We start from the raw sequence: 56,635 nt of genomic DNA, 5'->3' as shown, positions 1-56,635 counted from the left end.
CTTGGAGACTTGCCTGTCTATCCATTCCACCAAACGGGCGAACACATCCGAGGCCCCGGAGGCCTGTGAAATTTGCTCAAACTCAATCAGCATCGAATCTGGCAGAATAGCCGCCGCATCTGAACCGATATTGGCCACCGCTGTTTTGAGGATAGCTTTGTCTTCCTCATTGGCCCCGGGACCGTATTTACCCAGTCTCAGTGGGATGCCATAAATCTCCAGAAAGCCCAGCCAGTCCTTGAGACCATACATCTTGCAGACATAGGAAAAGGCCACCAAACGGGCCAAGCCACCGCGTAAAATCAGCCCTGACTTCATCCGGGGCTTGTGAATGACAAACTTATACGGGGCCAAGGGAATGCCATGGACTGGGTCTCGCTCATCCATCAGGCGAAGTTCATCCGGCCGCTGCTGATGGAACTGGAAAAAACGGGGGTCACGCCAGCGATAATCCGACGGCATCCACCTCTCTCCGGTGCGGTCCCACATAATTTCATTGACGCTGAAGCCTTTGCCCAGCGCATCGAGGGCATTATCGACCAGCTCGCCAAACTCAGGGGCTTCAGTCAGTTCCCGCACTGCATCAGCCAGCTTCTCTGCATGGTCGTCCTCACCTCCGGCCTCAATGTTGACCGGCAGCCCGGCCACAGCCAGTTTGCGGGTCCTTAGCACACTGGAGTAATGCGGATCGCGCTCTTCCATCTCTTCGGCAAGGGTGAGATAGGCCTCGAGGTCGCCCTCACCGGCTGCAATCAGAATGCTGGCCAGTCTTGACGGTGTCAGGCCACTGGCTGCTGAGCCACTGCCCCATGGATTTCTGATCGCCGTGGCTCCGGCAATTTCCCGTGTCAGTTTAGGTTTGGTCACCATGCGCCCTCCCTTTTAAAGCTGTTTCCGCCACCTCGAACCCGCTCATACTCGTAATGCTCAATGCTCGACCCCGCCCAGCGCAGGAACTGACTGGTGCTGTCGACCTGATCGAACGTGTCACACAGGGGGCAGCTGAACAGCTCGCGCTCATAATCCGGCAGCCACTCGGCCTCGTCAGGGAAGAACACCTTCCCGGCTTCAAACTTGGGAGACTCGGATGAGAGGCGGATGATCTTGTCGTTCTCGGGCTCGATAGGAATGACCGGCAGGCGGGTCTCGGCCCGAAGGTCCTGAATCAGTTGCTGGCCACTGGCCTTGTCCTCAATCAGCATCGCGTGGGGTGGGAATTTCTTGGCAATGCTCTTGGCCATTGACCTCAATGCCGGGTATTCCACCCGGTCACGCCAGACATATAGCAGGTAATAGGCCAGCTTGGTCTCGGCCCACACGGTACACACTGAGGGGTCGTTGATCTCTTTGGCCTTGTTGGCCGTGTCCCAGCTATGCACAATACGAATGGGGTTAGCAGGGGGTACCCGGTAGCGTTTGATCCAGGCTCGCTTGATCAATCCCCCTTCTGAAGGTGCGGGCCGCTGCTGATATAGAGCCTCCCAGTTACGGGTCCCCTGCGTGCGTTTTTCCTGTCGCCAGAATGTTGGGGAAAACCAGTCAGTCCAAAGAAACTCGCCCCGGTCACGGCAAAGGGGGTCATCATCGCGCTCACATTCAGCCTGAAGGGAAATGACATACCACTGCTCGCCATCCTGTGCCTCAATCCAGCCGGACTCACCACTGTAGTTCTTGGGCAAAATGCGCCCAACGGGGTCGTCCTCATGCCAGCGGGTCAATATCCAGATGATGAAGCCATTGGGTTTTAGGCGGGTGCGCAGGTCAGATTTATACGCCTCCCACGTCTTGTCACGGATAACCTCACTGTCGGCCTGTTCCCGTCCCTTGATGGGGTCGTCATTGATAAGGCCATCAGCCCGGTTCCCGGTAATGCCCGACAGCACACCCCCGGCCATATAGCCAGCTCCGTTGGTGAGCGACCATGCCTCAACCGCTTTGTGGTCTGGCGTCAGCTGGCTGCCAAAGATGGCTTCATACTCCGGGCTTTTGCAGATTTGGCGGCACTTGCGGGAGAACTTCCACGCCAGATTAGAGGCATAGGAAGTCGAGATGATTTGCTTGCCGGGGTTCTTACCCATGAACCATGTTGGAAACACTACGCTGCCATAGGTGGACTTGGCCGAGCCCGGTGGCATGAACACCATCAGGCGTTTGATGTCCCCGGTTTCCACCTTCTCGAGGGCTTCATTGATAAGCTGATGATGACGGGCAGGCAAGACGGTGTCGGGGTAGAACTCATCACATCCTTCATCGTCGTTAATTGGCGCACCGGGAATGACAATACTGCGGCAGAAGGCATCAAGAGAGTGACGGGCCCGCATGGCCCGCTTGCGTTCTAGCAGCGATAGCAGCTCCCGCTTTGCCTCGGTCATAGTTTCTTCCGAAGCTCAGCGATACGCGCATCAATCTCAGCCTCACTCATCTCCCGCTCCTGTCCGCCGGGTTCGTCCAGACCACGAATTTTGCGGATGATGTCGATGTTAAGGCGGTTGGTCTCGGTCAGGAGTTTGAGGTTTTTGGCATCGGCCATCAGTAATCGGCAGGCCTGTTCATTGGCCATCAGGTCACGGAGGGTTTTATTGACCAACCCCAGAGCCAGACGGGCATTATCAAGACCAATGTCCATGTCCCGGATATCATCCGAGGCGGCTTGTTCAATCGCTTCGACCACCGCTTCCGGCTGGTCCTCCACATCAGGCAAGGCAATCCCCGCAAAATGGGCCCTGACCCGCTCACGCTTAACCTGTCCGTTATCCCGCACCCAGCCATGTTTCTTGGCCTGACGGCGGATAGCGGCCTCAGAAATGCCGTAGGTCTTGGCAATTTTCCGGTTCGACTCCACCCCCTTGCGGTACTCGGTCTCTACGCCCAGCCAGTCAATTGGCGTCATGGCCTTTCTCCTTTCGCTGAAGCTTGAGGTGTTCACGCTTGTACCAGAGGTTGGTGATGAAGGTACCTAGGCCAATCAGGAGGCCGCCCAGTGCCACCCACTCGTTGAAAGTGAGACCGGCAAAGACGGTGGCGGCAGAGGCGGAGTAATTCACGCCGACGGTGAGTTTTTCCATCATTTTTCTCCCCTGAAGGCATCACGCAGCGTGGGGGCCACCTTCTCGACACTGCGCCCGACGACATAGCCGCCAAGCCCAATTTGCAGCAGCATCCACGCCTCGGGGGCCAGACGAAACGCCAACAGACCAAAGCTGTCGAGGATAACCAGCGCCAGAAAACACAGCATGGTCACCGGTCGCCAGATACGTTGCAGCCAGCTGTCACCCTGTGCCTCGGCCGTGATGACCTTGGCCTGTGCTTCCATCAGTCGGGTCTCGTAGTCCAGTACCTTGGTGGCCATTGCCGTTTGCAGTTCAAACAGCTTCGCTTTGACCGCCAGCCGCTCTTCATCACTGGTGTGGAGGTCATCAATGAGTTTGGTCACCGGTGAGACCAGCCCTGTCAGTAGTTTCCATACCGCCATCAGCTGTCCTCCACCGGATACTCAGCCCACGGCAGCTGAAAATGGGGACCATCGGGAAAGCTCTTCCAGTCCCCGCCCCATTCGATGGGTATGCCCAGCTCAATGGATGCCGCTTTGACAGCATCCGCAATGCGGTAATACAGCGGCCAGTCCCAGCGCACTTCCCCGCTGACCCATGCACCGAGGTCTACGGCATGGCCCGTCAGGTGGCGGCTGTTCATGGTTTTAGTCGCGCCCTTTTTGAACAACACCCGTTGACGTTCATGCGTGCGAAGGCCTTCGAGGACAGTGAAGTCAGTCGAGGTGAGGGTAATGGCATGTTGCACAATCTGGACAAGGTGGCAATGTACGCCTTGGAGCCGTTGACAGGAACGGTTGCCCAATTTATAGGTCATAGACGCGGCCTTTTTAACGGTATCTCAGCAAGCAGGGTGCACCGTTACTAAAAGGCTGGTTAGGTGAAATGATTCACTCAGGAGAAAAAATGGCAGTAAGCGGCTATCAACGATATAAACAAGCAAAAGATTCCAAACACGAATCAAAAAAAGATCGCCTACACGCTTTTGCGGATTGGTTGGACCAACTGCACGTAGTGAGAATATTTTCAGCGGTTAGCTCTTTCTTGTTAGTTATCACCATCGTTAGCTTTTACTGGGATTATGAGGGACGACAAGAGCAGAGAAAAATAAATGCTTGGCAGTTACTGACTAACAAAGCTCCCGGAAACAGCGGCAAAAAAGAGGCGCTAGAGTATCTCAATAGCATTGGTGAACCTCTCATAGGTATAAACCTTAGTATTCCTCCTATAAGTTCGGATACAATAAAAGATGAAAGCTCAAATGACAGGGTAAGCCCTGTTTTTCTCCGAAAAGTAGAACTTCCTAGAGCCTTCTTAGCATCGGCTGACCTCAGCAGAGCTAATCTAGCATTTGCCAATCTTCAGGATGCCATATTGTTCTCAGCAAACTTGGAACGCACAAATCTTCTCAGAGCAAACCTAGAAGGTGCGAATTTTGAACTAGCCAATCTCAAAATGGCTAACCTAATGAAATCCAACCTCAAAAACACAATATTCAACAGTGCAAACTTAACGGACTCCATACTGGTCGAAAGTCAACTTGATAATGCACATTTCCTGTCTGCAAATGCACAATTTAGTGACTTTGGAAACGCTAGTCTCCTAGGCGCTAACTTCACCAATGCTAAACTAATGGATGCGAACTTTAAGAACGCCTCTTTAAACGGTGCAAACCTGAGTGCATCTGAGCTTTTGGGAGCAATCTTTCAAAGGTCAAATCTTGAGAAGGCCAATATGGAAGAAGCAGTGTTATTTTCAGCTGAGATGCAAGCGGCCAAACTTAACGATTCAAATCTCAGAGGTTCTATTCTCGAGAGTGCCAAACTAAATCAAGCGTCACTAATTGGTTCAGACCTTCGTGGAGCCGATATCAAAGGTGCTGATTTACGCGAAGCAGATTTTACTTCAGACACAAAGACACTACATGACAATAAGACATGTGAACAGTTAACCAAAGCTAAAAACTGGCAACTGGCCTACCGCGACGCCGAACTTGCCTGCGGCGCACCAATCCCAGTTCACCCTGACGACAAGGGCAAAGAAAACTAACACCGCACAATATTCAACACATGCCTCCTCGACAGGCCGTACTCCCGCGCAAGGTGCATGGCCCTGTTAGACTCCCGCTCTGGCATCCCATGGTAGGTCTTCCGGATAAGCTGGTTTCTGACCCTCCGGACCATGACCTTGTTCGGGATGTCCAGCGTCTCACCCCCATAGAACCGGCACAGCCGCTCTGCTGCCACTTGCCCAATGGCCAATACCAAGGGATGGAAGTGACTGGGAAAGTGCGGCACATAGAGGGTCGCCCCACCCATCTCCTGCCCCAGCTTCAGTGCAGACACAGGTCCTATCACCTCAGCAATCTCATGCAATACTGTCATCCGCTTCCCCCTTGCGACGCAGGTGCGTCGGGATTTGTGCGCAGTCGCGACGCAGTGTGCGCAATAGGTAACCTCGCCAGAATCGTCTCAATGGCAGTGATGGCCTCCCCGCTCTGGATGAGCCCACCATCACAGCGGTAGACCGTCCAGCCAAGCCGCATCGCCTCGGAATACTTCACCATGTCACTGGCAAAGCCCTTGCACCGGGTATGCCTGCCACCGCTCCAGCCACCGCCCTCTACCTCAACGGCTAACAGCCTGTCCGGCCATGCAAAGTCAAACCGCCATCGCCGGATGGGATGAAACCGGTATTCCCTTTCCGGCTCCGGTACGCCCACGACCAGCAGCTGCATGGCGAGGGTGGCTTCAAGATTGCTCATTCTTGAGCCTGACCACGTTGCTGCACAGGTCCTCAATGGACATCTGCTGCGGCTTGTCGAAACAGCGTCTTCCTCCCTGATAGACTCCTTTAGCCTTTTCGATCTCACCGATAACCATCGGATCGTCAATGGGTTGACCGCTTTGCGAGTTGTTGGCTTCGCTGATGCCAATCAGCTTTTTGGGGTAACCTATCGGTGGCTGGCTGGTATACGCCCTGTATCGCCTGACAAACTCATTGTGGCGGTATGGCAATTCCTCGTTGTCCGTGTGACACAGTGAGACCCAGCCGCCCATATCGCTGATCACCTGATGGATGATTGAGTCGTCGAAGACCACGGATTGCCATGCCCCAACGGACTGAATGGCTTTGGAAACCTTGGTCCATGCCAGCTCACCACGGGTCTGGGTGTTGCCCTCCATCTGGCGGATGATGTCTGCTGGCTTGGGGAAAAACTGCCCGGTATCGGTATTTCTCAGGTGTAAGTCCAGGGCTCGCCTCACGTCTTCGAGTGGGAAGTCCTTGAGTGCATTCCAATAAATCCCAAGGGATGGCCGAGACAGCGGCTCTTTCATGTACAGGCTTGCAGTCATGCACATCAGCTCTGCAAACAGAGTTTTTTCAGAAAGTTCCATAGTCAATTGCTCCCGCCATCAATGCTGCACGGCGCTCTTCACTGATGGGTGAAGCATCCGGCGCATCAATCCATTCCTGAATTTCCTTGGTGAACAAACCTGTTTCGTTGTCATTGGCCGCCTTGGGTTTGTGGTTCGCAGCAAAGCGCTTGGCGTTTCGCATCCAGTTACGCCATGCAGCGGTCCAGTCCTTGAAGGTCGAGCCCTTGGCCCTGTGGTAGTCCAGAAACTTCTCAGTCTCCTGAGTCAGGTCGACAACGATCTCGTTCTTGGTTGCCCAGTTGAACAGCTCTGTTGAAATATCAAAATCAGAGGGAGGGGGTGAAGCTCGTGGGGCGCGTCGCTCGCGCGCGCTGTCTTTTGTAACCTTGTCTTTTGTAATAGTGTCTTGTCTATTGTGGTTGTCGGGGCTGACTTTTTTACGAGTCGAAACTGACTTTGTGTCGAGTCGGGATTGACTCCCCCCCGAGTCAGGACTGACTTTCTTTGTACGAGTCGGGGTTGACGTTTTAACGAGTCGAACCTGACTTTTTATCTCGCTCCTCCTATCCTCATAAACCCATTCATCAGTCATCGGATTGAGGCCAATTTGCTTGTCGATGACAATGAGAATATTGCGCCGTTTTAGTGCAGACTTAACCTTGCCTATGTTGGTAACGTGTATACCCGTCAGCTCGGCAATTTGCGCATTACACATCCAGTCCATGCTTTTATTGAAGCCATAGGTCTTCATCATGACGGCCTGAACCACCCGGCTCTCCCTGTCACTCAATCTGACCCTACAAAGTGCCCTGCCCAATTGATTGGCGACGCGGTAGAAGCCATCGTCTACTCTCGCCTTACCTGTAAACTCAATAACTTCAGCCATGGCAGACACCTCTCAATGGTTCTGTCACGATGGCTTTTCTCAGTGCTTCAAGCGCAGAAATAGCCTCATTGACCTCCTGCTGGCATTTCTCCCTTTCGCGGAGCGTGAAGATGCCATCATTGAGCGAGTTTTGAATAGCACGAACGACATCACCATGTTCAGCCGTCGCCCTCAGGACCGACTCAAGAAGGTTGGTGGATGGTGAGTTGTCTTTCAGCAGATCGAGTTCAGTGCCCATCGCCTCATAAATCCGACGATTCCCGGTAATAAGCTGAATAGCTAATGCTTCACGCAGTGATAATTTGTGAGTGTCATTCTGAGGATTGGCTTTGTTGATGAGGACTTGGTGAGAGTTCCCAAGATGCTGAGCGATTAATCTTGCAGAAATATTGGAGTCGTGAACTGTGGCGTATATCGCCGTATCGATATGGTCCATGTGTGACCCTCTCTAATCTAAACGTTCACATCATCAGGAGATTGAGATACTTTCCTGTACAACGATGGGTCATAAACAAGCTTGCCCTCAGTGAGGCGTTCGAGAATTAAGGCTTGCTTTTGGGGAATAATGTTTTTCCAGTTAGCGATCGCGGGCTGGCTGATCCCCAGTGCCTCCGCAGTCTTTTGTTGGGAGCCAAAATAGTGGATGGCATTTTGCTTGAACATGGAGCCTCCATAACTCAAATTTAATTTGCCATCGAACGAATATAACCAAAGGTATAAACATGTCAAGAGTCTTGGTTATTGAAAAAATATAACTTAAGTAATAACATCTTTGATATGAGTAAATTAGCGCAAAAGATAAAATTAAGAATGTCGGAGCTCGGTATCAATCAACAAGAATTGGCCGAACTTGTAGGTCTGTCTCAAGTATCGGTGCACAAATTGGTATCCGGGAAAACAGGTAGTACAACCAAGATATTCGAAATAGCCAAAGCACTTCAGTGTGACCCATCATGGCTCGTTGGTGATGAAGACGTTCCTGTGGAGATTAACCATACAAAGAGTGCAGCGGAGTCGAACGCCAACTGGTCAGGCGGTATCGAAACGTGGGATGACAGTACACCTCTAAGAGATGATGAAGTTGAAATACCTTTTCTTAATGAGGTTGAGCTGAGTGCGGGCAACGGTGCAGTATGCAGTAAAGAGTACGAGGGGCCTAAACTCCGATTTTCTAAGGCCACACTGAGACGTGGAAATATCCAGCAAGAGAACGTCGTGTGCGTGAATATATCTGGAAATAGCATGGAACCAGTAATGCCGAATCGTGCCACAGTTGGCGTCGACACTGGTGAGAAATACGTTGTTGACGGTGACATATATGCTATCGACCACGATGGATTGTTACGTATAAAGATTTTACAGAACCTACCGGGCGGCGGGCTTCGCCTGAGAAGCTTCAACAGCGACGAGTATCCTGATGAGAATTACGATGCTGAGAGCAGAAAGCTAATTCGTATTATTGGAAGGATATTCTGGTATTCAGTGCTGACCTTCAAATAGTCAATAAAAACTATAGTTATTTTTTTCAATTAAACCTGCTGAATTAGTGGGTTTTTTTTGTTTTTAATAACCTAAGTAATATCAAAATATAACCTTTCTTAAATTTAAAACAACCCCACTCATTTAAACTTTGGTTATATTATGTCTTGAAACATTGACCGATATTTATAACCAAGGTTATTTACCGCTTAATGTTCATGGGTCCGCAAACCGACGGGCCATCAACCTTTTTGGAGGCAACATGAACGCGCACTGCATCATCACCAATGACATTAATCACTTTCTGCTCCTACAAAAGCAGGAGGATGAAAAAGCCTCAACCATCGACACTCTCACTGGCGATATCTCCAAAGACCTGTTAGCCGGTAACCATGTTCACGTTGGCAAAGACGACTGGCACTTTGATGACGTCCTGTCCAAAGCCTTTGAAAGTGACGACTTCTGCATGGTGTGTGAGGCGTTGGCCCGCACTCGCGGCGATCGGGAGGCATTCTCTAACCTCTCCGAAGAGTACCAAGCCCTCATTGCCGAGGCCGCCGAGGATATTGCCTTCAAGCTCGCTACCACTCTTGTGGAGGATCGCCAACATGACCGCATGTGAACAATACCCGACCAAAGTAGATATCCATCAAAACTATGTCGATGCCCTTATTGAAGGCACTAACTACCCAAACCTCTCTCACGAGGACAACTTTCATTTTCAGCGCCGCCTTGGCATCGGTGGCAGTGATGTCGCTGCCATCCTTGGCCTCAGTCCCTATCGTACCGCCTACGAGGTGTGGGAAGAGAAAACAGGTCGCCGTGATCCGGAGGACTTATCAGATAATGACCGTGTTCATTTTGGCAATGAACTTGAAGATGTAGTCGCCAAAGAATACGCCCGCCGCACGGGCCAGAAAGTCCAGAAGCGAAACTACCCTTTTGTCAATAAAACACTGCCTTGGCTACGTGCCAATATTGACCGCCATATCGTTGGAGCTGACAAGGGCCTAGAGTGCAAAACGGCTGACAAATGGGCAGCACGGGATATGTGGGGCACGGGTAATGTTTACGCCAAGAAGAATGATGAAGTGGTATTGGTTGAGGCCGATGATGAGGTGCCCGAGCATTATATGCTTCAGGAACTGCATTACATGGTTGTACTGGATAAGCGCCAATGGGATCTGGCTGTACTGATTGGCGGCAATGACTTTCGTGTCTACACCATGAAATGGAACCAGCAACTGGTCGATATTGTCACCCAAAGGCTCACTGCTTTCTGGTTTGAGCATGTGATCGCAGACGTCGCTCCCGAGCCTCAAACCCTACAGGATTTAGAGTCTATCTATCGACAGGACAACGGCAACAGCATCGTGGCCACTCCCGATATCCTTGACACTTTCCGCCATTACATGACCCTGAAAGAGCAGATAAAGGCACTGGAAACAGAGGCCTATGGGCCCAAAGTCGGCGGCAAGTTCATCGGTGGGCTCGATATGCAGATCAAAGCATTCATGGGCGAGCATGCCGAGCTTCTTATCGACAGCGAAGGCAAAAAACTGTGTAGCTGGAAAACCCAGATGACCAACCGAGTCGATACTGCCGCATTGAAGAAGGCCGATCCTGAGTTGGTCACCCAATTTACCCGCAGCACACAAAATCGCGTTTTTCGCATCTAGGAGGCCATCATGACTGCAGAACTCACAGATATATCTACCACTGAGCTCGCCATGATTGAGCCCCCTGCTGGCCATTGCGATCTGGCGACATTGATGTTCAACCCGGAGGTCATGACAAGGCTGGAGAGGTTTGCCGAGCTGATGGCCACTGGAAAGTCCACGGTACCTAATCACCTGAGGGGCAGCCCTGGCGATTGTCTGGCCGTGACCATACAGGCTATGCAATGGGGCATGAACCCTCATGCTGTGGCTCAGAAAACACATATCGTGAACGGCACCCTCGGGTATGAAGCCCAGTTGGTCAATGCCGTGATCAACACAATGGCGCCAACCAAAGAGCGCCTGCATTACGAATGGTTTGGGGAATGGGATAAATACATTAACGGCGGCCTACAAAAAAAAGATGAAGATGGCCTCGGCGTCAGGGTATGGGCCACCCTGAAAGGCGAGCAGGAGCCGCGACTTGTGGAGGTATTACTGAAGCCCGTCACTGTGAGGAACTCTCCGGTCTGGAAGTCAGACCCCCGCCAGCAGATCGCCTATCTGGCAGTCAAACGCTGGTCCCGCCTGTACTGTCCGGACGTCATTCTTGGGGTGTATACCCCGGATGAGCTGGCCACACCGGAGGAGAAGAACATTAACCCTGCACCACCGGGACGGCGTGGCACGGAAAGCCTGCTGTCCCGGCTGCAAGGTAAGGAGGAGGTTCAAGATGAACAGGATGCTTTGGTGGCGGTACTGGCGCAGATCGCGTCTGCTGAAACGGAGTCCGCACTGGCAGCGGTGGAAACGTCGGCGAAAACGCTTGAACCTGAGCAGATGAAAACGGCCCGTGCAGCTTACAAGGCAAGACTGGCCACACTGCGGGAACAGGATGAAATTCTGGATGTCCCTGTCGATACCTCAAAGGAGGATTGATATGTTATCTGTACTTTGTCGGCTCGGCTCAGATGCCGTGCTTCGCACCACACCCGGCGGCCAACAGGTCGCCAACCTCAGCCTGGCCTACTCGATTGGCTATGGTGAAAACAAGCAGACTCAGTGGATCGATGGCAAGCTGTGGGGGGAGCGTGCTTCCAAGCTAGTGCCCCATTTGACCAAAGGAAAGCAGTTACTTATCTATGCCAATGATCTAGTAACCAGCACATATGACAAGCGTGATGGCGCGGTGGGAGCCAAACTCAAAGCCCGTATTGTCGATATCGAATTCACCGGCGACAAGCGCACCGCAGCCCCGGTCAACAGCTCTCCTGAGGTACCAGACTGGAGCGATCTCAAACCCCCGTTCTGACAATCTGCCACCCTCCCGGAGGTGTCTATGAGTCAACAACATTATATCCGGCTGTCTGAATGGGCAGCCCTACTCTTCCCCCATGAACGATACTCTGCCGCCACCATGGGCCGTTGGGTGAAAACCCGGCAGATAAACCCGCCACCGGTGAAAGTCGGTGGCCGTTGGATGGTCAGGACAGATGCAAAATTCATCGGTTTGTCTGTGGCTGCTGAGGGACCATTTTCTGACCCACTGGTTGAGAGGATCATGAGCCATGGCCGCTAGACCTAGAACGCATAAGATTGATATACCTAACTTTTATCAACGGTTAGACAAACGTGATGGAAGAGTCTACTTCCAGTATCGAGACCCAAGGACGGGTCGTTTTCATAGCTTGGGGTCGGATAAAAAACGTGCACAGACTATCGCCAATGAACTCAACGAGAGAATAAGCCAACAACTGTTGGACCATTACCAACATATTCTCGACCAGAGCCCACCGAAAGTAGCCAAACGGGGTATCAGCACAAAAGCTTGGTGTCAGCGATATATGAAACTTCAGCGCGAAAGGGCAAAAAACGGGGAACTGGCTGAGAACACAGTCAGGCAACGCTACTATGATGTCATCATACTCGAGGAACGTCTTGGCCAGACGGGTCTCAAGGATATCGACACCAAATCACTGGCAAAAATCATTGATGAATATAAGGCACAAAATAAAATCCACAGGGCAAGAAGAATACGCTCAACATGGATAGACGTATTCAAAGAGGCCTTGCATGCCGGTGAAATCGAAGGTGGCGTGAACCCTGCTGTCGCAACCCGAGGTCCTCGTCTCAAAGTCTCACGTAACAGACTCACCAAGGATGATTGGCTAGCTCTTGTGGCATCCGCAAAAAAACAGAGTTTCCCATATGTCATTCATTCCCTCTATCTCGCTCTGACCACGGGACTTAGGCGGCAAGACCTGTGTAACTTAAAATTCTCTGACATCAAAAACGGCCACCTTCTTGTCAGTATTAGTAAGTCCAGAGGCCAAACAAAACTGGCTTTTCCACTCACACTGACCAACCCACTGGTCGGTATGTCGCTCGGTAAGGTCATCGAGCAATGCAGAAATACTGGTGTGCTTAGTCGGTATCTTCTCCATCTGACCACGAAACATGCGCCTACTAAAAAAGGCCAGCCTGTCAGCGCAGTGTCGATTAGTATATCTTTTCAAAAGCTTCGTAATGAAAGCGGCCTAACATGGGAGCAAGGTTCACCACCGAGTTTTCACGAATTACGATCACTGGCAGAAAGAACATACGCGGAACTTGGCTACGACACTCAGGCATTACTCGGCCACAAGAGCCAAAAAATGACTGACAAGTATCATGACAATCGTGGCAGTGAATACACGTTTATCATTGACCCAAGTCATAAGTGACAATGTCACAGTTACAATTTCATCAAGCTTGTCAGTGGTAATTCTGCCGACATTCGCTGTAGTTTTGGTGGGAGAGTTTTGGTGGTATTTTGGTGGGAGCTTTTTGGCGAGGACACATAAGTAAAAAATAAAGAGCGGGATTTATCATAAAAAGACAGGCATAAACCCACAATCTATGTCATATGATATAATTTAATGTAAATATTAAATAACTGTATTTATTATCTAATTATGTATATTTTTATTTTTAAAAACAAATAGAGAGCCAGATAACTAAGTAACCATTAAAATATGAGTAAAAGAGTAATATTTACTCCAGAACATTAAGAAAAGCACCACCTATACATGTATCGGTGAGATATTTTTACCATCACACCGTGACAGGTCAGTGATACCCGATAGATAGGATAAAACTATGCTGCCGTATGACAACTAATGACAAGAGTTGCAAAAATGACATGTTTTAAACGCGGGCCTTAGCGACGCCTCGGCCCGGTCGCTGCGCGATAAAAATCAGAGTTATCGCACGGTGCAGGCTTGGTCAAAGCTGAGTCTTGGTCCACGGGGGTAATATTGCTCAGGGTCTGCGTATCCCAATGCACAGATAAAGTTCGACTTAATTGATGTATCGGCGAAAAAGGTTTGATCAACAAGCGCATTATTAAACCCTGACATAGGTCCGCAATCTAAACCAACCGAGCGCGCTGCCAAAATGAAGTATCCACCCTGCAACGTAGAGTTTCTGAATGCACTCACCGCCGCTTTTTCCTCATCTTCCTCAAACATTTTTCCAGCGTCCGGTGCGGAGGGGAACAGGGTCGGCAAGTGATCAAAAAACCGTAAATCCTGACCGATGATCGCAATGACCGGCGCAGATTCAACCCGGGCAACATTGCCACCTGCCAGGGCAGGCTTTAACATCTCCTTCGCTTCCGGTGTGGTCACAAAGGTGATCCTCGCCGGGCTTTGATTCATTGAGGTTGGCCCCCACTTCATTAAGTCATAAAGCGCCTGTAATACCGACATATCGATGGGTTTGTTTAAAAAGCGGTTTGCCGTCCGTGCCTCGGTGAACAGTAATGAACGGCCATGTTCATTTAACTTATCTGTCATCATTCGTACTCCTTTTTCTCGATACTACTAAAGGAAACGTGAGCAGGTGTGTACAGAGGAGTACCAATAGTAAGAATCGACAGAAAGATGCATGATCAGCAGTCTTAGCCACTCATTAACCACTGATATAAATTGATGACTGCCCAGATAACTCAATGTTTCATCGCTAAAAGAACTTATTTAACGGTGCTTGCGTAATATCTTTGTAATGTAGATTTGAGGTGACAATGAGAGACGAAGATACATGAGAGAAGAAGATATATCGCGAATTATTGAAATGGCATGGGAAGACCGTACACCGTTCGAGGCGATAGAACACTTATACGGTATGTCTGAACCACAAGTGATCACGTTCATGCGACGTCAGTTAAAACCCAGTAGTTTTAAACTTTGGCGGAAGAGGGTCAGCGGTCGTAAAACAAAACATCTGAGTGTCCGCGATCCCTCGGTATCGAGAGGATATTGCCCCACTCAATACAAGCAGCGGTAAACTGTCGTGCAAGCCACGATGGCACTTTTACATCACGGAGCCGATCCTTTTGGTTATTTATCCGTCGAGCTTTGCTTACCGAGTGCCTTACTGATGTCGTCAAGACTGCCGGGATCATCAATCGTTGACGGAATCTGATAGGGCTGTTCGTCAGCGATTTGCCGGATAACACGGCGGAGTATTTTTCCTGAGCGGGTTTTGGGTAAACGATCCACCACCACGCCTGTTGAAAACAGGCCACAGCTCCCAGCTCGTCCCGGACTTTTTCGACCAGCTGCTGCTCAATATCGCCATCTGTTGAGGTAAATCCATCTTTTAACACCACCAGTCCAAGTGGAAGTTGTCCTTTCAGCTCATCGAACTGTCCGACTACCGCACATTCAGCGACCGCCTGATGCGCGCCAACAATCTCTTCCATTTCTCCTGTAGATAATCGATGGCCTGCGACATTGATAACATCATCGATGCGACCCATAACAAACAGATAGCCCTGCTCATCCATGTATCCTCCATCTCCTGATGCATAGTAGCCATCGAATTGCTCAAGATAGCCACTCTCGAACCTCTGATGATCGCCCCAAATAGTCGGTAAGCTGCCCGGAGGCATAGGGCGGCGAACGGCAATAAAGCCCTGCTGATTGGCAGGGAGTCGATCACCGTTTGCATCCAGTATTTCGACCTGAAAACCGGGCGTCGGTTTGGTCGCCGATCCTGCGCGGGTTGTGAACGTCTCAATGCCCACAGGGTTAGTGGCAATCGCCCATCCTGTTTCAGTTTGCCACCAATGATCCACCACAGGTGTCTGTGTGACCTCTTCAACCCATGCTAATGTAGGCGGGTCAAGGCGCTCGCCCGCCATAAAGATATGGCGTAGCGAGGATAAATCGTACCCGGCAGCCAGCTCATCACCCTTGGGGTCTTCTTTTTTAATGGCCCGAAAAGCGGTGGGAGCAGAAAACAGCAATGACACCTTATATTCAGCGCAAACGCGCCAAAACGCGCCGGGATCGGGAGTCTTAACCGGTTTCCCCTCGTACAGAATGGTTGTGCAGCCTTGGATCAAAGGTCCATAAACAATGTAGGAGTGACCGACGACCCACCCCACATCAGATGCTGACCAGTACACTTCTCCGGGTGCCACGTTATAGACGGCATTCATACTGTATTTCATGGCAACCGCATGACCGCCATTGTCGCGTACCACCCCCTTGGGTTTTCCTGTTGTCCCGGAGGTATACAGGATATACAAAGGATCAGTAGCCTTAACCGGGACACACGCATGTGGCATTGCGGCAGACACCAGTTGTTGCCAGTCTTTGTCTCTCTCTTCCGTTAACTCAGCACGGCACGCATCCCGCTGCAAGACCACTACAGATGACGGCTTAAATTCGCTTTCAGCGATGGCTCTGTCCACCAGCGGCTTGTAAGGTAAGACTTTGTTGATCTCGATACCGCAGGATGCCGTGAGTAAAACCTGAGGTTTGGCGTCATCTATTCTCACTGCCAGTTCGTTGGCCGCAAATCCTCCAAACACGACAGAATGTACGGCACCAAGCCTGGCACAGGCAAGCATTGCCATCACCGCCTCTGGCACCATAGGCATATAAATCACCACCCTGTCACCTTTTTTAACACCAAGACCAGATAACATTCCTGCCACAAGCGCGACCCTGTCACGAAGTTGTCGATAACTGAAGGTGGCTTTCTTGCCCGTTACTGGGGAGTCATAAATGAGAGCTGTTTGCTCTGCTCTGCCGTTTTCAACATGATAGTCGAGCGCCAGATAAGCGGTATTAAGCTCACCATCAGCGAACCATCTGTCGATGCCGTTTTCATCACAGCTCAGAATTTGAGTGGGGAATGAATACCAGTGAATATCAGCCGCTTTTTCACGCCAGAATTGCTCTGGTTCGTTAATCGACAATGTATGGACATCGTGATAGTTCGCCATTTTCTGCTCCTTATCGATTGTCTCACCTTCACTTATCAAGCATCACTCACCGGCACGCAGTGAGTAAAACGATGCGTGGCCTGATGATGATCTCGATGTGGGTGCGTCCTGTGAGTCTAGGAGTCAATCATTAAGAGACCTGTACCGCTTTTGCAATTTTACGCGTCCGTACAGTTGTGCGTATCACTGTCATCAAATTTAATGCACTGAACATGGCTAATTTTGCATGACTCGCCTGTTTCGAACTCTTGGTTATCTCGGCGTTGCACGCATATTCTTTTTGGCTTTTCCTGCACTTTTGCATTCATGGCGGCAGTCGGCGACAATGCCCCACATATTAAGAGACAACCCCGAACTATTAAAAAGAGCCATCACCTTGAGAAAACTAAAGACCAGTATCCACCCGGACATCTTACCCCTCGAAGAAAAAAGCCAGTTCACAAGGATTGCAGCACGGGCCATTGCTCGTCAGGGCAGCAAGGTTTTGCTCATGTACACAGAACGCTATCAGGATTACTCCCTTCCGGGCGGTGGAGTTGATGCGGGAGAAGATATAGAGACAGGGTTAATCCGAGAATTACAGGAAGAAACTGGCGCTCAGGGAATAAAGAATGTAGCGCCTTACGGGCTCTATGAAGAGTACCGTCCATGGTATAAAAGCGATTTTGATGTGGTTCACATGCTGTCTTACTGCTTCACCTGTGAGGTGGACGAAAAGCTGGGTGAAGTCTCTCTGGAAGACTACGAAATTAAAAATGGTATGCGTGCTGAATGGGTAGACCTTGATTCTGCCATTGCCCACAACATGAAAACCATTGAAATGTCAGATAAAAAGGGACTGTCGATTGAAAGAGAGACCTTTCTGCTTAAACATATTCAACAACACCTTTGCGTAGATGCCTGACAGTTTCTACTCACTCATATCAACACCAGATAAGCGTCAATTCCATTTCTCGGCAATGCCGTAAAGACGGTGTGAACGCCTGTAAGCCTGAATGTTAGGGTTCGTTGTTATTTTTTAAGATATAAATTCGGTGTGGTCAGTTCGATATCTTGTAAGCACGTGTATTGCAGAAAAATATCATGGCCTCACCTTCACTACCTCTGAAAACTTCAGCCCTTACTGGAGTAGCTCCTTCTCATTATGTTCAGAACAACCCTGCAATGATACTCGGCTAAACAAATAGGTATTTGCATATTAAAATGATCGGTAAAATGACAAAAAGGTGCCTTATACAACCTTAACAGGGAGCCATATCTTAATACATCATGTTTTGTGTCGATCTACTCGGTTAATAGGAGGTAGTGGATATGTCACTCCAGACGACGAAGTGGCATATCCACAATATCGATAAGTCTCAGGGGCTAACACGCAGGCTAGTTGAGCTCCCATTTGCCATTTCGAAATTCACCTGTCACTGTCTGTCCTTTATAAAAAAGTCTTGTTTTACCATTGAAACGCAAACGGACCGAAGCAGTTGATTTTACTTGGAGTGTGAACATTCTGCCCTCTTGCACAGGCGACGGCAGGTTGATAAATTTAACCCAGTGGCCATCTTTAGTTGTAAAGTTAATTTGGGTGAAAACCTTGTAGATATCGGCCATTTTATCTTTATTTGCGCCAATGTTGTTTAGTTTCTTTTGAGTATCTACGTCTATAACGGCTGCAGAGTCGATGATACGAACAGTACCCTTACCAAGGTAGCCGTGTTCATCGACGATTCGGTAATTGAACTGGTCTCTCTCGCCATTTTCAAACACCTTGTTCACCTGATAGATGAGTTTATCTCGGCTTGCCTCATCGGCAGCCGGCTCAAAGCGGATGGTACCGTTTTTCGATTGAGTGTCAAAATCAAGTATCGCAATGTTATTTCCATTCGCATCAGTGTCGTTGGCTAACACGTCGATCTCAATTTCCGATGTGTCTTTATCTATTTTTACTTTGTCGTATCTCGCATTCGGTGGATAAGGATGTGGGGGGGCGACCCCATCCCGATATGATTTAAACCGTCTTTTTTGGCATTTCTGCATCTTTTCTTGCTCTGGCCCGCTGATAATTGAAAGCTTTACATGGTTGCCAGACATCACTGAACGACCTTCAGGTGATCCACCCACAAAGTGCGTTGAGCCGTGGTTATGGCCGACTTCATGACGATAAACGTGCCAGAATTCGCCAAGTTTATTCATGCCAGATGTTGACCAATTAGAACAGACTCCTGCAAGGCCACCTCCGCTTTTTTTTATGTTATCAAAATGTTTCGTTATATTATCAGGGAATATTGCATTAAGGCGCTTATGGGTCCCCTTCACAAAATCTTCAGGCCAGCCTCGGTGAATGACTATCTTGTCAATTGGGTGTTGCATGTGAATATCGCGGACGTAAATGACATCAGTGAAATTTAAACTCGTCTCTGCCTTTTCAATTATGGTCTCTACTTTTTTGAACCCTTTTTGTTCATAGTCAGGAGCATGAATAAAGAAGGATACATCAGCGGAATAGAAGCGAAGCTCCGACGGGGGTGTCAGGGTTCCCATGGGCTCGGTTTTGTGTTCAGGAGCAGGAGGCATTTTATCCCAGTATGTTACGTTGGTTTCTCTGTTCGGGTCATAATCATTTTCTTCACCAGTAGATATGGGAACACCAAATTCATCATCTCCACTGGCACCCCGGAACAAATGATAACGCAAATCGCCGTCAGGCCGCAGTGTTGCCGCAATTACCGTATCTGGTGCTGTTGGGCTGTACCCTGTGTAGGTTCTCACTTTACCGGGAGTGATAGGCTCTTTCGAGCCATCTTCACCGAATCGGACAACTTCAAAATTGGGGCCGCGATGAGAAACTTTATAAAGGTGAAAGTAGTGGTCATGGTTGTCAAGAGTCACCACAAGCTCACCAGGTGGTTCAGATGGATCCACTGCGATCTCAGTAGGTTGTTTGTTATCATTGTCCCTCAATATCACCATGACACTTTTAGACTGCATGCCCATAAAGTCTTGATCTGACTCATTATTGACAGACACACGAATTTCGACACTATCTTGAGACTGATGAGTGTCATCTACACCTTGCACAACAATAGGTTGTGGTAAATCCCAGTTTGAAGGAGTAAATGTGATCTGAGATGGAGAGACAATAGCCTCTGCCTGATCATCACTCGAAATATCGAATATCACATTTGTTTTTGGCTGTGCCATCAATATGGTGTTGAACTCCCATGTTCCGGAACTTTCGGGAATCGTCATGGTTGTTTTTGATAGCAAAAAATCGGCCTGATCATCATCCTTAATGGTTACCTCAACCACTTTTTGAACAGGCAAATCTGAGGGTAAGACTGAGAGGTTAGTATTAACACTGACTTTTACATTCGCGGTACCATTGCCAAGTTTGTTGTCATTAATAGCAGTCAGCGTGACTGATTGTTTCTTACGCCAATTCGTTGTTGAAAATGTCAGTTGCGGTGAAGATACCATCACCTCATTTAGGTTGTCACTCACTACGTCAAGTACCACTTTTCCCGGCGGCTTGCTGGTTAAAACAACAGTCAGCGTGCTCTCTCCACCCGCTTCATTCTCTATTTCAATGACCGATTTATTGAGTTTAATTTCAACCTTCTCTTTCAGATCGTTATCAATACTCGTTCTGGTCGTGGTCCCTTCGTCATCACCAGAAAAACAGCCGGTAAAACTGAAGATTATAAAAAATATAAGCCATAGATTTTTGCCTGGATGTATGCATTTCATATTTCATTCCGTAATGAAAACCATTGCCTGTTGAACGAATTGCATCTCACATTTAATGTCGACGATTTCTTACTTCATCGTTTTTTCACTGCTCGTCTTCATTCATTACTTTAGTCGTTATTTTCACTATCTGATAGGCCACTGTAGCTATGCCTGTAAGGGAGATATCCAGTTTTTTATCTGAATATTGTTCAGTGATTTCATCTCGTACACCATATTTACCCGCTGGCACAGCACACTCATCGTGATGTTCAGAACACAGCCACTATAAAAATTCTTGAGTAAAAATTACGATTTCGTCATTTTATTTTCTGTGAAAAAGGGAGGCTTTATTCAGAGGAGAGCTTACATACCAAAAAAAGCGCTACTCATCTTGTGCCGCAGGCAGGCCATATGAATTGCTCGGTTAATAGGAAGAAGAAGATATGGTCTCACCATACAATGAGGATAAATAATACGATTCAACACAAGATGCTTAAATACCGCAATTTTTCCGTACTGCTGCCCGCAGTAAAAGGAAAAAAACAAGATAGCTATTGCGTACCGAAAAAATGGTCGGTTTGGCCGCCTGTGTTTCAAAATAGAGCGCCAATCCGGCGCTCTCAAACCCTGTCTAAAGAAAGTTATTCTTCAAACGTGGCGTTAACTTTTACATTGTATTGGGCAGTGATGTTAGAAGAGTAATGGCGAGCAATAACCTTAACTTTCAGCTTTTCCACTTCCACAGGCTCGTCCAGAGCAACTGACAACTTACCGGGGAACTTCAGGTAGCTTGGGTAAACCCGATTATTATCCTCGTCGTGGACGAATATCACGACAGACTGGTTACGGGCCCTATCTCTGGTATCTACTTCCAATTCCAGAGATTTCACTTTCTTGTTATAGGTTGGAACGATCTCCAGCCACTCTGTTTCTGGTCGACCAAAATTAACCCACATTGATGTGCCGGCTGAGTGAGTTTCGTCAAAATCGATGACCGGGTCATATTTCGGATAGCTGGTTGCATCGTTCGGTTTGCTGTTTCCGAAGTACTCCTGAATCAGAGTAAAATTATCATTGTCGAAGTCTGTGTTAGCATCCAGACCAACCACGTCATAGGTTTGCTTCCACCACTTAGGCAAGTAATCATTATCAATGCGCGAGCTGTCGCCATAATTAAACCGGAAATTGCCTTCATAGCGTTGGCTAGGCTGTGAAAAATCTGCGTTATAGAGGGAGATAATGGCGTAGTGGCCATCCGTCCAATGCGCGATTGGCGTTGCAAAACTGTGCTCACCAATCCCCGAACGACAGTCGAGATAGTGCAGTAAGGTGTTTGCACTGTCATAGATCTCGATTTTACAGTCCATTGAGCGTGGTTGATTGTTATCAAACCCTAATGTGACTAGATGACGTCTGTCAGGAGACAGCATTGGTCTGACTGGGATGTTTACACGCTGTCCCTTAAAAATAGTCCGACTCACCTCTTTGTTTTGTGTTTCAAGGTAAGGGTTAGTATTCGCAACAGTGGCGAACGACAAAAAAGGGAGCGCGAATAATAGTTTTGACTTCATAAAATATCCATACATTTATCTTAGTTTTTTTCGAGGGAGAAAATCCCCTCCATGAAAAATCAGGGCAATAGATAAATTATAAAGTTAACAAGATCAACAATTTAAAATATACAAAGATTAACTTTGCGAAAAGAACCTTCATTTTTCAAAAAAATCATACTCAACAAAATGCATAAAATTCTAGTCATTTTAGGTTTGGTCACTAATAAGGCATATCAACGCTTAGCACGATGCATTCAAACCATTGAGGCTTAAAAACGAATATCAGTTTTGAGCAGTAACGTTGACGATAGCGGTGGAAATATCCGTGGCGGTTGCGGTGGAGGTGGTGATGGCAATGAAAATAACATTGTCGCCGCACTTGGTTTCTCAGCTAGCCTCATCACTGCAGCTTTTCAAAAGATCGACACAGAAAGTACAGTATCTATTGACTGTAAACTTGGCGCGGGGAGCATTTCGGTACTTGAAAGAGTGGCTATTTTCACAACCACGCTATTGAACGACCAGCCACAAAACAGACGCTGAAAATAAGGGCGCAAAATAGCAGGCTTGCTCTCGTTCGTTCTAACTTTTTATTAACTATTTTTTGATCTGGCTAAAGCGTTTTTCCCTCCCCCTTCATGCGGGGTATATCTTTTTTTAGCCTTTTACCCAAACCTCTCGCACACTCGCAACCGATAAAAGAGAATCGTCATGAAGGCCATTTCGATGCACTCAGCAAATTTTCTCTCAAGAAGTGATGGCTTTACGAGCGATCGCACTTGGGTAGGATTCTCGCCACATGTCCAGTTTGGTATGCTTCGCCTAATATGATTAATCCCCCTCAGTTTGGTGTTTTTTCACTAAACCGATTTTCGCCGATTGCCTGCAAGCCCAAGTAAAATATGAGGCTTACCAACGATTGAAAGTCTAGCCCCCAATCATCATGGACAAATCGTAGCCATTATTTTGGACATTTTGAGGTTTACAACATTGTTAGCCATTAGTCAGGTTAGCGATTAAAAAAGGAAGTTTATGAGCAAACGCATTGAAGCTGGCGAATTCTCCGAGTGGATCAGTGATTTTACTTTAACAATGAAAGGCCAAAGTGATGGTAATGTACCTTGTAATGGCTGTGTTGGATGTTGTACCTCTTCAAAATTTATACTGATCCGCCCGAGTGATGCTGGCGCACTTGAGGTTATTCCTGAGCAGCTTCTTTTTTCCGCACCGTCACTGCCTCCACATCACTACCTACTGGGCTACTACAAGAAAGGTCATTGTCCTATGTTTAAAAATGGCTCATGTACCATTTATCAATATCGGCCTGAAACCTGTAGGCAGTATGATTGCCGAGTCTTAAAGGCGTCTGACGCTGATACAAGGGACGAAGGGCCAACTATCTCTAAAAAAGTGGCTGAGTGGGAATTCAGTTACGATAAACCCGAGAGTAAAAAACTGCAAAAGGCGGTGAATGATGCCGCGAAATTCTTAAACGAAAACAAGAAGCTATTTCCTGATGGCTATGTCCCCATTTCAAGCTCTTCTTTAGCGGCTGTGGCAATACGAATACATCCAGAGTTCGTAAGTACTCAAAACAGTAATCGCGTAAATACCCCCTTGAAACTGGTCAAAAAAATTGTAGCTAAATATCCATAAGTGCGAATAAAAACGAACAAAGCCATCAAACACCGCCCCTCCGGGGGCTATTTACTTTTAGCCTTTTGAACCCAATTCATTCTCACTACTGAAGCATATAAAACGAAAATAATTAGGCTTATCTCTTTCAATATCTACACATTTACTATTGAGTTGAAAATTCCTAAGATTTAAATATGGAACATTTACTCTACATCCAAATTTAATAGTAAATAAATCGTCGTATTGATTTAACTAAAACTTATCAGGGAAAAAATAAGTTATCTCATTTCAGGAAATATCATTATGGGAAAAATTGTTACCTTGCTTCTGCCTATATTTCTTATGAGTGGCTGCGCATTAATGTTCGATGATATACCACATCAAGCCACCATAATTAGCAAAAGCCCTGAAGCTAAAATACATGAAAATGATAGTTACCTTGTAAACGAAGAAGTCATTGCAGTTTTCAAAGAAGACAAAAATGACTCTATCGGCGAAGACCAAGAAGGTTGTAACGTCATCGCCATTCCCGACTTTAGTGACGAAAGCAAACTACTTAGCGTCGCTCTGCTATTTGGCGTATTCGTTAACGGAGGTGTCGTCCATTTCCCTTTAATCGATGGTCTAGTTACAGGTTCATTACGAAATTTTGACCAAGCGAGCCATATCCATGATGGAGATTGCACAATTTAAGCTTTAACGATTTCTTAGTATTCCCCCCGCGAGGGCCAGCTGCTTTTAGCCTTTTGCACCCAAACTTTTCATACACTCGCAATTAATAAAAACAATCTTTAAAACAGCAATCATTGACAACGACAATAGTAGAATCCACTCGAGTTTTTCCATCATTTTTCTTTCTAATAGATATGCAAAGTGGGTTAATAAAAAAATATTGGCTAGGTCAATATTTTCCATTTCTTCACAAGCGAAAAACTCAGGACAACCGATGAAAAAAATTTTAAAAACATTAGCTTTTGGCGCCATGGTCACTCTACTCACTGCATGTGGAGAACCAACACTGGATACTTCATCTGATAAAGCGATGAAAGCATCTATTCAAGAAATCATGACTCAGCTTTCTCAAGAAGAAAAAACAAAATTCAAGAACTCAATTAAGCAAATTTATGTTGTTGGAACGATGTCCAGCTTTGGTACTGGTGAGTCACCTGAACAAGCAAGAGCCAAAGTAGGTGAAAAACTCAATGGAATGACAGCTGAAGAAATCTTCGCATTGGCTGACGAAATAAAAGCCAAAATGAAAAATAGAGGGTAATGCTAAACCCTATCCCCCGTCATCGCGGGGGCTATTTGCTTTTAACTTTTGCACCAAACCTTTCACACACTCTCAACCGATATAAGAGAACAGAAATCACTTAGCAAATTTTCCCTCAAAAGGTGGTGGCTTTTCGAGTGAGCGCACCTAGGCAAGATTCTCGCCTTATGCCCAGTTTGGTATGCTACAACCAATGTAATCAATATGGCCCATTTTGGTGTTTTCCCCGCGCATATTTTAGGGCAAGACTCTACACGTGAGTGGATTCGGGGCGTAAAGACGATGTCAGATTTTTATCCATGAATTATTTTGGAAAGATCGTGGAAATTATATTGGAGACATTGGGGTATATAACACTTCTATGTTACTTGGAGGCTCAGTGTCTTTCGTAATTAGTGACCAAATATAAGGAATGTAATAATGAAAAGAATACTTTTTTGGGCTTTGCCTATTTTTCTTGTAGGCTGCAAAGCAGAAATCGAAATGCCGCTTAAATTAAGTGACTTTGACAAGAAAGAAAAGTCAGTTCAGATAGTTGGCACCATGGCAATGGAAGTAACAAGTTGCACTGAACGAGGCACGGATATGCCGAGTGATGATATTTTTAAGCTCCAGAAGAAAATTCCTTACGTGTTCAAAGGGGCTGAGTATGTTGAATGTAAAAAAGACGGATTTAATTCGTATGCTTTATTTAAGCTTCCTGCCAATATCGATAATGTAAAAGATGGTAAGTCTGCGGATGACCAGGTTATAAATCTAGCATTTTTCTCAAATGAATCCGGTGGTAGAAATTTAAGCGTTTATATTCCGCCAAAGCTTAGAGGATCAATTAATAAACTGATTGAATCTAATGTGTATATTAATGCTAGCGATATAGTGATGTCATTGGTAGTAGACCCTGAAGGAAAGCCAATGTCTTTCACAGTTGTAGGGGCATATCTCGATAGCAAACCCGTTCAAATGGGCAGCTATGACACCAATGGTGGCAAATTTAAGATCACTATTCCCGCATATGGCTTAGAGCAGATGTTGCAACCAAAAAATCATATGTTTACAGCATTAATGTATGCGAGCTTTAAAAAGTAACATAACAAGGAAATTTCACTCGGACAAATTATTGAATCGTACCGCACGCCCTCTCGCATGGGGGCCACCTACTTTTAGCCTTTGGTACCCAAACCTTTCACACACTCGCAACCGATAAAAGAGAATAGAAATCACTTCGCTGCACGCTGCAAATTTTCTCTCTAAACCTACTCACTTTAAAAGCAAAAGTACCTAGGCAGGATTTTGGACAATTCTCTCCACGCTAGAGGGTTCGCGGCGTGCAGACGATCGCAAATTTCACCCATGAATGATATCGGACAAATCCTAGGAACTATATTGGACACTGTGGGGTATATAACACTGTTATGTTCCAAATCTGACTAAGGTTTTCTAATTAATGAAAAAAATAATTTCGACTATCTTACTTATTGGATTCCTGAGCGGATGTGACTTTGAAGTACCAGGCGCGGATGAACAGTTTGGAACACAAAACTTCGTTTCCGCGGTGTCAATAATTGAGCTTCATAAACTCAGAAACGGTGTATATCCCAAACGCCTTAAAGATTTAGAGTTCTTAGGGGATTGGGATGGAATATGGCTTTCAGCCGTTCGATACGAGCAGAATGGTGATGGTTACAATCTCTATTTAGAACGTGGCTGGACTGGCAAACCTAGCTTAGAGTTTCCTGTCAAGTTCAAACAGGGTCTTGGCATTAGGGAAAGCAACGTTACATGGTCTGCAACCAAATAAACATAACAAGCAAAGGCAGCATCGCCCACGCAAAAGACTCATGGGCTGGACTCGCTGACGCTCGCCGCCGCTTTGGGCATCACCCAAAAACCCCTTCACGGGGTTTTCTTTTATCACTCTTTATTCATCGACATAGCTACACGGCTCAAATCTTAGATATCACTCTCGGCCAGCTCTAGACGTTTGCCATTGAAATCAATCATCAGTTTTCCCGGTAGAAGTTGGATCTTGTTGATTGACAGGCTGCCATCAATATCAATCAGATAAACACCGTTTGTTGGGTGTGTTTTCTACTTATCAATGAAATAGTGCGCTTCACTCCGATCACCATGCAGGGTTTCTTCTGACTGCATACCGGATTGCTCTGGCGTTACGATATCAAACACCATTACCCCACTTTCGTTCAACTCGCTGTTCTTTAGCGGATTGCACTCACTCTAAAAACGCCAACCCTTTGTTGAACTTAAGAAAGAGTACTGTTTATATGGCTCCTAACCTTATGTTTTGTAATTTTTTTTGCAATTTACGCATTCAGTTAAAAATTGAAGTTATCAGTCATGGGTATACAGATGAATTGCTGTCATCTTATAGGTGAATGCCAAAGCCTTAACGTCTGATTCGTATCAGTTAGCTCGGTTCTGCTTCGCTTATCAGCACAGTCACCAGTTACTCACTGCTTGAGGCGACATTAGCAATCAAGCTGTTTCAAGGTTTCCCACTTTAGATTAAAAATGACTTTGGATTAAAAATAGTGAACATCAGAAAAATTGAAGAGAAGGATTTAGACTATCTAGCGGATTTATACGTGTCTGTTTTTAATGCAGAGCCGTGGAATGATGACTGGACTAAAGCGTGGGCTTATGAACGCTTGGAATTTATTTTTAAATCCTATCGATTTTATGGCTATGTTGCTGAAAATGAAAATGGTCTAGTTGGGGCGGTTTTTTCCAGAATTGGAAGCTTTAAAGGCGAACTTGAGCTTGAAATAGTTGAAGTTTTTGTGAGTGGTAATGAACAGCGAAAAGGCGTGGGAGTGGCTCTAATGGATGAGCTGAAGTCACAAGCGAAGAAAGACAACATAACGTGTTTCTTTCTTCTGACCGACAAAACAACATTCGCCAAAGACTTCTACCTTAAATATGGTTACCACGGGCATGAAGAAAATCTACTGATGACCCATGAGTTTTAATGCTAACAAGACCGTAAGCCGACGCCATTATAAAAACCAGCGGGGCGGCTGGCAGAGTTGGCTAGGCGTCTTCACTGCTCAAGATAAAAAAGGCCGTGAACACACGACCTTTTTTTGTATAAGCAGTCTTAACGATCTGTATCAGGGGTTAATCTGTCACCTGTTTAACGGTAAAGCCATAGCCGAAATCAACATTGCTAATATCACCGCCGGTCTTCTCATCTCCCCACGTCACGACTGTGCCATCTTCTCGCAGCGCAGCAAAAACAAACATACCGGGTACAATGTCAACGACCGGGTTGGCTGGGTCAAATGTTATCTTGTCGGTGTTGGCTCCTGTCAGTCCCCATGCCTCAACGGTGCCATCGCTTGTCAACGCTGCAAACGCTGACGAATTCGAAAAAATATCAACAACAGGGTTATTCTCAACATTACTATTTAACGACTCAGGTATTTCTGAACTGTCAGCGTCGTTAAACCATTCAACGACTGTTCCGTCTTTCCGGAGTGCCGCAAACCATTTATTGTTGCTAAACACCCTACTGATATCGTCAACTTCATAAAATATCGCATATTGCGGGCTTGCACTGTGTCCATACCAAGAAACCACAGAGCCGTTATCCTGAAGTATTGCGAACCCGTTATCATTGCCATAAATGTTGGTTATCGAGCCTGTCAGGCGCTCCATTGCTCGCTCTAAACCACCGGGTTGATTACCTCCCGATTCTTCTCCCCAGGTGACAACCGTATTGTCACTTAGTTGTGCAGCAAATGCTGAACCTGAAGGGACAATATCTACAACCTCATCTTGCTCGCTAAATACACCCGGACCAATTTCACCTCCAGTAAAGGTATTACCCCAGGCAATAACGGTATTGTCTTCAGTCAAGGCTGCAAAACTCGCACGGGTCGAGACAACTTTAGTCACATTTTCTAACGGTGGATGACCATCAATGTAATTGCCCCAAGTGGTGACCGTTCCATCTGCTTGTCGGGCATAGAAGGCGTAGTAATTCGATACGACATCGACGACTTCTTTCCCCTCCTCTGTAACTTGTGAAAGGTCATTTGGAGCCTCACCACCATGAGTTCTGGAGCCCCATGAAATTAACGATCCATCGTCCCTTACGGCCGCAAAAGCATCGTGGGTTGAATATATATTTTTTACCGGATTATCAGCACTAAATATGACCCGTGACGAATTACCACTCCAGTTGGAGCCCCACGAAATGACTGTGCCATCTTTTCTCAAAGCGGCAAAAGCTTCATCGGATGAAAATATGTCAACAATCGGATTATCTTTACTCAATACTAGCGATGAAGAATCACCACCTCTTTCCGGATCACCCCATGAAACCACAGTGCCATCTTGTTTGAGTGCAGTAAAAGCGCCTGCACTCGAAAAGACTTTTCGAACACCATTACGCTGTAATTCAAAAAGCTGTGTTGAACCTGCCCCATCTGATGAACCGAATACTGTCACCTCAAGGCGGGCATCACCTTTGAGTGGTTTATTAGACAGTTCCTCTGAGAAATGAAGAGTCTCTTTCTCAAATACTCTATCTCCCGAGTCACCGAAAATACCATTTTGGTTATCGTCCAACGTCCACTTATATATGGTTTTTGATGAATCACAGCCATTACAGACCACTGAGGCAAATGTTGGATCATCGTTACCAAAGCTTCCAAAACTACCGTTTAACTTGATATCGAGGGTTTCAGCTTGACTGTCTGAAGGAGGAGTTGAACCTGAGCCTGATGAAGAACCTGAGCCTGAAGATGAACCTGAGCCACACCCTGAAGCCAGAATAATTGAAATGAGAAAAGGTAAAACCAGTCTTTTATTGTTTCGCATTGACTATATCCCTTAGTTTTTTGTACATGAAACTGGATATAGGTTATGTCAGGTGACTTACCGCACAAAATTCGTTCAAAAAGCGTGCGATCCAAACTAAATTTATTTGATGAACTGCACTGAAATACAAACTTGAGGATAAAGACGTAAAGCCATCAGGTTGTGTTTAGTGACTATGTTTGAAAAACGATAATCACTTTAACAGGACGGGTATAAATTACTGACTTACCCATCCTTGATCAAAGGCATACTTTACAAGCCCTGCCGTCGAACTGATCCCGAGTTTCTTCTTGACTCTGAGTCGATGCGTTTCTACTGTTCGGACACTGATATCCAATTGATTTGCAATTGTTTTATTACAGGCGCCATTGGCAATGAGTAGTAGTACATCCTTTTCTCTTGGTGTCGGTGTCTTATCACCGGTGTATTTCTTTTCCTCGTACTTCACACCTTGCATCAGTGTCTCTGATGCCTTTGCACTGAAATACGTCCCACCGTCAGCGATCACATTGAGCGCGTTGACGAGCTCCTGAGAGGACACATCTTTTAACACGTAACCTTTTGCTCCTGAGCGCATTGCAGTGAGAACGTACTCACTATTGTTATGCATACTCAGAATGACCACTTTTACTTCAGGTGCAATTTCACTTACCTCATTCAGCACATCCAGGCCATTTTTCTTTGGCATTGAAATATCCGTCAGTAAAATATCCGGCCTCAATTCCTCTGCCAGTTGCACTGCCTGATCGCCATCATTTGCTGTTCCGACAATTGAGAACCGAGGTTGTTTCGATAAGCGTTCTATCAGTCCATCCTGAAGCAATACATGATCATCGGCGAGTAGAAGCGTGGTCATGTGATTTCCCTTTTTATTCATAACTGACAAAACTTTACGAAGACAAAATAGGAATTAATAGCAGGACAAGAGCTCTATGCGACCCAGCCCCATGCACCATCACGATTTGATGTCATGGTGTCAGGTCTGTCTCGTGATCCAGACATCGCTTTGAGGATAAAAAGACCTCACTCGGCCAAAAATGATAGCAGCCGGATTTTATTGTGACAGGATGCGCTCAGGAGACTTGGGGATATTTATTGGTATATGAATCAACGCAGCCGTTATGCCAAGAAGAATGCTTAAATACCATGCGATATTGTAAGTGCCTGTCAATTCGACGATCCATCCTGCCGAATATACAGCGACAAAAGCGCCAATCTGGTGACTGAACATCACCCAGCCAAATAGACTTGCTACTTTTCCCGCGCCATAGAGCTGTGCAACCGCGCCGCTCGTCAAAGGCACTGTTGATAACCACAACACGCCCATAATGGCGGCAAACCAATAAAAACTCTCAGCCGATTTGGGTGAGATAAAGAAGGCAAAAATCAGTGCAGCCCGGGCTAAGTAAATACCCGAAAGCAAGTAAGGCTTGTAGTAACGACCGCCCAGCCAACCGGCAAACACTGTCCCCGCAACATTACAAAGCCCAATGATTGCGAGAGAATTGGCCGCAATATCTGATGTTAACCCACAAAACGAGGCATAGTTGGGTAAATGTACAGAAATAAATGCAACGTGAAATCCGCAAACGAAGAAGCCCGCCGCGAGCAAGATGAAATTTTTACCTCGCCACGCGGGTTCTGATGAGATGACAGGAGCATTCTCTGATGCTTGAGGTTTAACAGGCATGACCAACAGCGGGATCAGTAATACCGTCATGGCAAAAATCAGTAATGTCGTTGAGTAACCATATGTCTGATTGAGCGCGTTACCTGCCAATGCATAAATAAACTGGCCGAGAGAGCCTCCTGCACTGGCAATACCGAGCGCCAATGATCTCTTTTTCTCGGGAAAATACTGTGAGACAGCCCCTAACACGATGGGAAACGTCGTCGCGCCCACACCAATACCCAGCAAAATACCATTACTCAGGTGATAGACAATGGGCGACTGGCTGACAGCCATAAGTGCTGTACCCGCGCTATAGATAAGAGCACCAGCAATCAGTACTTTGGGATAACCGTGTCGCTCAGCCATAATACCTGCGAAAGGTGCCACAGCTCCCCAAAGCAAATTCTGGACGGCAAACGCGAGAGATATACTTGGTAAGGACATTGAATACACACTCACCATATCAGGGAGAAAGATACCCAGCGCCTGACGAAGCCCCATGTTGATCGCCAGTATTAATACCGCCACCAGCACAATGAACCATGCTTTCATACACTTTATCCCACCTGTTTGAGACAGGACCGTCTCAATAATCTCGTCAAGCACAAACCAAAAGTGTAGAGCATTGAAGGCATGTCCTTTGTCGCTTTGTCAAAGATATTTAAGTCGGAAAAACGTCTTAAATTTCATCAATAATAAAAGCGAAATGAATAATTCGATCAATTACTCTATTTTTTGTCTTACTTGTGGGCGAGGCGACAAAACAACTCTGCGTCAGATCATGATTTTATTTTTAATCAATACTTTATAAAAATAGTTAACTCAATTGTATTAAAACTTTCACCAATCCCCTCTCTAATTGACGACCTTCAATTATTAGAAATAGCAACACTAGAGGCCGTCAGTACACAATGCACGTATCTCGTGGAATATTCAGAGTCTGTTGGGCGACCATTCATACCCTTTCAATACTGGCGGTAGTTGCCAGTCTCCTCACTGGTTTCAGGATCAGTTTATTAACCCGTGATGATGCGTTATTTCTCTCACCGGTTTTGCCGCAAGGTGACGTACATTCACCGCATGTTTTATCCGGTATGGTTTTAACACTCTGTTTCCTTACTTACCTTGCATACAAACTGAGAGCAAAAAATACCAATGTAGGCCGTAAGAAATACCATCGCATTCTGATCTCGCTCAGTCTTCCCTTGATCACTATCAGTGTTATCTCAGGCTGGGGAATTTATCACTTCAGCGACATACCTTATGTGCAGCTCGTTCATTACTATGCTGCCACTGCCATTCTGCTGTTTGTCTTGTTCCACTCTGGTGGCTATGTGGTCGATCTGGGGAAAGCGTCCATCAGCTGGCTTAAAGCACTATTTGTTCGTCCCTTCGCCCTAGTGATCATCGGTCTTTTTTCTGTTCTGGTCATGGGGCTCTGGCAATGGAACCTCTCTCCTACTCCACTCTCGGTCAGCGTGTTACCAGATGACGATTTTATTGTGCTCGACGGCGATGCTTCTGATCCTGCATGGACAAAGGCGTTGTCAGAAACTGTGAGTACGTTTGGTGGCGCAAACTTTATTGATGGAAAAACGCAGGTCACTGTCAAAGCATTGCGGACAGATAAAGAAGCCTTTTTTCTGTTCCAGTGGGAAGACCCAAGCAAAAGCCTGAATCACCTGCCTCTGGTGAAAACGGAACAAGGCTGGACGGTACGCCAGAACGGCTTTTATCAATTTGATGAACAAACCTACTATGAGGATAAATTCGCTGTTTTGCTCTCTGACCACTGCAATCTTATTGCAGCAGGCACTGTCCATCTTGGTAGAAAGCCACTGACTGACAAACCCGCAAACTGGCACGGTAAAGGCTATCACTACACGACTGACGGTGAATACAGGGACATGTGGCACTGGAAAGCAGTCCGCACCAATGGCATGAAACAAGCCGACGATAACTATTTTGGCCCACCAGAGAAACATAGCTCTGCCAATCGGCGTTATAAAGCCGGCTATCACACTGACAGCAAAGAATCAGGTGGTTATGTCATGAACTGGAAATGGTTCCAACAAGACGAGGTTGTCCCCAAACGTCTGCCATTACAGACAGGTCTGAATCTTGATAGTTCCATCGCGGATGACGCGGGACTTGTTGGTTCGTGGTTTGATTTTATGCCTTATCGCCGCTCGGCTGACACTCTGCCAATTGGAGCTACACTGCCCTCCGTTCTTTACCGATCAAACCAGTTTGAGGGAGACCGGGGAGATGTCAGCGCTGTCGGTCAGTGGCGTAATGGCAAATGGACGTTAGAGATGGCGAGGCATCTGGATACTGAATCAGCCTTCGACCAGCCAATCCATGATGGAATCTGCCTTTGGGTATCGGCTTTTGACCACAGCCAAACCGCCCATACCCGACATATCCGTCCAATAAAACTGGTATTTGGAGAGTGATCATGGGCCGCCACCAAGTTCGACGCTTGCGTCGCTTTTTATTACTGAACCTGCCATTGATTAGCCTGATTATCTTCTTGTCATTTCAACAACAAACATTTCAACGCCAAACCGCACCACAACCAGATATGTCCCGCTTTATTAAAGTAAATGAACAAGGCGAATTCTTATCACCGTGGCAGGGTCCCTGGCATTGCGTTTTAGATACTCAGACAGGCATGTTGTGGGAAGCTAAATCCGACGACAATCGATTCGTGACAGTTACTGGACCTATTCCTGGTTTGACGGCGAAACAGGTAAACCTAATCTGGGTGACTGTTACTTTGAGGAAAACCGCTGTGATACCGATGATCTAATTCGTCGGGCCAACCAAATGACACTGTGCGGCCAGTCAGACTGGGCGCTTCCTGACCATCATCAACTGAGCAGTATTATTGACCTCGATACCAGCATTGGCAAACCCAGAGTGGATCCGGGCTTTTTCCCTAAAACCAAAGCGGGGGATTACTGGACATCAGACTCGGCAGCACCGTTGAGTGGCGTATATAGACGTCACGGATATGGTGCTAAAGCCATTAACTTTGGCAGTGGCGACACCACGCACCTACCCTATCGAAACGCTGCTTTTGTCCGGTTAGTCAGTGCCTCTTTTCACACTGAACATTCCCCTTCTTTCCGTTTGTCGCAATACAGCACGGTTGTGACTGACGAGAGATAACACAACACACCCACTAAACAAGGAATCGTTATGAACCAAACATCATCTGTCATGGTGTACAGTTCGCTCGCCTTGAGCTTAGGCTTAAGCGCAGCGGCTGATGCCAGTATTAGCCAACACAGAGTCATGTGGGATGCCGATCCTGCGCGAGAAGCTGTCATTGGTGTCACTCAATCTCAGTCATCTGACACAGTGACCATTCGCTACGGGCAGTCTACTGACGAAAGTACATGGAAACAGGTATCACCTACCCACTCTGCCTCGTTTAAAAGTCGTCTGAATAGCCATTTCACACGACTGGAAGATTTACAGCCGGATTCACCTGTTTACTATCAGGTCTGTGAAAAAGGTCAGTGTGGTGACAAATTCTGGTTTAAAACCGCACCCACTGATCACTCTCCTTTTGTCTTTGTCGCAGGTGGCGATACCCGAACCGGATGGACAAACCGTCGTCAGGGTAACCGACTGGTGGCTAAAACCCGCCCCTTATTTGTTATGCATGGCGGTGATTTTACTGACAGCAACAGCGCATCCCAGATGAGTCAGTTCCTCGATGACTGGACATTAACCTATTCTGACGATGTCATTGAAAGTGAGAACTACAAGCGCATCTATCCTCTCATTCCAACACACGGAAACCATGAAGATGGTAATTACTCGACGCTGTGTCAGGTGTTTGGTGTCGATCCTAACAAAGATGGTAAATGTGACTACAAAGATACCTACAGCGCATTCTCCGTTTCGCCTTTGTTGAGGGTCTACACCTTGAACTCCCAGTTTAAAAATAGCGGTTGGGGGAATGCAGCGAAACAAATGAACCAGTGGCTTGAGACTGATCTCAGCAGCAAAGGTGACAGCGCCAAATGGCGTATCGCGCAATACCATAAGCCTATGTTCCCGCATTACACGGGCAAATCAGACAACGATGAGCTGCACGAGTGGTGGGCTGACACCTTCTATCAACATAAGATGAATCTGGTTGTTGAGTCTGACACTCATATCAACAAAATCACTAAAGCGTTAAAACCGACCACCAATGGTTTTGCTGCGACGACACAAGGCGGCACGGTATTTGTGGGAGAAGGCAGCTGGGGCGCGCCCGCGCGTTCGGCCAACGACCCTAAATTATGGACCATTGATTTAGCCAGCATTCAGCAGTTTAAGATCATTCAGGTTGAAACTGACAAAATGCAGGTGCGTACCGCACAGTTTGACGACACAGCACAGACGTTGACGCGCGAAGAGAGAGCAGCCAACCCACTTTTAGTTCCTGCAGGGGTTAACTGGTGGCAAGCAGCAGATATCGGCGACAAGCTGCAATTGGTGAGAAACGACGACCAACGCTCGGTGATCGATAACAGTGTGGAGCCGCCAAAACCGCCAGTTGAACAAGCATTGGAAAATGGCAACACAGTGAACAAGCTGTCGGCAACCGAGCGAAATACCCTACTTTTTTACATCGACGTTCCAGCAGAAGCCACATCACTGAAATTCGAGATGTCAGGCGGCTATGGCGATGCAGATCTCTATGTCCGTGCACTACAAGCGCCTACCGATAAGAGTTACGACTGCCGTCCATACAAAGAAGGCAATGAGGAACGTTGTATCATTTCCTCCCCGCAGACGGGGCGATATTTCGTCATGTTATACGCCTACGAGAGTTTTTCAGACGTGTCACTGACCGCTACGTATAGAACAGATGATAAGCCTGAGCCAGTGAACCGACAGGTATTTACTGATCTCAGTGGCGATGAGGATAGCTGGCAATTTCAGTCGTTTGAAGTGCCCGCTGAGGCGAAACAATTTACTGCTCGTATAGAGGGTGGCAGTGGTGATGCTGATCTTTATGTCAGAAAGTCTATCAAACCGAAGAAGAAAAAATACGACTGTCGCCCGTACGAAGAAGGAAACGATGAATTGTGCGAGGAAGAAAATGAAGGCGCTGCTACCTGGTGGGTAGGGCTATTTGGCTATGAAGATTTCCGTGATGTCACTCTGACACTGGAGTGGCAATAGTCAGTCAACGGCATCAGTATAGCGGTACATAAAGAGCAGCCGACTGGCTGCTCTACTTGTATCAAGGACGATATATTAGGTTGTCATTACTCGATCAGGCCCAATTCTCTTTGTTTAGTTTTACTTAAACCCAACGACACCAGTCTATGTGACTCCGACAAATAGTACTCAAGTTCTTCATCTAACTGACCTGACGTTTCAACTTGCTGAATCCATTTCATCCCGCGATTGGCAAAATAAGGGGCTGGTATATAACCGTCTTGAAGTTTAAGAAACTCAAAGTTTAACTCTGATGCTTTGAAGGTAAACGCGGGTTGCTGATCTTTGCTTTTGGTGCCAACGGCAAACACTTTTCCGCCCACTTTCCACACATGTGAATTTCCCCACTGAACCACATAGGTTGTTGACGGCAAGGATGCGCAAAATGCGTTAAATTGTTCGTGATTCATGGATGTTGTTCTCCCTGCTTTTCGTAATACCTAACAAAATAAACGCCGATAGTAGAGATGAAAAAACACCTGTCATTTAAGCAATAAGACATTGCGTTGTAAAACAAAAAACATGTGACAATACCACATTCAATACATTGATTTCTCTTTGGTATTTTCCGGAAACACTCGCCATGAAACCTCTTCATTTACCAAGCACTCCGACAGATCACAGAGATATCTTTGCGGCTCATTCTGTTGTTCCTCACGAAGAAGTGTGGATTCTTTAAAGTGCTCATAATCGGAAAATGACTGCCAATGGGTGACCACCAAAAAACAATCACTGTGTAACGTACTCACAGAAATAAAGCAGCCGAGCATACCCTCAGCGCGTATCAACACCGGGTGCCAAATGTTTGTTTGGTCATGCATAAACCGGTCAACGTCTGATATATTGTCATGGCGAGATACGCTAATAACGCCACTCCCTGGCGCGTTGTTTTTTGTAACTAAAGGCACGATTGAATGACAGTGTTCAAGATAATGAATATCACACTCGCTATATGTTGCTTCTTGGTTACTTTTCAGAAAAATCGAGTCATGCACAGACGCCATAAATTGGGCAACATCACCGCTTGAGCACCATTTACCTAAAACAAGCGCCTCTCTGCTCTGTGTCCAGCCGCCACACTGCCCCTCAAAGCCCTCACAATGACGCAAAGCTTCCCACGCTAGTTGCCCATTAGAGAAGCTTTCATGTTGTCCCTCTTTTACCTTACATTTGATCAGCTTAATAATTGTCAAAAGCGTTCTCCACAACACGATTTTTGCTTCTTCGTAGCGTCTTTTTCTACCCAAATTAAAGGATACTTGCCAACACACCATTACACAGAAACATCAAACGAAATATTGGATTATCTACTTTAAATCAATTGTTTAGCCATTGTGCGATTTGCTTGGCATAATATGTGACAATAATATCTGCACCAGCACGTTTAAATCCAAGTATTGATTCAGTGACCGTTTGTCTCTCGTCCAAAATGCCTGCACGAGCAGCACTTTTTATCATTCCATACTCACCACTGACCTGATAAGCCGCAATTGGCAAGTGAGTCACATCCCTCAACTGACGAACAACATCAAGATACGGCATACCCGGCTTCACCATAAGGATATCAGCCCCTTCCTGCTCATCTAATGATGCTTCAACATATGCTTCTCGGCTATTCGCGGGATCAGCTTGATATGTTTTCCTGTCACCCTTTATTTCACAATCCACAGCAGTACGAAACGGACCATAAAATGCCGATGCATATTTCATTGAATGCGCCATAATCCCGACATGAGCAAATCCCGCTTCATCGAGTGCGTTACGTATGGCGCCAGTCTGCCCATCCATCATTGCTGATGGTGCCAGTATATCTGCGCCCGCTTTTGCCGCTGCGACTGACTGTTTAGCGAGATTGGCGAGGGTTTTGTCATTATCAATCTGATCATCAGAAACAACACCGCAATGCCCATGATCTGTATATTCACAGAAACAAATATCAGGGATCACCACCATGTCTGGACAGGCTTCTTTGATGGCTCTGATCATTCGTGACAATAAACCGTTTTCACTCCAGGTATCGGAGCCGCAATGATCCTTACGTTTAGATATGCCGAAAGGCATCACATAGCGAATGCCCAAACGATAAAGTGCTTCTATATCAGTTGATATTTGCTTTTCTGAAATGCGATATAGACCGGGTAAAGCATCGATTTCTATTGCCTCATCAATACCTTCTTCAATGAAAATAGGTTGGATCAGATCTGTTAGGTCAAAACTATTTTCACTTACTAAATGTCGAATGTTTTTATTTTTTCTTAAGCGGCGAGGTCTTCTATTTATAATGTTCATAACCTATATCTTTATTAATGCTAAATATTAAAAATAACTATCATGAAGATATCATATTGACGTTAATACAAATGGGATTTAAGCCAGAAATTAATATTAATCACAAAACTGAAAGGTTAAATATTATAATCCCATGTTAAATTAAAATAACAAAATTATTAAGAGAGAATATATTTAAAGTATTTATTAACAATTATAGATCCTATTTTTATAATTAATTTTAATTTATAAAAATATTAAATAACAAAGATAAGAGCGCCATACAACATCAGTATAAGTTGGTGACTTTACCTATATAGAACTTTTTCATTCAAAAGGTTGCTCTAGCCGAGTGGAAAATGACTGGACTGTTGAAATACTAGACAGAAGGTCAGACAGTAAGGATCGAGGTCCAAATGAGGTTTCACCTTAGATCACGAGTGGTTACTGAGCCGTGTTATGCGTATTTTCTGCTGAGTAGAAAATGACATTTAGATATACTCAGCGACAACCAGTCAAGCGCATCTAAGACAACATGAGACGTAGAAGTTTACAAAGGCCGAAAGAAAAATTAAGGGGCGTGACGCGCAGACTCCGCTCACTCGACAGATGGGCGGACTCTCTCGTCGGATACTTCCCCGAGGAATTTAAGAAAGATCCTTATTGGAATGAAAAAATTCCAATCCTTGACCGCGTTGTCGACAGGCCAACAACGAATGCAGAGCTTCAGGCTCATTGTGCTAAGGCAATGCTTCGGGCCGTTGCGAATATTCATGCAGCCAAACCCAAAGAAGATACAACATCTATCGTCACAGCATTACTCACTTATCCTGACATGCATCAAAGTGAAATCTGCGTGTTTTTTGACCCCGATTATTTTTATCGGTTTTTTAACCGCCAAAGTGATTTTCAAACTCTGAAGCAACTTCCAACATCCAGCCTGACACAGACACTCAATATTGAGTTACCGGCTCAATTTGAGGAAGTTGGCTTTCTTAGTATTGAAAAAGATGAATGGCAGGGGGACGTTTCAGTCAACGAAGAAGAATGGTGGTCATACCGTCCGATCACTTCCTGAATAGCTTGTTTCGACTGTTCGGCCTGTCTCAACATATTAAAAAAGCCAGCGGATAGCTGGCTTAATTTTTGTCATCGCATTTTGAATGCAAGATGTTGCCCTGAGAAATTCCATTTAGGCAGATTACAGGGTCTCTTGTCAGAACTCAAAAGAATACTTGGTTGCGTGAGAATAGTGCTCCCCGGGCCCAATGATCCCTGCACTTCTCCCCCATTCCGGATGATTAGGCCCGTCGGGAAGGTACTGTGTCTCCAGACAAAGACCGGAATACGACTTATAAACCCCAGACACCCCTTCGACACCTTCAAGAAAGTTACCGGTATAAAGTTGAACGGCAGGTTTCGTCGTTTGTAACTTCATGGTTAGGTCATTGTTTGGCGAAACAAGTGTTACAACGTCACTCTCCCCATCATTAATGGCCCTTTTCAGGATAAAACAATGATCATATCCACCAGCCATTTTTTGGTTTTCATCAAGGAGAAAGTCTGCACCGATTTCTTTAAGTTGCCTAAAATCAAAACCCGTTCCCGTAACCTCCTCAATGCCACCCGTTGGGGTTAAATCGTTATTCACAGGTAAATAATGATCCGCCTCAATTTTTAGAGTATGCGACATCACCGACTCGCCACTGGCCTCGCCAGCCAAATTGAAGTAAGCATGATTGGTAAGGTTTACCGGGGTATACATATCAGATGTGGCTTTGTAATCAATTATAACTTCGTTATCGTCTGTTACTTCATAGGTCACCTGTACATCGAGTCTGCCGGGAAACCCTTGGTCTCCGTCTCGTGATGTCATTGCGAATACAATTTTATTAAAATTCTTGAGTAGAACATTCCATCTGTATCGATCGAAACCCAAATTTCCACCGTGCAAACAATGTCTGCCATCGTTTACGGATAGCTTATATTCTTTGCCTTTTAGAGTGAATTTTCCCCGGTTTATTCTGTTAGCGAAACGGCCAATCACACTGCCGAGATAAGCTTTGTAAGTTTGCTGGCTGGTAAGACTGGCTGCTCGCAACAATACATCTCTGTCTCCATTCTCCATTGGAACAACGCAACTTAACCACGTCGCGCCAATATCCATAACAGATATGGTCATTCCGTGAAGATTAGACAATGTATATACCCTGGCAGGCGCCTTATCTGAAGCATCAACTCCCAATATGGAGTCACTTTGTCTGGCCATATGTTCAGACATCCCTCCCTCTGCAACCACAAGATTGTGGTATGAATATCTAGCCACACAGTCCAGCTTATCGCTGCCAGACTAAATGTTGGTATAAAGTTCAACAGCCTATATTACTTTGGGTTAGATCTTGAGAATGTCTGCCATCAGACAATGTTAGCAACCGATGATATTCATATTTTCAATAGCAGAAAAGGTTGAAAAGTTAGGCAATAAGACTAGCAATAAACATTTTGCATATTACTTGGATGATGAAACATAGCTTAAAAAGACCGTGAAATTTTCCGGGCGTAATACGAGTAGTTAATGGACAATCTCTTTTGACAATATCAGTAGCATTAATAAGGCCTTACATCAGACAGATTATCGCGGGTAGCTTTTATGAGATGTTTACACTTGGGAAGTAAGCAGTTTGAGTTAACTCATTTACCCAAATACATTACTAAAAAAGCATACACTACCAAGTTGCTATGAAACCAAAATTTGCCTACCAAAACCACGCATTATTTTATTTGGTATCGCATGAGTCACCTCCTGACCTTTGTACCTCTGAATGCAAAAATACTTATAGGCAGCTAACATACCAGATCGAGGTCACAGATAAGACCAAAGACTGTCATTGAGTTGGAACTCCTGCCCACTTAAAACACTTACCTTGTAATCCTCACAACAAACCCGAAAGTGTTTCAGCATCGGTTGGGAGACAGAAATGGCCTCACAAAAAAATATCAATCTCAAAGTTTCGGTATCTTCTGAGCAATCAGAGAAAGGCGCTGTGGTTTCAGTATCTGAAAATTCCGATGGCGTCGTCATTTCAAAAGATCATGAAAAGGCATACATGAGAGAAAGGGCAAGCAACTGGAGTATGCACAATCACCTCAGAAGCCTTCGGATGCAACACTTTGTCACGACCAAATCATCTGAGGCTAAACATAGTTAGCCACAAAAACCACTGATGATGTTTACAGCATCCGACGTATGGGAAGGCGATTGTCTCCCTGAGAAATCGGAGTCACATCAATACCAGTGATGCATTCAACAAGCATCAGTTGCATCAATAATGCATGGGACGTTGAACATTGTTCCGTCCACTGGTGTAACAGTCCTAATTTATTTACCAAAGTGAGTTCAGACTCTCTTCTTGGGAGAAGGTGGAATCTGAGTAATGGTGAGCAACTAACGTCTTTTTTCCTTTCGAAGTTTATCTAACTCCGCAATATGTTGAGGGAAAATCGCACAGCACCCTCCGATAAGATCAGCGCCAGCATCAAGCCATGTGTTGGCAAAATCAGCATACTCTTTCGGACTTATACCACGTTCTCGGGATAACCCGTCATTGGCTTCATGTCCCGCATATATCGCATCGAACCCATTCGCATAAATCCCGGTTAATGTACCCTGCCGCTCTTGAATAATGACCGCCCTAGCCAACTCAAGTGCACTCTTCATGACTTCGGGCTGAGAACAGTTAAATAATATGCCGTCAACCTCTCGCCTCAGTGCCATATCTACTGCTTCACGAACTGACTCTCCTGAGCGTAACGTGGGCTGCTCTACCTCAACATCATCAAGGGTGAAGGCAAAGTACTTAGGCTTGTCAGACAATTTAAGCGCACCATGAATGCAGCGGAATTCATCAATGGAGCTAATGGTTTCTACCAACCATAAATCAACATACGCCTGCTGTGCATCGATAAGCGTTTCAGTGATCGCCAAAACACGGTTGGCATCAAATAAGTCAGGCCTGTAAGAGCCCAGTGCTGGTGGGATACAGCCCGCCACTTTTACCTCTGTACCTGAGGTATCGGCCGCCTTTCGCGCCAGTCTCGCAGCTCTTTCTGCTAGCTTATGCCCAGATTGGGTAAACATATCTTCACCGAGGTGAAAAGGCACACAGGCATAGCTATTCACAGTAATAATGTCGCAGCCCGCATCGATAAAATTCATGTGTGCATCGAGCACAAACTCTGGGGCTTCTATCAGTGCTTGTGCACTCCAAAGCGGTTGAGAAAATGGTGCGCCTATTCTGAGCAGCTCTCGACCAATACCACCATCAAGTAAGACAAACATTGCTTTATCTCCCAAGGATAACCACAAGATCGATATGGCTCACATTGAGCATCTTGTCATCTCAGCAAGCTCAATCTGGTTCTGGATATCCAACCTCTCCTTAATACACTGAATATGAGCGCGTGCTGTATCCGGTTACTGGTAGCAGCGACTTCCAAGTAAGTATTACCTTATGCAAACAGTCTGGCAATACAGCCGCTCTCCGAGGGGGTTCATTCCGTGAGGTCATAGGAAAATTTCACAAAACAGTGCCACATTTTGATTGATCAATACCTGTCAACAAGGTCAACAAGGTCAACAATAAGTAAGCCATGGCCCTGCAAAATCAATGGGCGATGTATTGACCCACTCTTTCTAAAGTGAAGTCAGTACAAACGAAAGCTCGCCAGTGGAAAACTTAATTCGTTGTTAGCCATTTAGAGATAACCTGACTTAAAAGTAGTATTCGAATAATTTAGAAAAGAGGCGACTTAGATTGGAGTATTTTATTAATAACTTTTCGTTTTATTTACAATATATCTAAAAATAATAATGGCTTTTTAAAAGCTATTTTTATTTTCACTCATCATAGTAATGAACATGTCATTAAGATAAAAAATGAGTGAAAGCTATTATTCACTATTGTACTAAACACAAAAAAATACCCGGCATATGGTCTCCCTTAGGGAAGAGACTCAGGCTAAAAAAGCCTTTACCGGGTATGTCGAAAAGCAAGCAAAGGTATAATTGACATTACTTACAATACATTAAACTGGAATTAATTTTAGATATTATGTCTGCTTTTCGAGTGAGGGTCAGATATGAATTTTTGTTGAATCAATGAATTTCATTTACTTACATATCTTTACTCAACATTCGACCGATTGAACTATTTTTTGTGAGTTATAACATGAAAAAATGAATAAGATGGCATACTCGTTTCTTATATATACGATTAACAGGGATATTATTTATCAAAATAACTTTCCTACTTAATGGAGGATTCTTATCTGGTCATCTATGTAAATGATACACCCGACAAACACTCCCTAAGTAAAAGGTATTATCTCTCTCCGCTATTGAATCCCTCACTTTTTGCACTATCTTTTCAGGTACACGCAGTTTGCCGAGCCCCTCATGAACCTCAAACAAATTGAAACCTTTGTCCTTGTTGCAACAATGCGCAGCTTTCGAAAAGCAGCCGAACAACAATTCACAACACAACCGGCTATTTCTTCACGTATTGCCGCTCTGGAAAAAGAGCTGGGCATCACCCTTTTTGACCGGGACGCATCTCCAGTCACGCTGACAGTAAAGGGACGTGAGTTGTTGCCTTATGCCGAGAAGATGTTGCAAAGCGCAGACCGGTTTCAAAGGCAGGCAGAGAATAATGCTCTCTTCTCTGGCACATTGCGGCTTGGCATTTCAGAGACGGTAGTACATACCTGGCTGACAGAGTTCTTGCGCCGCTTTAACGACAAATTTCCACGGCTTGATATCGACATTACCGTGGACGTCACCTCAAATTTGCGCCACGACCTATTAGACAGGACGCTCGATCTGGCGTTCTTAATGGGCCCAATTTCTGAACCCTCAGTCCAAAATATGCCGCTTTGTCGTTATCCACTGGTATGGGTCGCCAGTAATATGCTGCCGATGCAAAAATCTGAATTAACCATCGCCGAATTGGCTCAGTTTCCGATTATCACCTACGCCCGAAACACTCAGCCTTTTGGCGAAATAAAGGAACAGTTTTCTCAGTCTGATGCTGCCAACACACGATTTTTCACCTCCAGTTCTTTATCTGCATGTTTTCGAATGACCAGAGATGGGCTGGGCATAGCAACACTGCCAGTTGTCATGGTCGAGCCTGAAATTGAAGCAGGCAATTTGCAGTTAATACATTGTAACTGGGCCCCCTCTCCGCTCGGTTTTACCGCTTCGTACCTTCATGCGCCAATGAAAGGGGCAGCGGAAGAAGCTGCAAAGTTAGCAGTTGAAGTGGCATCGACATACGAACATTAACCTCAATCGATAAAGAAAAATCCGACTCATCTGAGCAATGTAGAGTTCCTAGGGAAAATTGTTAACCACGAAGAGGCGCTTCAGCATCCTTGGATTAGAGATATTTATCACGCAACTCTTGTTTGCGTTGCGTGTCTGAAATTCCGATCACACATTTGAATTCACATTCAGGTTGTTGTTTCTTGGTGGCTTACACGTGGCTTGCATAAAGTGAGTTGCGGTATTTTTCTCAAGACGCTGGCAGGCGTTATGCGTCAATAAGAAAACGGCGAAAGGACTTCGATAAATGGTTACCTGTTATCTCAGATATATCATTGATCCAAATAAGATTAGTGAATTTGAAGAATACGCTAAAATGTGGGTCCCACTTGTAGGAAAGTTTGGTGGTCAGCATCATGGCTACTTCTTGCCTTCTGAAGGTGCTAATAATTTAGCCTTAGCTTTGTTTTCGTTTCCAAGTCTCGCGGCTTACGAGTCATACCGCACTGATTCATTCAAAGACAAAGAATGTATTGCTGCTTTTCAGTTTGCTGAAGATACGAATTGCATCATTAGTTATGAACGTAGCTTTTTCAGGCCAGTGCTCGACTGACCATGCGCATAACAAACAACAGAGCAGGGACGATTGCTGGTGAAACATTTTTCCTGTGATTGCGGTGTTTCAATCAGTATGGAAGAGTAAGCGACCGTTATTCGAACGTTATATTTGGCTCAGGCTCATAGGATGAAACCGCGAGGAAAAGTAGCGAGAAGTATTGCAATCCATCAAACGAAAAGGCTACTTTTTGCTGCTTTATTGCTGATTGTGTTCCTAATGATTGCCTATGGGGTCTATACAAGTCGCACCAAACAACACAGTGATGAATAAGTTAGAAACCAAAATGCATGAATTAGAAATCAACAAAGGTGATGTGTTTTGGATCAACTTGCATGAGCCAACGGGGCCCGGAGTTGATTGCGCCCACCCTTACGTCGTGGTTCAGGATAGCATTCTGAATCGTAGCCGCATTGATACTATCGTGGCCTGCGCGCTAACATCGAACAGAAAGCGAGCTAACGAACCGGGCAACATACTGCTCGACGCTGGTGAAGCAAACCTCCCCAAGCAAAGTGTCGTGATTGTCTCTCAAGTCTCGCTGGCGCAAAAAGCGCAGTTTGGTGAGTACATTGGCTCGTTACCTGAGCATCGAGTTAACCAAATATTCTCAGGCATGAGGTTTCAACAAACGTCATTTTTTGCAAAGCGTTAAAGGTAAATAACAGAATAAAACCTGACCAGAAAATGCATTGGGACAAGCCGACCTGAGCGGCAGACGCCCTGTTTCTGTTCATTGATGATTTGGGCGTTAGATCCCTGTTAACAGAGTACACAACAACCCATGTATATAGGCGAAGTTTCGAAGAAGACTGGTGCATCCATTAAAGCCATTCGCTTTTATGAAAAACTGGGCTTACTGACCGACGTGGCGAGATCCGGCCGTTATCGAATATATAACGACACTCATATTTTTCTCATTCAGTGTATTGTGCAAGCCAAAGCACAGGGCTTCAAATTGGCTGAGATCAAGCGAGCGCTTTCATACAAAGATGAACAGGCGCCATGGCTTCATATTCTAGAAATGATAGAGCACAAACAACAGTCGCTGTCTGAAGACATTCAACGGATGCAAGACCAGAAAAAAACGCTCTCAGAGTTACACGCCCAAATCAAACGTTGCCTGTCAGACAACCCACAATGTCAGCTTGAAGATGGTATTTGACTCTCCCCCATAGGGGAGGCAGTAGGCTGAGTACTTTTGATCAACTAAAGGTCAGGCCTATGTCCTATTTCGTTACCCGGTGCTTACTTGGGTTAGCTGTTTTGCAAAGCGTAAGCATTTTTACTCTCGCCTACTCCCAAAACTGGAACCTTGAACTCGCCGTACTTTTAGGGGCGTTGGTGGCACTGTTCACGGGCATTCTTGCCGAACGCTTTGTGCCATACCGGTCGGATTGGAACAAAAATCATGATGATTTGAAAACAGACGTAACAAGCGCAGTCATGCTGGTTGCCGTTATTGAACCGCTGCTAAAACTCGTCGGCGCCATTGCGGTGGTTGCTGTTTATGAGTGGTCAGAGATAAGCCAGACTACCTGGCTCAGTGGCATGCCGTTGCTCAGTCAAATTATCGTGGTTACCTTGCTTATCGAGCTGGGGCGATATTGGTCTCACCGCTTACATCATATCATTACGCCACTTTGGTGGTTACATGCCATGCATCATAGTAGTAAGCGGCTGTATGCCATTAACAACCTGCGGCTTAATCCTCTGAACTACTTGCTAAATTTTTTGATTGGAACGTTTCCTGTATTACTTCTGGTTCCTTCACCAGAAGCCCTATTGGGTTACCTGGCATTGTCGCAGCCTGTGATAATGCTTCAGCATGCCAATATTGACTTAAAAAGTGGGTGGCTGAATTACATATTCAGTACCAATGAATTACACCGTTGGCATCACTCAACGGATACCGGCAAGGCTAATTCGAACTATGGAAACGCTATTGTGCTTTGGGATCAGGTTTTTGGAACATTTAGGATCGAGAGTGTACGAGACAAAAATAACACCTCTGTCGGGCTATTTGAATCGAGTAGAAACTATCCTGGCGATGCGGGCTACTTCAGACAATTAATGTCTGTTAGTCACTTGCTAAGAAAGCCCCCAAAGCGCTGACCATTGCATGTTGCCAGCCATGTCTTTACATGTAATTGAATGTGGCTAGTTACCCTTATTTTTTCTTTTCTGAATCTGGGCCCTATTGCCTTTTTTAGGTGTACAAGAGGGCTGAACTTCCGAAATGGGGGGCTGGCTTATTTCTTCGAGACGGTGCGCAGTAAAAACATAGGGAGATTTGAGAGTAAACTGTTTGGAATTACATTGAACAATCTGGGGTTTATAAGTCTGTCATGTGATTGGAGAATAAATGGGCATTTCTTATCAGCTTGTCGCTCCAGAAGACCTTCAAGCAATCCTGGCTCTTGGTGAAGCCGTTAATGAAGAGTTTGTTATTCCATTACTCAGCTCTCATGGTCAGGAAGCCATGCGCAACGCACGTAATGCGGACATTTCGCAGGTTACAAATACAGAGATTTATCGTTCAGTTAAAGCAGTAAAAAATGGTGTGGTCGTTGGCTATATCGCGTGGCGGCAAAGTAACTACATTGCACAATTGTATGTGAGCTCTCAGTACCAGAATCAAGGAATTGGCCGTGCTCTCATCGCCGAAATGCAAAAGCTCAGTGGAGCCTCAATCATTGAACTATAAGCGTCAGTCAATGCAGTAGGTCTCTACAGGCGACTGTGTTTTCAAGCGACAGATGTGGAACAAGTCAACAATGGTATCCGCTATGTACCAATGATATTGACGCCTTGACCGATGACAGGCCTATTATAAACGGTGCTTGACAGTGTCATTTGCGATGTCTAACATGACGCCATTATTTAGCTCTAACTGTCTGCTTTCTCCACCTCTCCGCCTGTTCAGGGCTTTTAAATTTTCTCTCGAATCCACCAAAAAGAGAGAAACCCAATGAGTAATTCAACGCTACAGAGCAATCCGCTTTTCACTTCAAGAATAAACTATCCAATAGAACTCGATGGTCACTGTGAAAAAGACATCGTTTATGGAACCGATCCTTCATTGGTCATGGATATCTATTACCCTAAGGCGTTGAAAAGCCGAGTATCTCTGGTGATTTTTGTCACTGGATATCCCGACCCCGGCTTTCAACAAATGACCGGAATGAAGCTCAAAGAAGTGCAGCAGTACATATCTTGGGCACAACTCTTCGCTGCATCAGGCATTGCAGCACTCACTTACTCAAATGTTGACCCTAAAAAGGATATTTTCACCTTGCTAAAATTTTTGGGTAAGAATGCTTCAGCTCTTGGTATTGATCCGGACAAAATATCTATTTGGTCTTGTTCCGGGAATGTACCAAATGCGCTGTCCGTCCTTGCTGAGGATACTTCAATAAAATGTGCAGCGCTTCTGTATGGGTTTATGGTTGATAGCTGTGATTCTCAAGCAGTCAAAGAGGCGTCGAAAACGTTTAGATTTGTGAATCCTCTAAGTGGTCAAAGGTTTCCTAAACTACCATCAACACTGGTCGTACGGGCTGGAATGGATGAGATGCCGGGCCTAAATAGCTCTATTGACGCATTTATTTCGCAATGTCTAAGGCACAACACGCCTGTAACCTTGCTTAACTTACCCAATGCACGTCATGCATTTGATGTGATCGGTCATTGGGCGGGTACAGAGCAAACAATACGCAGTATATTAGCCTTTTTTCAAAGACATCTGATTCGGTGATCATCGTACGATTCTCGGTCCAAACCGCTGTTGGAGGCTTTCAACATCAGATGTTGAGCAGTTTTAGTCGTATTGGCGGGTTCACTCTCATGTGATGTTTACATATTGCATGTTGTGTAGAGTAATACAGCCAACATCAAACAATAAGGATAAGCGCAGCCAGCATTCTGGCTGCCTATTTTACGCAATACCCCACTCCGTTGTTTCCCCCGCCGGATATTGAACACTCTCCTCCGACCGAGAAGCGTCATCGCGTGCAGACACTCGCAAATTTCATCCACGATGACCATGGGATAAATATTAATAACTATATTGGTCTGGGGTTTATTAATCTGTTAAACCTAACAAGGAAGAATATGGAAATCGTACATGAAATTACGCTGACAAAAGAACAGCACGAGTCAATCAAACTGCTGAGGAATCAGTCTTTTCCAGATCATCAATCAGACTACTCCTATTTTAAACAACGTCCTCACATGCGTGCATTGCAGTATGAGGGCGACAACCTTATAGGGTATTTGGGGTTAGATTACCGTGCGGTTAAAGTTGGAGACGAGGTGTATAACGTCTTGGGTATCATTGATTTCTGCGTTGACCAAAGATACCGGGGAAAAGGCATTGGTTCATTGATGCTGTCTGACGTTAGCGCGTTCGCTGAAGGGACAGATGTGGATTTCATCATACTGATTTCCGAACTAGGTCGCTTTTACGAACAAAGAGGCTACACCAAAGTAGAAAGCCTGCATTCTTGGTTGAGAATTCATCAGCATACCAATTACGGTGTAGCGGTCGATCATGTTGACGAACTATTTGTGAAACCAGTCAGTGGCAAGTCTTGGTCAGCCGGGCATGTAGACTGGTTAGGTTACATGTATTAGTTGTTCGAAGGGCTGACAAACTGTTCAAAGAAAACATCCAGTGAACGTAGGGGAACATGCATGATCAGGGACATCACTAAAGCAGACTTTGAACAGTTCTGGCCGACATTTTCAACGGTGATTCAGGCTCAGGAAACATATGCCTTTGAACCCGATATGACAATCGATGAGGCGTTTACGCTTTGGTGTGAATCGTCAATCAGGGCATTCGTTTATGTTGAAGATAACCTTGTTTTAGGCACTTACTACATCAAGCCAAATGCAATGGGTCCGAGTCGCCATATCTGTAACTGTGGTTACATGGTGTCAAATGATGCGAGAGGTAAAGGTATCGCTCGCCTGATGTGCGAGCATTCGCAGATAACCGCGCTAACGCTGGGTTTTGATGCCATGCAATTTAACAGCGTGGTTTCTACCAATGAGGTTGCGGTGAAGCTTTGGCAGAAGCTGGGGTTCTCTATTATAGGGACAATCCCCAAGGCTTATAAGCATGCACATCTTGGGCTTGTTGATAGCTACGTCATGTATAAATGGCTCCGAACGTGACCGTAAATTGCAGATAAACCTGCCTGTGGCGACACGTACGTTTTCCTGATGTTACTGATTCCCACTTCGCTTGCCGCCTTACGTCTTTCACTCAGCATCTGCGCCAGCACGTCTGGCGTAACCCGGCATCGCTCGAGGGTCACTCCCTCCCCTATCAACTATGATTTTTACCGATTCACGCCAGCCAGGAAATACCAGAGGTGCAGACGCTCGCACATTTCAACCGTAAATCAAATGGGAAAAATCGCAGGAATTATAGTAGACCCATTACGATTTACACGCCTTTTCAAGCGGTTGAGAAAAAGCGCAAAAAACAAAAGGAATTTAAAAATGGAATTTATCGAACCTTATAACATCACCGTTCTCGTCATGGGCTTGGCAGGACTCACATTTTTTATGCAGTTGGTGGTTTTGGATGTCGTTGGGATCACAACAAAACATACGCCGGGTCACCCGGTCGAAGCTGACCACAATACCTTCTTGTTTCGTGCCTCTCGGGGACTCTCAAACACAAATGAAAGTGTGGCGATATTTATTCTGTTTGCGGTGTTTTCCGTGTTGTCGTCAGCCGATCCTACATGGCTCAATACAAGTGCTTTAGTGTATTTAGCAGGTCGAATTGCTCACATGATGTTTTATTACTCTAACCTGAAGATTTTGCGCAGTATTTCATTTGCAGTGAGTCTCGTTGGACTGCTGGCAATGTTTATATCAGGGCTGATGTCGTGGTTGTAGACGATTGCCCCCTTGTTTTGTCGAGAGTTTGGAGGTTTACTTGACGTTTAGCCACTGGCCGGAAGTCGCTGACATACAGTCGATTGTCTTTGGCATTGATAAACCCTGTAAAAGTATTCATGTTTACCTTCATGGCGCAGGCGGCTTTGGCTCAGGGTATGAGGGGCAATATGCTTTCCCTGATTTTGCGTCTCTACTTCGTGATGAAGAAATAGAACTGGAACAGCCATTTATCGTCGCCTGCTGTATGCAAGGGGAATACTGGGACGTTAACCGACTCATACCGTATCTCGAATATCTCTCCCTCCAATTCAATGGAGCGGATATAGATATCATGGGTTATAGTCGTGGCGGTGTTGGTGTTTATGAATTACTGGCGGCGGGGGGTAGATTTCAGTCTGCAACTATCATTAACAGCCGCCCCACTTCACCGTTTAGTTTTCCACACATACCCATCCATATTATTCACGCAACCGATGACCAACGAACGCCCATCCAAACGATCGAAGCGTTTACTTCAGTGAGCGGCAATCAGCTAACACAGTTTACTGCCTGGCAAGGCGACCATTTTTCGATTGCGGAGATTGCCAAATCGAAAATTTGGTGTCCGGTCTAACAGCACAACATCACGCTGTTAGGCGTGCAGACGCTCGCACATTTCACCCGTAAATCACATGGGAAAAATCGCAGGAATTATATTGTGCACCTTGGCGGTATTTACCCTGTTAATTAAAGGAATGAGAAAATTGGGAACACTGATACATGATCGTGTCGAGGCTGCGCGAAATGGCAAGAATGAAACCGTAGTCTGTCAAACTAAAAGTGGCTGGGTAGTTATCGGTGATGTTCAGTTTTTAAAGGGCTATTGCCTTTTATTAGCGGACCCTGTTGTCGAGTCGTTAAACAGCCTGACTGAAGAAGATCGCAAACAGTATCTCTACGAGACAACGGTAATTGGTGACGCTTTGTTAGATTTAACAGGCTGTTACCGTATTAACTACGAAACTCTGGGTAATAGCGAGCCAGCTTTACATACCCATATTTTCCCACGTTACATGTCTGAAAAACCTGAAATACGAAGGTACCCCGCCTGGTTTTATGACTGGGAAAATGCGCCTAAATTCAATAGAGATGAGATGGCAGATTTTGCGAATGATCTTAAGCAATACCTTGTTAAAGCAGGGGTCGCGATAGATTAACAGGGCCCGGCAACGCAAGGCCTGTAAATATCCCTACGCTATTTTTTACCGGCGCTGGCAAGCGTTAGCTGCAATGAGAATTTTGCAGGAAAACATATAGTTCGTTGTTTATGGAGTAATAGATATGTATGGCGACAAGCATACGCAGGCATTTTGCTGCAATTGCAAGGAAGTCACTCGTCATGAGTACCGACACTTTGGGAAAAGTGAAGTAACCAAACCGGAGAAGGTCGGCTGGTTTAAGGCAATCATTCAGAGTTTTGCTAATGCTCCCACCGGCGACTATCGGTGTATAAAATGCGGTACTAATTTACACACTCCCGACTATTTGGATTAGGTCAGTAAACTCACGCATTTGAAACTTAAGAAAGTAGGAAGAGGACACTCACTGGCGATCTTCTATACAAACCGAAAATACAAGAAATAAAACATCTAACACCTTGGCCTTTTAGACATTGGCACCCAGGTGACCTCAAAACAGACATAAATATTTACGATGAATCAAAAGTGAGTTGGTTCAGCACTCTCTCAGATTTACCTTTATTCGAGCAAGCGATGAGATGAAGGCCGAACCAATAAATGTCGCGCAGCCGACAATAAGGACGTCAGATGGAAAATATTACTATTTTGCTTATTAAGCTAACATAAAAACTATCATAGCATTGATTTAATTAAACTTTTATAACCCTCTAAGACCGCAGAAATTGTATTTGGTACAAATTTTGGTACAGATTCTTGAGCGGTCTTTTTTCATGCAGAGCTATTATCAATCTACGACTTAAACCAGTGATGATTATAGGCAATTAGTAACTTTAGTCTCGAATATCTCTCTGTGAAATTTCATGTAGTTAAGTTGGTTCTCGTTCAACTCATATTGCCTATCTAGATCCAAACCCCATGCCTCAATCACTTCACGGCTAAGGCGATCAGAGACAAGAATCCTACGTTCCTGTGAAAAGGAGATGAGCATTGCATCAAATAGCTTATCGATGTGAGGGGCCAGCAAGAGGCCATTATTACCATCCAGCCTTTCTTCATCATTTGCTATACGCCATGGTTTAATATGGCTTCCTATAAGGATGCTCGGTTTTTGGTCCACAACCCCCGTTACCACACAACGATTGCCGCATACCTTTCTGACTTCCTGCTTAAAGTAAGCTTGCCCTACCCTAGCATCAGAATTAACTTTTCGCGTTGTGTTTCCAGAAGGCTTCGCTAATTGAGTAGGCAGTAGAGATTTGCCATTAGTACATTTTGTGTAGACCAGAAAATCGCCGCCCACTCGTTCAAACCATACACTATCAACATCAATAGACATTTGGTTAAGGCTCAGTTGGTTCTTTAAACCAACTAACGACATGACGTGCCGGCCATCAGGTTTTCTCTTTATCGGAATATCTTGGCATGCGCCACCAATAAACACGCTAAAAAAGCGTGTCTCGCCGGGATTAAGCGCTGAAGAAAAGAAAAATGGCACCAAATCTTTTGGCACTCCGGTTGTGGATGATTGAATCAAAGACTTATCGGCTGTTTTTACTGCTACCTTTTCAATCTCAACATCCCAGGTGAAACCAAACCTTACACCGTTGAGCAACTCACTTATGTTATTTATCACCTTTTATACCGCCGCAAACTGTGAAGTTTGATTTAACCCTTCTACAGCCCTAATTTTTTTACCAATTTCTGAAAATATTGGATGACTCCATTTTTCTCTTTTTTTAAAAAAACATCCGAATCATGATTTGAGATATTTTCTGACTTTTCTACCTTGGTCCCTTCGGAATTAATTGGTGTTTCGCTATGACCAGACACCTCTCCCTGTTCCGGTAAAGGATGACTTAAACCATTCTGTTTTAAACTTTTATCATCTCTCTCAATCTCTGCCGTATCTACAGCCTCTAAAGTCGGTACAGGAAGATTTTCTGAAAGCTCTTGCATTGGCTCTAAGAGAGGTTCTACTAGCTCTTTCGATAGATTTTCTATATCGGGATCAAAGTTGTCATTATATTTATAAGTGACTCGGTCTTCGAAGGGCTCCAGTAAATTATTTACCTTTTTTTCAGAAGTCTTCCAGCTCTTAATGCCGAAATAATTTTCTATTAATTCAAAAGGCTCATACACTGAGCAATGAAAGAAGTCTGCAAGCTTACAATGAAATATGTATGGCTCTGAGTTATCTTGCTTACCTACAAAAAATGTGAACGCTTTATCACCTTTTCCGTATGCTTTTTTGCCCTCCTGAAGGGTAATATCGAGCATAGAGCGGACGGACGCCTTCTCTGGCTCCGACCATTCTGTGGTATCCAGTTTTAGTACATAATTACAACGAGACTCTGCGCAATACGTATGTAAATGAACTTCGATAGTATTGGTTTGATGTACTGCCGGTTTAAAGACCTTTAGTTCGGAGTAAAAGATAAAGTTTTCGTTATACCGGACTCCGTCTCTGACCCAAAGATTCTGAAAGGCACCTCGATAAGTCGTTTTTTTTGATAATAACTTCAAAGGAAGATTACTGTGCTTATCAATATCCTCAAGGTAAAATTCCGCTAATGCGCCAACTAAAGATGTCTTCTGACTCTGTCTTTTGTTTGTCCTTGTATCTGAGCTTCTGCTATTGCTATTCGCACGGATAGTTCCTTGAGTTCTACCACCATCTTTGTCTTGCTTTTTTACTGTTTCAACTTTCGGAAAAACTAGCTCGCTCTTGTAAGGCAATTTAAAAGAACTACTACCTCCACCCAAAATTTTATCTGAGGTGGTCCCCATCCCCTCAAAATGGCACCTATCTGCATGTCCATTTCTATATTGGAAATGAGGTGTACGTTTATCGGACCCTATTGCCCAAGGAAAGGCTTCGGAGCGGCATAAGTTGTTAGGACAGCAGTATTTAGGGAGATTTGTCCTGCTTTTAAACCTTTCGAGATCGTGAGAAAACTCAATTTTGTTAGTAGAAGTATTGCGAGCTCGTGTCATACGTCTTCCTTTGCATACAACGTTACGCATAACGCTACAACATTCTGGACAAAAAATCATCAAAATTGAGATTACTGCTGGTGATGACCATATGACCTGAAAAATTTTTTTTTCGCGGGGGTCGCCCTCGTTTGAAGGCAAAAGAGACAGAGAAGAACCTATTCACTCAACCATCATGATTTGCGACGGACCACATGATCTTTGAAGTAGGGGTATGAAGCCACTCCAATTAATAGCGCAGTAGAATCATCTGATTTTTTTTAACAGTAAAGTTTCATCACACTTTATTGCGCAGTAGGCAGTTATCATGAAAAATTTGGTTTTACCTTTATTACCTCTCACCGTTTTACTATCGGGGTGTAATGCAGATAGTGACGGTTCTGTCACACGTATTGGCCTCCCCGATGGATACTATATACAGACTAACGACTCTACTGGGGACTGGGAGAGGTCATTTACGTTGTATGAAGGTAAGATTTATGACTTTATTTTCTCTGGAAGCTATAAACAGGGTGCTGAATCAATATCAGCTAATATAAATACAGTTAACGGAAAACCTTACGAATACGCTAATAATGAGTTTTCATTTCTTTACTCGCCAGAAAGCGAAGTAAAGTATGTTGGTAAAGGTTATAGCGAAGGTTTGACTCTTCACTCAGCCAACACAAAAAATATCGG

Annotated in this window: 63 protein-coding genes and 2 pseudogenes (1 of these 65 cut by a window edge); 37 read left to right on the top strand and 28 right to left on the bottom strand. The window is 45.4% G+C overall.

From position 1 onward, the window contains the following. The 6 genes in view from A8L45_RS08085 to A8L45_RS25810 are tightly spaced (each overlapping or abutting the next) and all read right to left on the bottom strand, a layout consistent with a single transcriptional unit that may run on beyond the window. On the bottom strand, positions 1-870 hold the 5' portion of the coding sequence (locus A8L45_RS08085; protein ID WP_068901031.1) for a DUF935 domain-containing protein. 630 nt of this gene lie to the left of the window's left edge; the window shows 870 of its 1,500 coding nt (coding positions 1-870); the start codon lies at positions 868-870; its stop codon lies beyond the left edge, outside the window. After that, positions 864-2,372, bottom strand: a complete 1,509-nt coding sequence (gene terL, locus A8L45_RS08080; RefSeq protein WP_068901029.1) for a phage terminase large subunit — start codon at positions 2,370-2,372, stop codon at positions 864-866. The genes A8L45_RS08085 and terL overlap by 7 nt, the downstream gene beginning before the upstream one ends. After that, positions 2,369-2,890, bottom strand: a complete 522-nt coding sequence (locus tag A8L45_RS08075) for a hypothetical protein (protein ID WP_068901027.1) — start codon at positions 2,888-2,890, stop codon at positions 2,369-2,371. The genes terL and A8L45_RS08075 overlap by 4 nt, the downstream gene beginning before the upstream one ends. Beyond that, entirely contained in the window at positions 2,877-3,068 is a 192-nt protein-coding gene (locus A8L45_RS08070) for a phage holin (RefSeq protein ID WP_245680677.1), read from the bottom strand. The genes A8L45_RS08075 and A8L45_RS08070 overlap by 14 nt, the downstream gene beginning before the upstream one ends. Further along, positions 3,065-3,472 carry a 3TM-type holin gene (locus A8L45_RS08065; protein ID WP_068901024.1) on the bottom strand — a complete coding sequence of 136 codons (408 nt, stop codon included), beginning with the start codon at positions 3,470-3,472 and terminating at the stop codon, positions 3,065-3,067. The genes A8L45_RS08070 and A8L45_RS08065 overlap by 4 nt, the downstream gene beginning before the upstream one ends. Further along, a complete protein-coding gene (locus A8L45_RS25810) occupies positions 3,472-3,867 on the bottom strand; it encodes a M15 family metallopeptidase (protein WP_068901022.1) in 396 nt (131 codons plus the stop codon). The genes A8L45_RS08065 and A8L45_RS25810 overlap by 1 nt, the downstream gene beginning before the upstream one ends. 68 nt (positions 3,868-3,935) lie before the next feature. Between A8L45_RS25810 and A8L45_RS08055 the strand changes: the two genes are divergently transcribed. After that, positions 3,936-5,099: a pentapeptide repeat-containing protein gene (locus A8L45_RS08055; protein ID WP_083228248.1), complete on the top strand. Its 1,164-nt coding sequence runs from the start codon at positions 3,936-3,938 to the stop codon at positions 5,097-5,099. Here A8L45_RS08055 and A8L45_RS25680 read toward each other — a convergent pair. Beyond that, positions 5,096-5,368, bottom strand: a complete 273-nt coding sequence (locus A8L45_RS25680) for a Mor transcription activator family protein (protein ID WP_432416289.1) — start codon at positions 5,366-5,368, stop codon at positions 5,096-5,098. The genes A8L45_RS08055 and A8L45_RS25680 overlap by 4 nt on opposite strands. 49 nt (positions 5,369-5,417) lie before the next feature. Further along, a complete protein-coding gene (locus A8L45_RS25675) occupies positions 5,418-5,588 on the bottom strand; it encodes a hypothetical protein (protein ID WP_175401940.1) in 171 nt (56 codons plus the stop codon). A 26-nt stretch (positions 5,589-5,614) separates the two neighbouring features. Here A8L45_RS25675 and A8L45_RS25495 point away from each other — a divergent pair, with 26 nt between their 5' ends. Then, entirely contained in the window at positions 5,615-5,737 is a 123-nt protein-coding gene (locus tag A8L45_RS25495) for a hypothetical protein (protein ID WP_281181500.1), read from the top strand. Between the two features lie 63 nt (positions 5,738-5,800). Here the strand turns inward: A8L45_RS25495 and A8L45_RS08040 are convergent, their stop codons facing one another. The 4 genes from A8L45_RS08040 to A8L45_RS08025 are packed head-to-tail and all read right to left on the bottom strand — an operon-like array spanning position 5,801 to position 7,979. Beyond that, a complete protein-coding gene (locus A8L45_RS08040; protein WP_068901014.1) occupies positions 5,801-6,448 on the bottom strand; it encodes a DUF6475 domain-containing protein in 648 nt (215 codons plus the stop codon). Continuing rightward, the gene (locus A8L45_RS08035) at positions 6,435-7,316 is read right to left on the bottom strand and encodes a replication protein (protein ID WP_068901012.1); all 882 of its coding nucleotides are present in this window, start codon (positions 7,314-7,316) and stop codon (positions 6,435-6,437) included. The genes A8L45_RS08040 and A8L45_RS08035 overlap by 14 nt, the downstream gene beginning before the upstream one ends. Next, complete coding sequence (locus A8L45_RS08030; protein WP_068901009.1) at positions 7,309-7,752, bottom strand: phage regulatory CII family protein; 444 nt, start codon at positions 7,750-7,752, stop codon at positions 7,309-7,311. Before A8L45_RS08030 ends, A8L45_RS08035 begins: the two co-directional genes overlap by 8 nt. 17 nt (positions 7,753-7,769) lie before the next feature. Next, the gene (locus tag A8L45_RS08025) at positions 7,770-7,979 is read right to left on the bottom strand and encodes a Cro/CI family transcriptional regulator (protein WP_068901007.1); all 210 of its coding nucleotides are present in this window, start codon (positions 7,977-7,979) and stop codon (positions 7,770-7,772) included. 114 nt (positions 7,980-8,093) lie between these two features. On the opposite strand from A8L45_RS08025, the gene A8L45_RS08020 reads away from it, so the two are divergent. From A8L45_RS08020 to A8L45_RS07990, 7 genes are all read left to right on the top strand, one after another. Continuing rightward, positions 8,094-8,816, top strand: a complete 723-nt coding sequence (locus tag A8L45_RS08020) for a S24 family peptidase (protein ID WP_068901174.1) — start codon at positions 8,094-8,096, stop codon at positions 8,814-8,816. A gap of 130 nt (positions 8,817-8,946) precedes the next feature. Further along, positions 8,947-9,417: a hypothetical protein gene (locus A8L45_RS08015; RefSeq protein ID WP_139122333.1), complete on the top strand. Its 471-nt coding sequence runs from the start codon at positions 8,947-8,949 to the stop codon at positions 9,415-9,417. Continuing rightward, positions 9,404-10,474 carry a YqaJ viral recombinase family nuclease gene (locus tag A8L45_RS08010; protein ID WP_068901003.1) on the top strand — a complete coding sequence of 357 codons (1,071 nt, stop codon included), beginning with the start codon at positions 9,404-9,406 and terminating at the stop codon, positions 10,472-10,474. The genes A8L45_RS08015 and A8L45_RS08010 overlap by 14 nt, the downstream gene beginning before the upstream one ends. Positions 10,475-10,483: 9 nt before the next feature. After that, positions 10,484-11,392: a RecT family recombinase gene (locus tag A8L45_RS08005; RefSeq protein ID WP_068901001.1), complete on the top strand. Its 909-nt coding sequence runs from the start codon at positions 10,484-10,486 to the stop codon at positions 11,390-11,392. Next, the gene (locus A8L45_RS08000) at positions 11,361-11,765 is read left to right on the top strand and encodes a single-stranded DNA-binding protein (RefSeq protein ID WP_245680673.1); all 405 of its coding nucleotides are present in this window, start codon (positions 11,361-11,363) and stop codon (positions 11,763-11,765) included. Before A8L45_RS08005 ends, A8L45_RS08000 begins: the two co-directional genes overlap by 32 nt. A gap of 27 nt (positions 11,766-11,792) precedes the next feature. After that, on the top strand, positions 11,793-12,032 hold the full coding sequence (locus A8L45_RS07995) for an excisionase (RefSeq protein ID WP_068900997.1): 240 nt from the start codon (positions 11,793-11,795) through the stop codon (positions 12,030-12,032). Continuing rightward, positions 12,022-13,176, top strand: coding sequence for a phage integrase Arm DNA-binding domain-containing protein (locus A8L45_RS07990; RefSeq protein WP_068900995.1), 1,155 nt, complete (start codon positions 12,022-12,024; stop codon positions 13,174-13,176). Before A8L45_RS07995 ends, A8L45_RS07990 begins: the two co-directional genes overlap by 11 nt. 519 nt (positions 13,177-13,695) lie before the next feature. On the opposite strand, the gene A8L45_RS07985 is transcribed toward A8L45_RS07990, so the two are convergent. Continuing rightward, positions 13,696-14,292, bottom strand: coding sequence for a malonic semialdehyde reductase (locus tag A8L45_RS07985; RefSeq protein ID WP_217492133.1), 597 nt, complete (start codon positions 14,290-14,292; stop codon positions 13,696-13,698). Positions 14,293-14,533: 241 nt separating this feature from the next. Here A8L45_RS07985 and A8L45_RS23770 point away from each other — a divergent pair, with 241 nt between their 5' ends. Beyond that, positions 14,534-14,779: a TIGR03643 family protein gene (locus A8L45_RS23770; protein ID WP_083228247.1), complete on the top strand. Its 246-nt coding sequence runs from the start codon at positions 14,534-14,536 to the stop codon at positions 14,777-14,779. A gap of 53 nt (positions 14,780-14,832) precedes the next feature. On the opposite strand, the pseudogene A8L45_RS07980 reads toward A8L45_RS23770, so the two are convergent. Next, a pseudogene (locus A8L45_RS07980) lies at positions 14,833-16,730 on the bottom strand (propionyl-CoA synthetase). Between the two features lie 376 nt (positions 16,731-17,106). Between A8L45_RS07980 and A8L45_RS07975 the strand changes: the two are divergent. Then, on the top strand, positions 17,107-17,634 hold the full coding sequence (locus A8L45_RS07975) for an NUDIX hydrolase (protein WP_068901169.1): 528 nt from the start codon (positions 17,107-17,109) through the stop codon (positions 17,632-17,634). A 473-nt stretch (positions 17,635-18,107) separates the two neighbouring features. Here the strand turns inward: A8L45_RS07975 and A8L45_RS07970 are convergent, their stop codons facing one another. The 3 genes from A8L45_RS07970 to A8L45_RS07965 all read right to left on the bottom strand — a co-directional run bounded on the left by A8L45_RS07970 (position 18,108) and on the right by A8L45_RS07965 (position 22,024). Continuing rightward, a complete protein-coding gene (locus A8L45_RS07970; RefSeq protein WP_068900993.1) occupies positions 18,108-20,471 on the bottom strand; it encodes an Ig-like domain-containing protein in 2,364 nt (787 codons plus the stop codon). An 85-nt stretch (positions 20,472-20,556) separates the two neighbouring features. Beyond that, positions 20,557-20,703: a hypothetical protein gene (locus tag A8L45_RS24505; RefSeq protein WP_175401939.1), complete on the bottom strand. Its 147-nt coding sequence runs from the start codon at positions 20,701-20,703 to the stop codon at positions 20,557-20,559. Positions 20,704-21,094: 391 nt separating this feature from the next. Next, positions 21,095-22,024, bottom strand: a complete 930-nt coding sequence (locus A8L45_RS07965; RefSeq protein ID WP_068900991.1) for a hypothetical protein — start codon at positions 22,022-22,024, stop codon at positions 21,095-21,097. A 270-nt stretch (positions 22,025-22,294) separates the two neighbouring features. On the opposite strand from A8L45_RS07965, the gene A8L45_RS07960 reads away from it, so the two are divergent. The 7 genes from A8L45_RS07960 to A8L45_RS07925 all read left to right on the top strand — a co-directional run bounded on the left by A8L45_RS07960 (position 22,295) and on the right by A8L45_RS07925 (position 27,904). Further along, entirely contained in the window at positions 22,295-22,549 is a 255-nt protein-coding gene (locus tag A8L45_RS07960; protein ID WP_068900989.1) for a hypothetical protein, read from the top strand. A gap of 489 nt (positions 22,550-23,038) precedes the next feature. Beyond that, positions 23,039-23,662, top strand: coding sequence for a YkgJ family cysteine cluster protein (locus A8L45_RS07955; protein WP_068900987.1), 624 nt, complete (start codon positions 23,039-23,041; stop codon positions 23,660-23,662). Positions 23,663-23,947: 285 nt separating this feature from the next. Then, complete coding sequence (locus A8L45_RS07950; protein ID WP_068900985.1) at positions 23,948-24,337, top strand: hypothetical protein; 390 nt, start codon at positions 23,948-23,950, stop codon at positions 24,335-24,337. A gap of 253 nt (positions 24,338-24,590) precedes the next feature. Further along, on the top strand, positions 24,591-24,917 hold the full coding sequence (locus tag A8L45_RS07940) for a DUF6694 family lipoprotein (RefSeq protein WP_068900981.1): 327 nt from the start codon (positions 24,591-24,593) through the stop codon (positions 24,915-24,917). A 420-nt stretch (positions 24,918-25,337) separates the two neighbouring features. Beyond that, the gene (locus A8L45_RS07935) at positions 25,338-26,003 is read left to right on the top strand and encodes a DUF7424 family protein (protein WP_068900979.1); all 666 of its coding nucleotides are present in this window, start codon (positions 25,338-25,340) and stop codon (positions 26,001-26,003) included. A 358-nt stretch (positions 26,004-26,361) separates the two neighbouring features. After that, positions 26,362-26,715 (top strand): hypothetical protein, encoded by a 354-nt coding sequence (locus A8L45_RS07930; protein ID WP_068900977.1) that lies wholly within the window; start codon positions 26,362-26,364, stop codon positions 26,713-26,715. Between the two features lie 751 nt (positions 26,716-27,466). Continuing rightward, positions 27,467-27,904, top strand: a complete 438-nt coding sequence (locus A8L45_RS07925; RefSeq protein ID WP_068900976.1) for a GNAT family N-acetyltransferase — start codon at positions 27,467-27,469, stop codon at positions 27,902-27,904. Positions 27,905-28,052: 148 nt separating this feature from the next. Here the strand turns inward: A8L45_RS07925 and A8L45_RS07920 are convergent, their stop codons facing one another. From A8L45_RS07920 to A8L45_RS07910, 3 genes are all read right to left on the bottom strand, one after another. Continuing rightward, on the bottom strand, positions 28,053-29,759 hold the full coding sequence (locus A8L45_RS07920) for an RCC1 domain-containing protein (protein WP_068900974.1): 1,707 nt from the start codon (positions 29,757-29,759) through the stop codon (positions 28,053-28,055). Between the two features lie 217 nt (positions 29,760-29,976). Further along, positions 29,977-30,615, bottom strand: a complete 639-nt coding sequence (locus tag A8L45_RS07915; RefSeq protein WP_068900972.1) for a response regulator — start codon at positions 30,613-30,615, stop codon at positions 29,977-29,979. A 198-nt stretch (positions 30,616-30,813) separates the two neighbouring features. Beyond that, complete coding sequence (locus A8L45_RS07910; protein ID WP_068900971.1) at positions 30,814-31,983, bottom strand: MFS transporter; 1,170 nt, start codon at positions 31,981-31,983, stop codon at positions 30,814-30,816. 359 nt (positions 31,984-32,342) lie between these two features. On the opposite strand from A8L45_RS07910, the gene A8L45_RS07905 reads away from it, so the two are divergent. Genes A8L45_RS07905 through A8L45_RS07890 form a run of 4 tightly spaced genes read left to right on the top strand, consistent with a single transcriptional unit; the run spans position 32,343 to position 36,621 of the window. Further along, on the top strand, positions 32,343-33,887 hold the full coding sequence (locus A8L45_RS07905) for an ethylbenzene dehydrogenase-related protein (protein ID WP_083228245.1): 1,545 nt from the start codon (positions 32,343-32,345) through the stop codon (positions 33,885-33,887). A gap of 2 nt (positions 33,888-33,889) precedes the next feature. Next, on the top strand, positions 33,890-34,243 hold the full coding sequence (locus A8L45_RS24500; protein ID WP_068900969.1) for a hypothetical protein: 354 nt from the start codon (positions 33,890-33,892) through the stop codon (positions 34,241-34,243). Positions 34,244-34,260: 17 nt separating this feature from the next. Beyond that, positions 34,261-34,605: an Lcl C-terminal domain-containing protein gene (locus tag A8L45_RS07895; protein ID WP_068900967.1), complete on the top strand. Its 345-nt coding sequence runs from the start codon at positions 34,261-34,263 to the stop codon at positions 34,603-34,605. A 30-nt stretch (positions 34,606-34,635) separates the two neighbouring features. Beyond that, the gene (locus A8L45_RS07890; RefSeq protein ID WP_217492132.1) at positions 34,636-36,621 is read left to right on the top strand and encodes a pre-peptidase C-terminal domain-containing protein; all 1,986 of its coding nucleotides are present in this window, start codon (positions 34,636-34,638) and stop codon (positions 36,619-36,621) included. 86 nt (positions 36,622-36,707) lie between these two features. Here A8L45_RS07890 and A8L45_RS07885 read toward each other — a convergent pair whose 3' ends face one another. The 3 genes from A8L45_RS07885 to hemB form a co-directional block, all read right to left on the bottom strand. After that, positions 36,708-37,070 carry an MmcQ/YjbR family DNA-binding protein gene (locus tag A8L45_RS07885; protein WP_068900965.1) on the bottom strand — a complete coding sequence of 121 codons (363 nt, stop codon included), beginning with the start codon at positions 37,068-37,070 and terminating at the stop codon, positions 36,708-36,710. A gap of 129 nt (positions 37,071-37,199) precedes the next feature. After that, a complete protein-coding gene (locus A8L45_RS07880) occupies positions 37,200-37,853 on the bottom strand; it encodes a DUF4937 domain-containing protein (protein WP_068900964.1) in 654 nt (217 codons plus the stop codon). A 124-nt stretch (positions 37,854-37,977) separates the two neighbouring features. Beyond that, a complete protein-coding gene (gene hemB / locus A8L45_RS07875; protein ID WP_068900962.1) occupies positions 37,978-38,949 on the bottom strand; it encodes a porphobilinogen synthase in 972 nt (323 codons plus the stop codon). A 559-nt stretch (positions 38,950-39,508) separates the two neighbouring features. On the opposite strand from hemB, the gene A8L45_RS07870 reads away from it, so the two are divergent. Then, on the top strand, positions 39,509-40,006 hold the full coding sequence (locus tag A8L45_RS07870) for a DUF3916 domain-containing protein (RefSeq protein WP_068900960.1): 498 nt from the start codon (positions 39,509-39,511) through the stop codon (positions 40,004-40,006). 138 nt (positions 40,007-40,144) lie between these two features. Here A8L45_RS07870 and galM read toward each other — a convergent pair whose 3' ends face one another. Further along, positions 40,145-41,209, bottom strand: a complete 1,065-nt coding sequence (gene galM / locus A8L45_RS07865; protein ID WP_068900959.1) for a galactose-1-epimerase — start codon at positions 41,207-41,209, stop codon at positions 40,145-40,147. 697 nt (positions 41,210-41,906) lie between these two features. Between galM and A8L45_RS07860 the strand changes: the two genes are divergently transcribed. Next, positions 41,907-42,137, top strand: a complete 231-nt coding sequence (locus A8L45_RS07860) for a hypothetical protein (RefSeq protein ID WP_068900957.1) — start codon at positions 41,907-41,909, stop codon at positions 42,135-42,137. A 236-nt stretch (positions 42,138-42,373) separates the two neighbouring features. On the opposite strand, the gene A8L45_RS07855 is transcribed toward A8L45_RS07860, so the two are convergent. Next, on the bottom strand, positions 42,374-43,267 hold the full coding sequence (locus A8L45_RS07855; protein WP_068900955.1) for a homocysteine S-methyltransferase family protein: 894 nt from the start codon (positions 43,265-43,267) through the stop codon (positions 42,374-42,376). A gap of 1,116 nt (positions 43,268-44,383) precedes the next feature. Here A8L45_RS07855 and A8L45_RS07850 point away from each other — a divergent pair. From A8L45_RS07850 to A8L45_RS07810, 9 genes and pseudogenes are all read left to right on the top strand, one after another. Then, the gene (locus A8L45_RS07850; RefSeq protein ID WP_068900953.1) at positions 44,384-45,271 is read left to right on the top strand and encodes a LysR family transcriptional regulator; all 888 of its coding nucleotides are present in this window, start codon (positions 44,384-44,386) and stop codon (positions 45,269-45,271) included. Between the two features lie 286 nt (positions 45,272-45,557). Continuing rightward, positions 45,558-45,863, top strand: coding sequence for an NIPSNAP family protein (locus tag A8L45_RS07845; protein WP_068900951.1), 306 nt, complete (start codon positions 45,558-45,560; stop codon positions 45,861-45,863). A gap of 232 nt (positions 45,864-46,095) precedes the next feature. Then, complete coding sequence (locus A8L45_RS07840) at positions 46,096-46,521, top strand: type II toxin-antitoxin system PemK/MazF family toxin (protein WP_217492130.1); 426 nt, start codon at positions 46,096-46,098, stop codon at positions 46,519-46,521. Between the two features lie 129 nt (positions 46,522-46,650). Beyond that, positions 46,651-47,031 carry a MerR family transcriptional regulator gene (locus A8L45_RS07835; protein WP_068900949.1) on the top strand — a complete coding sequence of 127 codons (381 nt, stop codon included), beginning with the start codon at positions 46,651-46,653 and terminating at the stop codon, positions 47,029-47,031. Positions 47,032-47,090: 59 nt separating this feature from the next. Next, positions 47,091-47,981 carry a sterol desaturase family protein gene (locus A8L45_RS07830; protein ID WP_068900947.1) on the top strand — a complete coding sequence of 297 codons (891 nt, stop codon included), beginning with the start codon at positions 47,091-47,093 and terminating at the stop codon, positions 47,979-47,981. Between the two features lie 250 nt (positions 47,982-48,231). Continuing rightward, a pseudogene (locus tag A8L45_RS07825) lies at positions 48,232-48,681 on the top strand (GNAT family N-acetyltransferase). 156 nt (positions 48,682-48,837) lie between these two features. Then, complete coding sequence (locus A8L45_RS24490) at positions 48,838-49,623, top strand: alpha/beta hydrolase (protein WP_068900945.1); 786 nt, start codon at positions 48,838-48,840, stop codon at positions 49,621-49,623. Positions 49,624-49,979: 356 nt separating this feature from the next. Further along, positions 49,980-50,501, top strand: a complete 522-nt coding sequence (locus A8L45_RS07815; protein ID WP_068900943.1) for a GNAT family N-acetyltransferase — start codon at positions 49,980-49,982, stop codon at positions 50,499-50,501. A gap of 60 nt (positions 50,502-50,561) precedes the next feature. Continuing rightward, on the top strand, positions 50,562-51,047 hold the full coding sequence (locus A8L45_RS07810; RefSeq protein WP_068900941.1) for a GNAT family N-acetyltransferase: 486 nt from the start codon (positions 50,562-50,564) through the stop codon (positions 51,045-51,047). A gap of 87 nt (positions 51,048-51,134) precedes the next feature. Here A8L45_RS07810 and A8L45_RS25490 read toward each other — a convergent pair whose 3' ends face one another. Beyond that, positions 51,135-51,263, bottom strand: a complete 129-nt coding sequence (locus tag A8L45_RS25490) for a hypothetical protein (protein WP_281181498.1) — start codon at positions 51,261-51,263, stop codon at positions 51,135-51,137. A gap of 114 nt (positions 51,264-51,377) precedes the next feature. On the opposite strand from A8L45_RS25490, the gene A8L45_RS07805 reads away from it, so the two are divergent. From A8L45_RS07805 to A8L45_RS07795, 3 genes are all read left to right on the top strand, one after another. Next, on the top strand, positions 51,378-51,782 hold the full coding sequence (locus A8L45_RS07805) for an MAPEG family protein (protein ID WP_068900940.1): 405 nt from the start codon (positions 51,378-51,380) through the stop codon (positions 51,780-51,782). Between the two features lie 40 nt (positions 51,783-51,822). Then, entirely contained in the window at positions 51,823-52,398 is a 576-nt protein-coding gene (locus A8L45_RS07800) for an alpha/beta hydrolase (RefSeq protein ID WP_068900938.1), read from the top strand. A gap of 130 nt (positions 52,399-52,528) precedes the next feature. Continuing rightward, complete coding sequence (locus A8L45_RS07795) at positions 52,529-52,981, top strand: HIT family protein (RefSeq protein ID WP_217492128.1); 453 nt, start codon at positions 52,529-52,531, stop codon at positions 52,979-52,981. A 793-nt stretch (positions 52,982-53,774) separates the two neighbouring features. Here A8L45_RS07795 and A8L45_RS07785 read toward each other — a convergent pair. Both A8L45_RS07785 and A8L45_RS07780 read right to left on the bottom strand, forming a co-directional pair. Then, positions 53,775-54,596: an HNH endonuclease gene (locus A8L45_RS07785; protein WP_068900933.1), complete on the bottom strand. Its 822-nt coding sequence runs from the start codon at positions 54,594-54,596 to the stop codon at positions 53,775-53,777. Between the two features lie 41 nt (positions 54,597-54,637). After that, positions 54,638-55,957, bottom strand: a complete 1,320-nt coding sequence (locus A8L45_RS07780; RefSeq protein ID WP_068900931.1) for a hypothetical protein — start codon at positions 55,955-55,957, stop codon at positions 54,638-54,640. A 307-nt stretch (positions 55,958-56,264) separates the two neighbouring features. Between A8L45_RS07780 and A8L45_RS07775 the strand changes: the two genes are divergently transcribed. Continuing rightward, on the top strand, positions 56,265-56,635 hold a 371-nt coding region (locus A8L45_RS07775), incomplete at its 3' end, for a hypothetical protein (protein WP_139122332.1).

It is taken from the genome of Veronia pacifica, from assembly GCF_001707825.1.
In the GTDB taxonomy this organism is placed as follows: domain Bacteria; phylum Pseudomonadota; class Gammaproteobacteria; order Enterobacterales; family Vibrionaceae; genus Veronia; species Veronia pacifica.
The sequence above is the reverse complement of the archived record's forward strand: the minus strand, read 5'-3'. Positions and strand labels throughout refer to the sequence as shown.

What these genes read in the sequence shown, in the direction of transcription:
- A8L45_RS07955 (WP_068900987.1), top strand. Translation starts at nt 23,039, where the DNA reads ATGAGCAAACGCATTGAAGCTGGCGAATTCTCCGAGTGGATCAGTGAT.
- A8L45_RS07890 (WP_217492132.1), top strand. Translation starts at nt 34,636, where the DNA reads ATGAACCAAACATCATCTGTCATGGTGTACAGTTCGCTCGCCTTGAGC.
- A8L45_RS08075 (WP_068901027.1), bottom strand. Translation starts at nt 2,890, where the DNA reads ATGACGCCAATTGACTGGCTGGGCGTAGAGACCGAGTACCGCAAGGGG.
- A8L45_RS08065 (WP_068901024.1), bottom strand. Translation starts at nt 3,472, where the DNA reads ATGGCGGTATGGAAACTACTGACAGGGCTGGTCTCACCGGTGACCAAA.
- A8L45_RS07985 (WP_217492133.1), bottom strand. Translation starts at nt 14,292, where the DNA reads ATGATGACAGATAAGTTAAATGAACATGGCCGTTCATTACTGTTCACC.
- A8L45_RS24490 (WP_068900945.1), top strand. Translation starts at nt 48,838, where the DNA reads ATGAGTAATTCAACGCTACAGAGCAATCCGCTTTTCACTTCAAGAATA.
- A8L45_RS08000 (WP_245680673.1), top strand. Translation starts at nt 11,361, where the DNA reads ATGTCCCTGTCGATACCTCAAAGGAGGATTGATATGTTATCTGTACTT.
- A8L45_RS08030 (WP_068901009.1), bottom strand. Translation starts at nt 7,752, where the DNA reads ATGGACCATATCGATACGGCGATATACGCCACAGTTCACGACTCCAAT.
- A8L45_RS07805 (WP_068900940.1), top strand. Translation starts at nt 51,378, where the DNA reads ATGGAATTTATCGAACCTTATAACATCACCGTTCTCGTCATGGGCTTG.
- A8L45_RS07950 (WP_068900985.1), top strand. Translation starts at nt 23,948, where the DNA reads ATGGGAAAAATTGTTACCTTGCTTCTGCCTATATTTCTTATGAGTGGC.
- A8L45_RS07840 (WP_217492130.1), top strand. Translation starts at nt 46,096, where the DNA reads ATGGGGTCTATACAAGTCGCACCAAACAACACAGTGATGAATAAGTTA.
- A8L45_RS07920 (WP_068900974.1), bottom strand. Translation starts at nt 29,759, where the DNA reads ATGCGAAACAATAAAAGACTGGTTTTACCTTTTCTCATTTCAATTATT.
- A8L45_RS07895 (WP_068900967.1), top strand. Translation starts at nt 34,261, where the DNA reads ATGACACTGTGCGGCCAGTCAGACTGGGCGCTTCCTGACCATCATCAA.
- A8L45_RS07995 (WP_068900997.1), top strand. Translation starts at nt 11,793, where the DNA reads ATGAGTCAACAACATTATATCCGGCTGTCTGAATGGGCAGCCCTACTC.
- galM (WP_068900959.1), bottom strand. Translation starts at nt 41,209, where the DNA reads ATGTCTGAACATATGGCCAGACAAAGTGACTCCATATTGGGAGTTGAT.
- A8L45_RS07780 (WP_068900931.1), bottom strand. Translation starts at nt 55,957, where the DNA reads ATGACACGAGCTCGCAATACTTCTACTAACAAAATTGAGTTTTCTCAC.
- A8L45_RS07885 (WP_068900965.1), bottom strand. Translation starts at nt 37,070, where the DNA reads ATGAATCACGAACAATTTAACGCATTTTGCGCATCCTTGCCGTCAACA.
- A8L45_RS23770 (WP_083228247.1), top strand. Translation starts at nt 14,534, where the DNA reads ATGAGAGAAGAAGATATATCGCGAATTATTGAAATGGCATGGGAAGAC.
- A8L45_RS08020 (WP_068901174.1), top strand. Translation starts at nt 8,094, where the DNA reads ATGAGTAAATTAGCGCAAAAGATAAAATTAAGAATGTCGGAGCTCGGT.
- A8L45_RS07860 (WP_068900957.1), top strand. Translation starts at nt 41,907, where the DNA reads ATGGCCTCACAAAAAAATATCAATCTCAAAGTTTCGGTATCTTCTGAG.
- A8L45_RS25495 (WP_281181500.1), top strand. Translation starts at nt 5,615, where the DNA reads ATGTCACTGGCAAAGCCCTTGCACCGGGTATGCCTGCCACCGCTCCAG.
- terL (WP_068901029.1), bottom strand. Translation starts at nt 2,372, where the DNA reads ATGACCGAGGCAAAGCGGGAGCTGCTATCGCTGCTAGAACGCAAGCGG.
- A8L45_RS08005 (WP_068901001.1), top strand. Translation starts at nt 10,484, where the DNA reads ATGACTGCAGAACTCACAGATATATCTACCACTGAGCTCGCCATGATT.
- A8L45_RS08025 (WP_068901007.1), bottom strand. Translation starts at nt 7,979, where the DNA reads ATGTTCAAGCAAAATGCCATCCACTATTTTGGCTCCCAACAAAAGACT.
- A8L45_RS08040 (WP_068901014.1), bottom strand. Translation starts at nt 6,448, where the DNA reads ATGGAACTTTCTGAAAAAACTCTGTTTGCAGAGCTGATGTGCATGACT.
- A8L45_RS07830 (WP_068900947.1), top strand. Translation starts at nt 47,091, where the DNA reads ATGTCCTATTTCGTTACCCGGTGCTTACTTGGGTTAGCTGTTTTGCAA.
- A8L45_RS07850 (WP_068900953.1), top strand. Translation starts at nt 44,384, where the DNA reads ATGAACCTCAAACAAATTGAAACCTTTGTCCTTGTTGCAACAATGCGC.
- A8L45_RS07815 (WP_068900943.1), top strand. Translation starts at nt 49,980, where the DNA reads ATGGAAATCGTACATGAAATTACGCTGACAAAAGAACAGCACGAGTCA.
- A8L45_RS07940 (WP_068900981.1), top strand. Translation starts at nt 24,591, where the DNA reads ATGAAAAAAATTTTAAAAACATTAGCTTTTGGCGCCATGGTCACTCTA.
- A8L45_RS07845 (WP_068900951.1), top strand. Translation starts at nt 45,558, where the DNA reads ATGGTTACCTGTTATCTCAGATATATCATTGATCCAAATAAGATTAGT.
- A8L45_RS07915 (WP_068900972.1), bottom strand. Translation starts at nt 30,615, where the DNA reads ATGACCACGCTTCTACTCGCCGATGATCATGTATTGCTTCAGGATGGA.
- A8L45_RS24500 (WP_068900969.1), top strand. Translation starts at nt 33,890, where the DNA reads ATGGGCCGCCACCAAGTTCGACGCTTGCGTCGCTTTTTATTACTGAAC.
- A8L45_RS07835 (WP_068900949.1), top strand. Translation starts at nt 46,651, where the DNA reads ATGTATATAGGCGAAGTTTCGAAGAAGACTGGTGCATCCATTAAAGCC.
- A8L45_RS08035 (WP_068901012.1), bottom strand. Translation starts at nt 7,316, where the DNA reads ATGGCTGAAGTTATTGAGTTTACAGGTAAGGCGAGAGTAGACGATGGC.
- A8L45_RS07930 (WP_068900977.1), top strand. Translation starts at nt 26,362, where the DNA reads ATGAAAAAAATAATTTCGACTATCTTACTTATTGGATTCCTGAGCGGA.
- A8L45_RS08070 (WP_245680677.1), bottom strand. Translation starts at nt 3,068, where the DNA reads ATGATGGAAAAACTCACCGTCGGCGTGAATTACTCCGCCTCTGCCGCC.
- A8L45_RS07855 (WP_068900955.1), bottom strand. Translation starts at nt 43,267, where the DNA reads ATGTTTGTCTTACTTGATGGTGGTATTGGTCGAGAGCTGCTCAGAATA.
- A8L45_RS07990 (WP_068900995.1), top strand. Translation starts at nt 12,022, where the DNA reads ATGGCCGCTAGACCTAGAACGCATAAGATTGATATACCTAACTTTTAT.
- hemB (WP_068900962.1), bottom strand. Translation starts at nt 38,949, where the DNA reads ATGAACATTATAAATAGAAGACCTCGCCGCTTAAGAAAAAATAAAAAC.
- A8L45_RS25810 (WP_068901022.1), bottom strand. Translation starts at nt 3,867, where the DNA reads ATGACCTATAAATTGGGCAACCGTTCCTGTCAACGGCTCCAAGGCGTA.
- A8L45_RS07910 (WP_068900971.1), bottom strand. Translation starts at nt 31,983, where the DNA reads ATGAAAGCATGGTTCATTGTGCTGGTGGCGGTATTAATACTGGCGATC.
- A8L45_RS07810 (WP_068900941.1), top strand. Translation starts at nt 50,562, where the DNA reads ATGATCAGGGACATCACTAAAGCAGACTTTGAACAGTTCTGGCCGACA.
- A8L45_RS07970 (WP_068900993.1), bottom strand. Translation starts at nt 20,471, where the DNA reads ATGAAATGCATACATCCAGGCAAAAATCTATGGCTTATATTTTTTATA.
- A8L45_RS08010 (WP_068901003.1), top strand. Translation starts at nt 9,404, where the DNA reads ATGACCGCATGTGAACAATACCCGACCAAAGTAGATATCCATCAAAAC.
- A8L45_RS25680 (WP_432416289.1), bottom strand. Translation starts at nt 5,368, where the DNA reads ATGGGTGGGGCGACCCTCTATGTGCCGCACTTTCCCAGTCACTTCCAT.
- A8L45_RS07935 (WP_068900979.1), top strand. Translation starts at nt 25,338, where the DNA reads ATGAAAAGAATACTTTTTTGGGCTTTGCCTATTTTTCTTGTAGGCTGC.
- A8L45_RS08055 (WP_083228248.1), top strand. Translation starts at nt 3,936, where the DNA reads ATGATTCACTCAGGAGAAAAAATGGCAGTAAGCGGCTATCAACGATAT.
- A8L45_RS07965 (WP_068900991.1), bottom strand. Translation starts at nt 22,024, where the DNA reads ATGAAGTCAAAACTATTATTCGCGCTCCCTTTTTTGTCGTTCGCCACT.
- A8L45_RS07905 (WP_083228245.1), top strand. Translation starts at nt 32,343, where the DNA reads ATGCACGTATCTCGTGGAATATTCAGAGTCTGTTGGGCGACCATTCAT.